This window comes from Bifidobacterium hapali (assembly GCF_002259755.1).
GTDB classification, from domain to species: Bacteria; Actinomycetota; Actinomycetes; order Actinomycetales; family Bifidobacteriaceae; genus Bifidobacterium; species Bifidobacterium hapali.
The window spans coordinates 1-57671 of sequence record NZ_MWWY01000025.1 but is presented as its reverse complement, the minus strand read 5'-3'; the positions used below and the strand labels follow the sequence as shown (position 1 = coordinate 57671).

The following is a 57671-nucleotide window of genomic DNA, read 5'->3' as shown; positions in this document are numbered from 1 at the left end:
CCTATGATGAAGGTGAAAACGGCATGTTCTCTGCATCAGGAGCGGTGGTCCTCACCGTAGCGGGAGATACAGATGCGCTCGCTGGTACGGAGAATGGTGCAGCGAAGGTAACACCGTTTGAAATGTATCCTACTAAGGGTCGCGGCACAGGCGGTGTTCGTTCGCAACGCTTCTTGAAGGGGCAGAATACGCTTATCCGCGCTTGGGTTGGCGCATATCCGTTACACGCTTCTACTGCGTCCGGAGCTCCCGTAGAGCTGCCTAAGCCGGATATGCGTCGCGACGGCTCGGGTGTAGATGTAGCTGCTCCTATTGCATTTGTGGGATAAGGTGAGGCTCTGCCGCGAGCACGGTAAGGTGGCGTTAATCAGCTGCTGTTGCTTGCTATGCTTTGGGCTTGTTACCGGTAGAGTCTCATTCCTTGAGGGCAAGGTACAAAACCAGCCGTATGCAAAGCACGAGTAATATCGCTGCGTTGAGTGAGCAGTTCACCGTTACTATCGGTGAACGTGACTCCCCCAGTACGATTATCTATGTTGAATTGACGTTGTAACATGAACGCGAGTTCGGCACATGCAGGACGAAGTATCGTCTCATCCCGAGTGAAAACAACTAAATGGTGAGTGCGAGGTGCAGCATACAGCACTGGCTTGCCATGACCCAACACGGTAATGGTCTGTGCACGGCGGACTGGTTTACTCGTTTGCGCTGCGGCATCGGTCGTTGATGGTGATTCAGACGTTGCAAATGATGGCCATGCGATAGCTGAACCAGTTAAATTTGCAGGATCAAGAGAATCGATGGCGACACACGATTGGCCCCGTTCTTGTGCTGTATCACGCAGAACATTTACCGTGCTCGGTTCCGCGAATTGCGCGGCACCAAAACCTTGTACGAACATGCCCCGAACTAATGTTCCAGCTTCCTCCATGCGCTTCAATACCGGGTAGATGGCGGAAAAACCTCCCGGAATGTCTTCTTTATCAACTAATGGCTGTGCAATAATGCCATATCGGTCTAGCAGCGATTCTACTTGCGCAATAACTCGTTGTTCTAGCGATACTCGTTTACTGTTTGATAGTGACCACAAACCACTCATTGTTACAGGCACGCTAGTGGACATGCGCATGCGTCGTCGTGACAAGCGAGATGATGTATGTGGTTTATGTGTTGTTCCATACGCTAAAGCACGTATAGGGGTTAAAGAGCTGTTAGTTACCACTCCCCTCCATACCAGTGACCACAATGCTTCTTCACATTGCTGATCAGACCAAGCAGTGGGAAGTATTTCCCCTGTTTGTGGATTTACTTGTGGTGCAGTAGATTGCCATTGTTTTCGTACCAACGGCACAAGCTGATCAAACCGATATGCGCCGCCAGTAGTAAGTACTGCCTGTATAACTTCAGGCAAACTCATTCGATCATCCGACGCTGGCTGACTCGCGTTATTTGATACCGTGATTGCTGGCATGAGAGGCGAACTTTGTGGATGGAACGTAAGCAGTCCCATTCCTGTCGTATACGTACTGCTCGCTGATGAGCCAATCCATACAACATCACCACTGGCAATGAGTTCATCGAGCATGGATGGCATATAATCTGATATTCGCGTTGGAAACACGCTATTTTCCCACACGGTGATCGGCAGGGCTACCCCTTCCAATTGTTCAATAACGTTGAGCAGACCATCCTCACCCTGATATTGCTCACCTCCTACCGGGCCAATACCTTGATGGTCGAGTAGAAACGCTTGATATATATCCGGGGATACAGGTTTGATTGCAGCACGCGCCTTGGCAAGCGAACGAGAACGTATACGACGAAACACGTCTCGATGTAACCATTGAGACGTAGGAACATCTTGACGAAACGATCCGGAAAGTAATGCTCCTTGTGCAGCAAGTTGATCAAGCGTATGTACAGCATCCTCTGCTCCGATATGCAGATCGTTGATGAGTTGGTCTGTTGTGAATGGTCCGTGAGTTTTGGCATACCGGGTAATGCGACCAACAATATCGTCGTCAGCAAGTTCGTTCCAAAATGTGTGTCCGGCTAGCTGTTGCTCAACCTCATCAATTGCCACTGGGTCAAGTACTTCAGCCATATCACCAGTGCCAATGAGTTGTTCAAGTACTTGTGGGTCCATAGAAAGCAGTTGCGCACTGCGTTCCGCTTGCGGTACGTCATATTGATACATGACTGAACCAACGAAGCCAAACAACACATGTTCGGCAAACGGTGATGGCACGGATGTCTGTACATCGTGCAGACGAATAGTTGTTGCGCGTAAAGCAGTCATCACGGTACGCAATGCAGGTAGATCGTACACATCTTGGAGACATTCACGTGCCGTTTCTAGCAGCAGGGGAAAATTCTTATGCATTCGAGCTGCAGTAAGGAGTTGAGCCGCACGCAATCGTTGTTGCCACAGTGGTACGCGCATTCGTGGTTCCGTACGCGGTAGGAACAATGAACGTGCCGCACATTCACGAAACTTTGCCGCAAATAGCACGCTTTGACCCACTTGTGTTTCGACAATATACTGCAGGTCATCAGGATCAAACACGATGAGATTTCGAATCGGAATACTGCCTTCTGTGCTGGGGATACGGATGACAATACCATCATCTGCCGCATATATTTGGCCGTCAAAACCATACCGTTGTTGTAATCGTGCCGTGATAGCCATAGCCCACGGCTCGTGGACACGACGACCGAACGGCGAATGCAAAATAATACGCCAATCACCCTCTTCATCAGGACATCGTTCAATCACAAGATCGCGATCACTGGGTACTACTCCTGTAGCCGCCTGTTGTTCAGCGAGAAGACGAGCAAGATTACTGATAGCGTTATCATCAAGTCCATCACGGTCCAAACGATGTAACGCAGTCATAGAGAACCGAGGCGCCATAGACGTTTGTGACTTAAGCAAGTCCCCCATATGCTCATCGTCACGTTGGTGAGGAGTATCATCTTCAGTTAATACTGCTGGCAACGTGTTGCTCTTGCACTCTTCGCGAGCAATAGATAACTCAGCCGTAATCTCACGAATAAAACGGCCTTGGGATAGACCGAATCCATAGTCGCGACCATTACCTTCTCCATGCCAAAAAGGCAGTCGCGCTGTACGACCAGGTGCTGGAGTGACCACAACTCGGTCATGTGTAATCTGTTGTATCTGCCATGTGGATGTACCGAGTGTAATAACATCACCAACGCGTGACTCATAAACCATTTCTTCGTCAAGCTCACCGACTCGACGCTGACCTTTACCCGCGTCTTCTTCTGGAAGCACTACCGTATACAATCCCCTGTCTGGAATTGTTCCACCACTAGTGACAGCGAGCCGTTGCGCACCTGGACGGGCAGAGATAATGTCATCCTCATGGTTCCAGACAAGAGGTGGCCGAAACGCAGAAAACTCTTCCGTGTTGTAGGCGCCGGTCATCATACCCATAACCGCGTCGAACATATTGCGGTCAAGTGACTGGAATGGGGCTGCTTTGTGTACAGTTGCATACCACTGATCTGGTTTAAGATCATCCATTGCGGCAGCAGCAACCGTTTGTTGGGCAAGAATATCTAACGGATTACGTGGTGTAGTAAGCGGTTCGATATCGCCAGTCATCATACTTTCCACGCAGGTAGCTACACCAATAATTTGCTCTCGTGTCAATGGATAAAGTAATGCATGCGAGACACCGCCAACCTGATGATCAGCGCGACCAACACGTTGCAGTCCAGAAGCTACTGACAGTGGCGGAGCAATTTGGATGACTAGGTCAACCGAACCCATATCAATGCCAAGCTCCAAGCTGCTCGTGGCCACAACACAGCGCAGTCGTCCTTGCTTGAGCTGTTCTTCGATGTGCTTACGCCGTTCCTTCGATACCGAACCATGATGTGCCATCGCAATAACGTCACTTGGATCATGCGATTGTACCAGCATCGTGGTGGAACCGACTACTGCGTCGTAATGCGCAGAAAATCCTTCTCGACCTTCTGGAGATGCAATATCACTACCGATACCACGACTGTCCGCATAGAGATCATTGAGTCGAGCAGTGAGTTTTTCTGCAAGCCCTCGTGAATTCACGAACACAAGCGTGGTGTGATGTGAGAGAATTTCATCAAGCACACTACGCTCTACAACAGGCCATATAGATCCTCCAGATTGGTGTTCATCAGTTCCAGAAATTGCTGATGACGATACTTCCTCGTGCAGTGAATTTTGATTCTCATACGAATCTGCTGCCTGATCTAACGAAACATAGCGTGTGGAGCGTTTATCTGACGACGATGAGACCAGTCCTCGTCGTTCAGCTAGTCTTCGCATCGCAGGTGACACACCTGATATGGCAGAACGTGATATTCCATCAATACCACCAGCACGCTGCGAGACAGAACTCGATTGCATATCATGCATATCAGCAAGTGGTTCAACTATACGAAGTTCCATCGCTGGATGTGAGGAAGGGTTGACCACTGTAACCGGTTGCATCCCTCCAAGGAATTTCGCCACTTCAGTCGCTGGATTAACCGTGGCAGATAGTCCAATGCGTTGTGCAGGATGCGCAGTCAAGGTATCAAGACGCTCTAAGCTCAAAGCCAAGTGTGCACCTCGTTTGGTGCCAGCTAGCGCATGTACTTCATCAACAATTACCGTGTCGACAGACGATAGAATGCGCCGAGCTTTCGAAGTGAGCAGCAAATAGAACGATTCTGGAGTAGTTACCAGAATATCTGGCGGATGTGAAACGATCGCACGTCGTTCCTTGGGCGTGGTATCACCACTACGCGTTGCAATGGTAATAGAAGGCGCATGCTCCCCTCTCTCCTCGTATTGAGCACAAATACCGTCAAGAGGACGTTGCAGGTTTTTAGCTACATCCACCGCAAGTGCTTTCAATGGCGATATGTACACAACAGACACACCGTGTTTGATATGAGTGCGAGAACGCTGCGATACCGGCTTTTGAGTTGAGGAACATTCTTGACGATCACGTGTGGTGATGCGCTCGCTCATTAACCGGTCAATTGCTGAAAGGAACGCAGAGAGGGTTTTACCAGAACCGGTAGGAGCAATCACCAGCACGTTGTCGCCAGAATGTATTGCCGGCCATGCTGCGCACTGCGTAGTGGTCGGCGTTGTGAACGCATGTTTGAACCATGCCTGAGTAGGCTCTGAAAACAGCTGCAAACATTCGTACATACGTTCGATTATGACATGACATATCGACGTCACGACACGCCATAATCTTTCATTCAAGACATATTACACATAACACTACATCGCATATAATTGTCCATATGAAGGACGATCAACACACTCCTCAATCATCGGACGTAAACACTCATACCAACTCAACAATTACCGAGCGACTCGACCGATTCTTCGATGAGCTTCATCGCATCGACGTAGCATACGCAGATTACAGCAGACGCATTGGTGTTTCAGATAGCGTTATGTATGTACTTGATTACCTCTACGACCACGATGGTGCTTCTCAACGCGATATTTGTAATTACACCATGATTCCGAGGCAGACCATTAATAACATCATCTCTTCACTTGCAGAGCAAGGCTATATAAACCTAAGCGAATCCAGGGGAGATCGACGTGTTAAATTGGTACATCTCACCGAATCTGGACTTCGCTACTGTAATGCTTTGGTCACCCCGGAACGCGCAGCTGAATATCGTGCCATGAGTGAACTGGCACCCCAATTGCGTGATGCCATGATTCAAGGAATGGAAATTTTCGGCGCAGAATTTCGCAATCAACTGCGTATAGCGCGCATATAATACGTTCAACTATGTGATGGTGGTGTGTTGTAGCAACCGTACGACACACCATCTTTTTTATGTCTAAGCATACTGTAAAACTGTCCCATATAGAGACAGAACATATGTTCGACAGCCAGAGTTGGCCATAGAAAGGGGTTACCATGCGGCTGATCATACGGTTCATGAAGCCGTATTGGGGACTATTTGCTGCTACGGCGATACTGATGTTCGCTGATGTCGTCGGCGCACTTATTATTCCTACATTCGCAGCAGATCTGCTCAATGCAAGTGCTTCACATGCTTCATTTGCCATACTGCTCACCACTGGGCTCAAGATGGGATTGGCAGCATTGCTTGCTGGAGTTTGCGCCGTGGCCGGTGGTTGGTGCTGCTCACAGCTGACATCGCGCATCGGCAAAGATATGCGTGTAGCACTCTATGCAAAGTCTCTTGAGCTATCGATATATGATTTTCGTAATTTTGGCACTGCATCAATCACGACAAGAACGATTAATGACATTGTCAATATTCAAATGGCTATGACTAACGTGATCGGAATACTGCTACCAGTGCCAGTTATTTTCGTCGTTGCGTTTGTGTTGTCGTTCCGCCTCGACATGACACTATCATTGTGGCTACTTGTCGCTATTGCATTTGTATGCACAGTGGCATTCTTTATCATGCGTACCGCATCTCCGCTGTTCCGTCGTTTGCAAAAATTGCTTGACCGTATCGGTACGGTACTATTGGAGAATTTGACAGGCGTACGCGTTATCCGTGCATTTAGTAAAGAACAACACGAGCAAAAGCGTATGAATGCAACATTCGCCGAATATGCAGATACGTCAATTAAAGCCAATCTGTTATTTGCTAATCTTGACGGATTGTCTTATTTCGGTATCAATGCGTTTATCGTTGTTGTATATTGCCTCGCAGGAGGTCGTATCAGCGTAGAGGGCTTCCAAATAGGCGATATTACCGCAATCATTGAGTATGCAGTACTTGCCTTGTTCTATCTGATGATGGCCCAAATGGTGATCATTACTCTTCCACGAGCGCTCGAATGTTGTGAGCGCGTGAGATTAGTACTCGATCATACACCGCAAATCAGTGATCCAGCACCGAACAATGCTGTCGACATGACAGAAAAAGGGCCACTGCCCGATGGTGAAGTGCTTGCGTTTCGTGATGTGAGCTTCCGATTTGCAGATGCTCAAGAAAATGCTTTGAACCATGTAAGTTTCTCCTGTAAAAAAGGTCAGACTACAGCAATTATCGGAGGAACTGGCTCAGGCAAATCTACTATCGCTATGCTTGCTATGCGCTTTCATGATGCAAGCTGGGGCAAAGTTATGTTTGACGGAGTAGACGTGCGCGATATGACACAGCATGACCTTCGCAAGCGAATCGCGTATGTGCAACAACAAGCATGGCTTTTCTCCGGTTCCATCGCAGATAATCTACGCTACGGTGATCGCCATGCTGATGAGCAATCACTTCGTCATGCGTTGCAGGTTGCTCAAGCCGATGAATTTGTGAATACATTGCCAGATGGGCTGAATTCACGTGTGGCACAAGGCGGCACCAACTTTTCGGGTGGGCAGAAACAACGCTTATCGATCGCTCGCGCATTAGTGGGCGATGCTCAGATCATCATCTTTGATGACAGTTTTTCTGCATTAGATTTCAAGACTGATGCGGCACTGCGCCATGCGCTTGTGCAAGAAATGCAATCTCGAGCAGTACTGATTATCGCGCAACGCGTCAGTACGATTCAGCATGCTGATCAAATTGTAGTGTTGTCAGACGGTTCAGTAGCTGGTATCGGTACGCACGATGAGTTAATGGCAGGGTGTGCAGTGTATCGAGAAATTGTAGATTCGCAGACCAAGGAACAGCAGAGCTAAGGAGGTGCAAGGATGAGCGACGCATTCGAGAATACAGACAGTTTGAATACAACAACAGATCTTGACGACACTATCGAGACTCCTAAAAATGCTGTTGCAACAGCTCAACGCTTCTTTGCTCAGCTTGCCAATCAACGTATCCGTCTGACGATCGTTGGGGTATCAATTGTGTTGTATACGTTCTTTCATATTGGTGCACCCATGTACAGCGCCATTGTGGTGGATGCGATTTGGAAGACCGTGCAAACATCGTGGAATGACGGCACTGCATTTGTTATAGGGTGGAATGATGATGGCTTGGGATGGCACATCCTCACGCTTGCAATACTGTATTGTGGCGAATGGTGCTTCTATTATCTTCAGGCATATCTAATGGCATCGGTTGCTGAGAATCTTAATTTGACCTTGCGCAAGCAGGTCAGTGCGAAAATACATCGACTGCCTTTGCGGTTCTTTGACCGTAATAAACCAGGTGAAGTACTCAGCAAGGTAACGAACGATCTTGACCGAATTAGTGAGGTCATGCAAACAGGTCTGTTGCGGTTGCTCACGGCGATTACTACAGTAACTGGATCATTACTTATCATGGTGTGGTATTCGTGGATGCTCACTGTAGTATTCCTCGTATTCATGGGGTTGAGTATGTGGGTAACCAAACTGGTCGCACACAAAAACCTTGAAACAGCATCATTGCGCCAAGAGACGGTCGGTGAACTAACCGGATTGGCTGAGGAACACTACAAGGGACGCAATATTATTAAAGCGTGTAATCGTGAATCTGACAGTATCAAAGCGATTGATGCTGCAGCAGAGCGTACGCGTCGAGCAGCACAGATGGCCGATTTCATTACCATGTCAGTCAATCCGCTTATTCGCATGATCTCCCGATTTTCACAGATGGTCGTCATGCTGCTTGCAGGTTGGATGGTGGTTGGTGGTCGCATGACCGTAGGTGTTGCACAAGCTTTTTATCAGTACATCAATCAAGTGTCGGAACCACTTACCGAGGCAAGCTATATGATTAACTCTCTACAGTCGGCACTTGCTTCGGCTGAGCGCATGTTCGAGTTGCTTGACGAAGATGAGGAACGTCCTGATCCATCACCCGATAAAGCGATGCACGTTGCTGAGCCAGTGCACGGCCAAATTGTGTTCGATCATGTACGATTCGGATATGATCCCAACAAGCCTTTGATGAAAGACGTGAGTTTTGCCGCCGAGCCGGGACGTAAGATTGCAATTGTCGGTTCAACGGGTGCTGGCAAAACAACGCTGATCAATTTGTTGATGCGGTTTTATGAAATCGATGCAGGACGTATCATGCTCGACGGTGTGTCAACATCGTCGATAACTCGTAGTGAGCTGCGTCACCAGTTTGGTATGGTGCTGCAAGATACTTGGTTGTTTAGTGGCACGGTGGCTGAGAATCTCGCCTATGGCAAACCGGAGGCGACGCGTGATGACATCGTGGAAGCAGCCAAAGCAGCTCATGCGGATTATTTCATTCGCACCTTGCCTCAAGGCTATGACACTATGTTAGATAATGAAGCAGGTAATTTGTCAGTCGGGCAGCGACAGTTGCTCACCATTGCGCGAGTGTTTCTCGTCGATCCTGCAATGTTGATTCTCGATGAAGCAACCAGCTCAGTAGACACGCGTACCGAAGCTCAGATTGGCAAAGCAATGGCGAAACTGATGGCTGGGCGCACTAGCTTTGTCATTGCGCATCGTCTATCGACTATTCGTGATGCAGATTTAATTCTCTATATGGAGCATGGCGACATCATTGAGTCTGGTAACCACCATGAGTTACTAGCACAACAGGGGCGCTACGCCGCTTTATATAATAGCCAGTTTGCATAAGGCGTTGGTTGTGCGGGCCGCTATGTCCGTGCAACCAACGCCTCGTTAATCGACATTGATCAGTTATTGAGCCATATCGTCGTCATCATACGAGAGAATATCGCCCGGCTGACAGTCAAGAGCTTTACAGATCTGATCAAGTGTTGAAAATCTTATAGCTTTGGCTCGGCCATTTTTCAGTACCGAAACATTAACCGGTGTAATACCAACGCGATCAGCAAGTTCATTAACGCTCATCTTACGTTTGGCGAGCATAACGTCAAGGTTGACAAGAATTGCCATCAGATTACCGCCTCAAGCTCGTTGCGCTGCGCGATCGCGGCTTTCAACAATGAGCGCATAACCAGCATGAGCAGGATAAACGCAATAATAAGCAACAACGCGACCATGCATGCAGCACTCAGCGCGAACGCACCCATAGCAACATCCGTCGTTGTGTGCAAATACGCATCGTAATAACTGTCATGAGCAAACGAATTATACAGTAATACGAACAGTACCAGAATGCCTTCAACTCCGGCGCATCCGATGATGACATCATCCCACATAATCGCCTTGCCTGAAAACACGTCCCTTATTCTGACCAACGTTAGCAGATTCCACAGCGGGACTAGAGCGACTTCAAAGCAGGCAACAGCAAGTAGTCCGGCAATGGTATATGGCCATCGGGCAGCAGTGAATTCAGGATACGCAGTCACAAAATCGCCGGCTGCAACATATATGACAACCTGTCCCCATATGCAGATCACTTCGAACAGCACAATCATCACCTTGAGCGCCGTGATCGCTTTTGGATGAAATTCATGCCATATAGTCGATTCGTCCCCATGCGGTTCGCTGGATACGCTACGCTCACACAATCTGTCTAAACTCATGACAATCACAACCTTTCCACAAGAGAACCAATACACAAGCTCGCTTACTGCCAATACGAATAATATATCGACAAACAACTTATATCAACTGAATCTCGATAGCAAGCTATCGAGATTCGATATGTCGAATATGTGAAAGAAACAACGAATATCATCGAAGTAACCATAAGCAATACCTACACTGGGCGCTATGAGTAACCAACATGATTTCTCTTCCAACTCATCACATTCCCCTATTGATGACGCTCTTCAAAAGACAGCAACAACCGATATCACCACGCCAGATCGTCCCGTATCACGCCGGCCCATCAGCGTACGCACAATCCAATTGTTGGCAGCATCGTTCGCAATACCGTTACTCTTTGATCGCTTGATACTAGGTGGACTGCCATACACGTATGGGTACCCCGATCGCATGAACTTACTGTTTGCAATGTTTTGGCTGGTATGTGTCACTATTACAACCGCTCTCCATTGGCGTATTGCACGTATGCGCCCATTAGTCTGGTATATAACAGCAGCGATTGTCGCACTAGCTTGTTGGATGGTGATACACGGTGGCGGTATATACACTGATAATCTCGAATATGGGCTGTTGACTGGCATCATTGCCATACCATCGCTGCTCATGTTGCACGTGCAGCTTGTCAACGGACGTTACAACATTCATCACCCCTTCGGAATCGCCTTACGCTGGCTAACCGGTTGGGTTATACAACCATTCATTAACCTCAATACTTTCGCGCACTGTACCGCAGATATAGCTCATATCTCAATACAAGATCAACGTCGCCCAGTTATACGCAAGATTGGCATAGCACTGCTTATCACTATTCCTGTGCTCATGGTTATAACAGCACTACTCATGAATGCTGACATGGTATTTTCTTATGCGATTACACGCATAATCGGCGATATTAATCTCACCTCATTTATAATGCATGCCTTGTTAGTATTGCTCACGTTCCCATTGATGTTCTCGTTACTTGAGCAGCAAGATCGCACTACCGGCAGTATCGCAGCACTCTACAAACGATCGGTGACAGTGAAACCCGATGCACTGATTATGTCGATCATGCTTGGCGCACTGCTCGTAGTGTACGCATTCTTTTGCGCAGTGCAATTTACTTTTTTGTTCGCGCAGGAGGGATTACCGGGCGGATTAACGTATGCCGAGTATGCTCGTAGTGGGTTCTTTCAACTACTGTTGATTGCAGCGGTCAATCTCATGCTCTTCGGCATAGTTCTTACCTATGTGCAGCGTACGCGTATGCTCACCATAATGCTTATTGGTTTGATTGCAGCAACTGGCGTAATGCTGGCATCAGCAGCAACGCGTCTTGGACTGTATATTGGAGCGTATGGTTTAACATGGTTGCGATTCACTTCGATGTCGTTTATCGCGTTACTTGCAGTGATATTAGTGCTGTGTCTCGTAAGAATGGGCGTGACTCACATGCCACTGATCACAGTGTGTTTTATATTGGCTGTGGCTTGGTATATTGCGCTCGGATACTGCAATGTCGCCTCGATTGTTACAAACTATAACCTGATGCACGGCTTCGATATGGCATGATCAACCCGTTGTCAGGACGTTGCCGTTAAGCAAACAGCAGAACTGTTTATAGGCAACGTCCTGACAAGGGAAACCAGGAAGATACAGTAGCGGATCAGATAGTGCGCTTGCGGCGTAGGGACTCATGCATAACCACCATGAGTACAAGGAACACTAGCAAGTAGAACGGGAATAGTCGTATGGTGACATACTGTGCAAGCAGACCAAACAGCGGCGGCATGAGCATAGTACCAACATATGCGCAAGCCATCTGTACACCGACGATAGCTTGAGAATTCTCTTCACCAAAATACGCAGGTGTCGAGTGAATGATGCACGGATATACCGGAGCACAGCCAAGGCCAAGTATTGCAAGTCCAGCGTAAACACCAAGATGATATGGCAGAGGCAACAGTATCACCACGATACCAATGAGAATCAATGCTTGACCAATACGAATCATCACAGGATCACTAAATCGCATGGTCAAGAAACCACTGAGCGCGCGACCGATCGTAATACCGAAATACAGTACAGCAATACGACTTGCAGCAGTGACCTTGTCAACACCATCAGCAAGAACCATATAACTGCTACCCCACAGCATTGCCGTCTGTTCGATTGCGCAGTAACACAGGAACATCACAAGGATTTCCTTTGCGCCTCGAATAGCAAGTACACCCTTGACACCAAGCGGACGGCGCGGTTGCGTCACTTCTGCAGTATTGGCCGCAATATTGTCCGCAGCATTGTCAGATGTAGCAGCAGATACTTCCTTGCGTGACTTCCATAATGGCAGGCTGGCAATAAGCATAACGGTGAGTACGATCTGGATGATACCGATATATCGGTAGCCCCACGGCCAACCCTGACCGTTGGACAGTGCATAGCCCATCACATAAGGACCTACGAGCGTACCTACACCCCACATGCAGTGTAGCCAACTCATATGCTTGCTTTCATAGTGAATGGCCACGTAGTTATTGAGAGCCGCGTCTACGCCACCAGCGCCAAGTCCATATGGTATAGCCATAAGAATGAGCACCCAATAGTTCGGCGCAATCGAAAATCCTAATAATGCGGCGGCAGTCATACCAACCGATACAGCAGTGACTCGTCCGGCACCAAATCGCAAAGTCATGCGGTCACTGAGTAGTGCAGAAATAATCGTGCCAGCCGAAATCGTCATGGAAATGCCACCAGCCCACGAGACAGGTGCTCCTAAATCCTGACTCATGGTCGGCCATGCAGAGCCAAGTAACGCATCAGGCAAGCCCAAACTGATGAAAGCGATGTAGATCACGGCAAGCAGCAGGTTAACCACAGTGTCTCCTTTGCAATCATATTATGCGCCTGTTGTCGATCTACACAGCAACAGGCATCTCGATATGTACGTTCGTACATACAATATCGGTTCAACACAATGATTACCAATCGGTAGTTATTTGGCGTGTCGTCACACAACAGATATGACAACAATTGTCAAGCATTCGCGCACGGCGAACGATGGCGAGTCGCACACAAACCAGTCATGATGGTGTCAGAATACGATCACACGCTATGACACAAGGAGCATGTAATGAGCGATAACGCCGCAGCACGTACGACTCGTCTCGAACACGATTGTATCGGCACTTTAGAAGTGCCTAGCAACGTTTACTGGGGTATTCATACGCAGCGAGCAATCGGCAATTTTACCGTGTCTGGCATCCCCGATTCGGCACATCCACAGCTCGTCAAGGCGTACGCTACCGTAAAACGCGCCTGCGCTGAAGCCAATGCCGAACTTGGTTTGATTGATCGCGCCAAGGCGCGTGCTATCACTGCAGCTTGTTTAGAGATAGAAGCTGGCAAACTCGCTGATCAGTTTCCAGTAGATGTACTGCAAGGCGGAGCCGGCACCTCGACCAATATGAATATGAATGAGGTTATTGCCAATCGCGCTCTCGAAATTGCCGGTCATCAGCGTGGCGACTATACATATATACATCCCAATGACGATGTCAACCATTCGCAATCTACAAACGACACCTATCCCGCTGCGTGCAAACTCGCCTTGATTGACGCAATCGGACCGCTCGCACAAGAAACAGCAAAACTTGCTCACGCGTTCCATGATCTCGCTGACCGGCATATCAATGATGTCACCATCGGGCGCACGCAATTGCAAGATGCCGTGCCTATGACGTATGGTCAAGAATTTCACGCGTTTGCGAGCTTTATGAAAGCTGATACGCGAGAGTTGGAGCGCGTGGTGCCACAGCTCATGTCATTGAATCTTGGTGCGACAGCAATTGGCACTGGCATTTGCGCAGATCTGCGATTCCGCAAAGCTGCTACCGAGCATTTGGCACGCATCACAGGATTACCAATTACAGCAGCACCAGATCCAGTCGCCGCAATGACTGATATGAGCTCGTATATTGCAGTCTCTCAGACTGTGAAAAATCTAGCCATTCACCTGAAGAAAGCCGCTGATGATCTGCGCCTCTTGAACTCCGGTCCGCATGATGGGTTCAATGATCTCAATGTGCCAGCGCGTCAGGCGGGCAGTAGTATTATGCCAGGCAAGGTGAATCCGGTAATCCCTGAATGCGTTGACCAATGCTGCTTCATGGTGTTTGGTATGGATACAACCGTAACGTGGGCAGCTTCTGAGGGCCAGCTGCAACTCAATGCGTTCGATCCTGTGATGATTCACGCGCTACTGGGTGGCATTGATCTTATGACACGCGCATTAGCAATGTTCCGTGAACGCTGTGTCGAAGGCATAACGGTAAACGCTGCTGTAGGACGTCGATATGCCGAATATTCTCCGTCGATTGCGGCGACGCTGAACGCTGAAATTGGCTATGAGCATGCGGCAGATATCGCGAAAGAAGCTGCAACCAGTGGACGTTCTGTACGCGAAGTTGCTGCAGAACGCACTGATTTACCAGCTGACGAACTCGATGCATTACTTGATCCAATCGCACTGTCACGTCGACTCGGACAAACGTGCCGCGAACATCAGTGAAATATCTTGCATCAGAAGTTCGTTTACGATGTCTGTAGCTCCCCTAGCAAGGGGAGCCGCTGATGCTGTTCGATTAACGGCAACGAACTAGCAATTTTAGACACTCTACCTACGCGCGCATTTTTTGGCTCGCCCGTCGGCTCGCACAGCACCTACAAACAGCTCTGCTGTTTGCTTAACGGTGCTGTCCTGACAAGGGGAGCCAATTTCTGACTAAAAAAATCAATATACAGTTTGTATCAGGTGTCGATCTTGGAGCGATCAAAATCATCGGCATTATCGACAATGAACGCTTTACGCGGCGGCACATCGTCGCCCATCAACAGACTGAAAATACTCGCCGCTTGAATAGCATCCTCCATACGGATACGACGCAGCATGCGAGAACGCGGGTCCATTGTTGTATCAGCAAGCTGATCGGCATCCATCTCGCCAAGACCCTTATATCGCTGAATATCCGGATTATATGCAATCTTTTTATGGTTGAGCTCGTCGAGCTTGCCCGCTAACTCATCGTCAGAGTACGTGTAAATATACTCGCCTTTGTGTGAGCCAGCTAAGGCGATGCGATGCAGAGGCGGAACTGCCGCATACACATGACCTTGTTCAATCAGCGGACGCATATATCGGTAAAACAGGGTGAGGAGCAAAATACGAATGTGCGCACCGTCCACATCAGCATCGGTCATCATAATGATTTTGTTGTATCGTGCCTGTTCAATATCGAAGCTCGCTCCAGAACCAGCACCGACTACTTGGATGATGGCCGCGCACTCCTTGTTGGACAACATTTGCGCGAGGCTAGCCTTCTGCACGTTGAGAATCTTGCCTCGAATCGGTAGCAGCGCTTGGAATGCAGAGTTGCGCGCAGCTTTAGCGGTACCAAGTGCGGAGTCACCCTCGACGATGAACAGTTCAGCTACATCGTCGTTGCCCGGTTGGCAGTCGGACAGTTTCGGTGGCATTGATGCAGATTCAAGCGCGTTCTTACGTCGAGTAACTTCCTTAGTTTTGCGCGCCTGAATACGGGCATGCATTTCGCCAACGATTTTATCGAGGACACGACCAGATTGTTCTTTGTATCCACGCTTAGAGCCAGTGATCATCTCACCAAACTGACGATCGGTCATTTTGGTGACGATTGGCTTGACTTGAGCAGTTCCCAGTACGTCCTTGGTTTGTCCTTGGAATTGAGGTTCGGCAATGCGCACTGTAACGACAGCGACGAGTCCAGCCATAATATCGTCGCGTTCGATTTTTTGCGCAGGATCTTTAAGATTGACCTTCAGCTTGCGCGCATTATCTTCAACTGTCTTGCGGATTTGCTTGGTGATACCGGCAAGGAAACCGTCAACGTGCATACCACCGCCAGGCGTTTCTACAACATTGACAAAACTACGCATCACCGTGTCATAGCCGTTAATCCAGCGCATCGCAATATCTACAGCGCAAGTACGAGTCACCTGTTGTGCATGCAACTCACCGTTTTCACCAACAGCTTGCGTCTCTTCAACGTATGTGTCTTCGCCAGTAATACGCCAAATATCAGATACTGGCTCACCATTTGAGAGAAAATCAACGAAATCTGTAACGCCACCTGTATGGCAGAATTCTTCAACACGTCGATGCGTATGGCTTGCTGCATCAGCTTTCGCTACTGCAACAGCGTCTGATGCAACGTGCACTGATGGAGCTTCTTCAAACCCATCTAATACGTCAGTATGACGTTCCGCTTCCGCCTGCTCGTTCGCATGATTAGTTACATCTAACGATTGAGACGAGTCCAGAATATTATCGTCAATCTCACGTAACTCATCGACAGTATCGTCGCCGGTTGCCGGAATGTGTTCATCAATAACCGTGATCTTGAGCCCGGGCACAAGAAAACTGGTCTGACGCACACGGTTAATAAGCTGCTCGTAGCTAAACTGCGCAGTGTCGTTGAAAATCTCAGGATCAGCCCAGTAGCGAATGCGCGTGCCAGTGGTCTTGGGCGAAACCTTGCCGATGATTTCCAGTTCTGTTGGACGGTTCTTACGCGTACGCTTAAATGGCGCATCTGGTGAAGGATGCGCAGGATCAGCATCCGCGTATACACCGGGATGACCTTGATGGAATGCCATGTGATGCGTTTTGCCGTCACGGTCAACTTCAACGTCAAGACGCGCACTTAATGCGTTAACAACTGATGAACCGACGCCATGTAGACCGCCAGCTGCGTTATATGAAGCGTTGCCGAATTTAGCACCAGCGTGAAGTTTAGTCAGGACAACCTCGACACCGGTGAGCTTGGTTTTTGGCTCGACATCAACAGGAATACCTCGACCGTTATCGGCAACTTCAACTGAGCCATCCTCGTGGAGCGTGACAGTAATGTGATCGCACGCACCAGCAAGTGCCTCATCTACGGAATTATCGATGATCTCCCACAGGCAGTGCATCAGTCCTTGACTGTCAGTTGTACCGATGTACATGCCAGGACGTTTGCGAACCGCGTCAAGACCCTCGAGCACGGTAAGACTATCGGCACCGTAGGATTCGGGCATAGCTCTCCTTATTCACTCCACATACAACACAAGCCGCGCTTCCCCACTGTCTGGTAACGCGAAACAATAGAAAGCAAACGACTTCGTTGAGTGGAAGTCCACTGGACTTCCACCCTCCTCGCGTGATCGCGCTGTCAAGCGGCGCGATCACTGATCTAGGAAGTCACGCAGCGTCTGCGAGCGCGATGGGTGACGCAGTTTAGACATAGTCTTCGACTCGATTTGACGAATACGTTCACGAGTCACGCCATACACACGACCGATGTCATCAAGCGTCTTCGGCTGGCCATCTTCAAGACCATACCGCATCTTAATAACACCCGCCTCACGCGGAGACAGCGTCTCAAGTACCTGCTTAAACTGTTCCTGCAACAGCGAGAAAGCAACCGCATCCGATGGCGCAATAGCATCAGTGTCTTCGATGAGATCACCAAATTCGGAATCACCATCTTCACCGAGCGGCGTGTGCAGCGAGATCGGTTCGCGACCATACTTCTGCACTTCCTGCACCTTTTCGACTGGCATATCGAGTTCACGTGCCAACTCATCTGGTGTAGGTTCACGACCGAGATCTTGCAACATCTGACGCTGCACACGGCTGAGTTTATTGATCACTTCAACCATGTGTACGGGCACGCGAATAGTACGTGCCTGATCAGCCATAGCTCGAGTAATAGCCTGACGAATCCACCATGTAGCATACGTGGAGAACTTAAAGCCCTTCTTCCAGTCGAACTTCTCTACAGCTCGAATCAGGCCAAGATTACCTTCCTGAATAAGATCAAGGAAGAGCATGCCACGGCCGGTATATCGCTTAGCGAGAGACACAACAAGTCGCAAGTTAGCTTCAAGCAGATGGTCCTTAGCCTTCTTACCATCGTTCGCAGCCCACTTAAGTTCACGCTTACGCTTGAAATCCATCTTGTCGGACTCAGTATCCAACAAATGTTGTGCATATAAGCCAGCCTCAATACGTTCTGACAGGTCAACTTCCTGTTCCGCATTCAGCAGGCTCACACGACCAATCTGCTTCAAATAATCCTTGACAGGATCTGCAGTGGCGCCGGCAGCGATAACGCGACGTTTCGGATTGCCTGATGGCGTGAGATTATCATCGTCATCGTCATCACGAACAACGAACGCACCCTTTTCCTTAGGAGTGATGATCTCCTTAGGCTTGGATTCTTCTTCGTCTTCGAGATCTTCTTCCTCGTCATCAGACTCTACATCTTCATCCTCATCGTCGAGATCGTCGCCATCGTCATCGGCAACATCATCGAGATCAGCATCAAGATCATCAAGGTCAGCGTCAACGGCTTGATCGTCGTCCTCGTCAAGCTCGTCCTCGTCGGCAATATCAGGTTCTTCGGTTGACTCATCCTTCACCGTTTTCGCCTGCTTCGCCTCAGTCTCGCCTTGTGCTGCGGACTTCTTCTTCGCCTTGGCTGTGGTCTTCCGGGCGGACGTCACCTTCTCGGTTTCTTCGGCGTTGTCCTTGGTTGCCGTCGCATCCTTCTTGGCCAAGCTCATCCTCCTACTGATCCTGCCACCATGCGCTTATACCACATAAGGCGCACTTCTGGCAAGGGCAAATCGTCAACTATTGGAGTTAACCACCTTCCAAGGACGATTATTCCCAAAACTTGCTGTCGTGTCTCCAGAACGCTATTCACCGCATGCTGCGGCTTTGTCTGATTCCATATGCCATGAGCAATGGAATCAGAAAAGCCGATGCATTTTTCAGTCTGCTATCTGTCACACCACGCTGGGCAAATTCCGCGATCAAGCATAGACAACACGATCGCACCCAACGAGCATTGATCATCAATAGTCAAACATTCCGCTGCACGCAGGACAGCAAGATCATCGTTCAACCACCACAGCACGTAAGCGGCTGCCGCCATCGGTTGCACGCGCCACCGAGGAGGCACACTATCTGCAATCTGATCGAGCATGGCTACTCCAATCGCACATCGCTGAGCGTCTGGTCGTACATGCGGATTATGAAATGCGTCAGACATGATCTGCGACATGCCACATTGGGTACGATTCGCATGAGGTTGAGCAGCAAACGTGACCATACCATGACGATCACAGGCACGCGGATTCACTAAAGAGACGATCACCGCATCTCGCACTGGTAATAATTCGTTCATGCCTACAGCGAACGCTGCCATACTCTTTCGACACAACATCATGCAATCTGGCGCAACACAGTCTCTATCAGCGCACGAACAATCGTCGACAACGATATCGTCATCATCAGTATCTACGTCTATATCCGCGTCAGTATACCCGCACTCGCACTCGTCACATATTGTGCCAACCGTGTCATCAAGTACGTGCATCCACTCAGCAAACGGCTCATCAACCCATGAACGAACCGCTTCAGAAGGCCCAGACTGCCTACGATCATCGCGAAACCGTTGCGTCAGCAGATCGAGTTCATCCTCCTCAAGCATCACGTCGCACGCGTCTTCCAAACCGGAACATGGCATATCGCATGGCACATCCGATATAGGCACGTCTAACAACGCGCTACTATGCAATCGATTTTCTGTTCTATCGATTGGATACGTATGATCGCACCGGCGACTGCCCAGTGAGCGACGACACGTTGAACGATGCTCACGATGATCAAACGAGCGTGCAGTTCCACGTCGCGTAATATGTGTGGTCATATTGTCCTCCTTGACTTGTTTTTGGTTCGACCGGATAGGATGTCCAGTCTCGCGTTACCGCGTGTCACTACTATGCCCTATCAACGCCGCTGAGAACACGAATTTCAACCTATGTGGTCGAACGCTCGCGAACGTTGCAATTCCGCCATTCTTGTGTTCGACAACCATTGTGGATAACCTTGGAAGCATGAATCTTGACTTGCAGAAAGTCTCCATCGAGACACGAATCGCACAGCTTGTACGTGAAACAACAGATGCACACGACCACGAAGATGCTGCAACCATTGGCGTATGTCGCACTGTACTTGACGAAGTACAATCACAAGCGCTTACCTCGAGCGAAGGCGGCAAACGACTGCGTGCACTGTTACTACTCGACGTATTTGATGCGGTTACTGCCAATTCATCAACAACACACGATCCGAGCATCCGCGATCATGTGCTTGATCTCGCCTGTGCGATCGAAGTATTCCAAACAGCAGCTCTCGTACACGACGACATTATCGACGATTCCGATTTACGTCGAGGCAAACCATCAGCACATCGCGCATTAACCACAGCCACACATTCTGAACCAATCGGTAACGGCTTAGGCATCATGCTCGGCGATCTACTCGCCACCGCCAGCGTAGACATAGCCAACACAGCCGCCCACCACCTACCGTCATCTGACGCACTTGTTGCAGCATTCCTCACCATGCATCGCGAAGTCGAAATCGGGCAAGTACTTGATCTAGCCGTCGAAATGACAGCGTTAGATAACCCAAACACACTAGCTGAAGCATCGCTGAACGTATTCCGTTGGAAAACCGCAAGCTACACAACAATCGCACCGATTGAACTGGCAATGCTCGCAGCTGGATTCTCCCCCACCGATGCGCGTTCCCAAGCATTAGCAGTAGGTCGTCCACTCGGCCTCGCATTCCAGTTAACCGATGACCTATTAGACGTAGTCGGATCAAGCGCGCACACTGGCAAGCCAGTGGGCGGAGATATACGAGAAGGCAAACGAACCGTATTACTCGCCGATGCGCTCGCTGCTGCATCAGCGTCCGAACGTGGCGAACTCATCACTCTTTTCGAAGCGCCTCACCGCGATGAGACTGATGTCCAGCATGTGATTGAACTCTTCCGATCAACCGGTGCTGTAGATGCATCACGCGCGCGTATTGCGGCACTTTGGAAACAATCTAGTGAAGCAATACATGCGTTAAATCTCAATGAGCAGGCAAGTAACCAACTGCGTGAGACGTGTGCACGGTTCGTGCCTCGTGTATGACTCGTGCACGCATGAGCAATAATGTCAGACCCATGACATGGCACACGCTAGACTGGCGTTAGATTCCAGTGATATCAAGGGACCGGATATACAGATGAGTGAAGCCGCATACAGCCGCGAAGACCCGTTGATCGGGCGGATGGTCGAAGAGCGATACCGCGTTGACCATAAAATCGCTGAAGGAGGCATGGCGAGTGTTTATGAAGCACTAGACACGCGACTTGACCGTACTGTCGCGATTAAGGTCATGCACATGCAACTGGCGCAAGGGCCCCACCGTGATCAATTCGTCGAACGATTCCGTCGAGAAGCAAAGTCAGCAGCAGCAATCGCGAATCCTCACATCGTGCAGGTTTACGACACCGGCGAAATAGACGGTCTCGATTTTTTGGTTATGGAATATGTGCACGGCGTGAATTTGCGTCGTGAAATGAACGAACAAGGTACGTTTACCGTTCGCGAAACATTGCGGATCGTGGCTGAAACGCTGGATGGTTTAGCCTCAGCACATCGAGCTGGCGTAGTCCATCGCGACATTAAACCGGAAAATATCTTGATCAACGATCGTGGCCATGTCCAGATTACAGATTTTGGCCTCGCAAAAGCAGCATCACAAGCCACACTTTCCTCCACCGGCATGTTATTAGGTACTGCGGCATATCTTGCGCCGGAAATGATCGAGCTCAATCAAGCCACGCCACAAGGTGACCTGTATTCCGTAGGTATTATGGCATGGGAAATGTTGACTGGTGAAGTACCGTTCAAATCGGATAATCCAGTGACGCTCGTGTTCAAACATGTGCATGAGGATGTGCCATCCGTATCGATATCGTGCCCAGGGATTGACCCTCGAGTAGCCGCATTCATCGCGCATTTGACCGCACGGAATGTTGCCGCACGGCCTGCAGACGCTGCGCAAGCCGCACAAGAACTTACTCAGTTGACAGCACAATTGGATATTGCTGCATGGACGTATCGCAAGCCAACCACGAATGCACATGGCAACGATGATGCGACAGCACCACTTGATGCAACGGTTCCTGTAGACGCAACATCACCATTGCAGGTATCCACCGCGCAACCGGTCACCAATACTACGACACATCAGCAAGAGAGCAGAGCTGATGCAGAAGCGCTTTCTACGACAGCCCTACCACCTGCTCCCCCATCATCAGCAGCGACCACAATCATGCCAACCGTTGCGCAACAAGATGCAACAACGCAAACGCTACCCACAAATCCGTTGGCAACAGTTGCAGATCTACCTGGAGATCAGCAAACAGAACCGGCAAAGCCATCGTCACATGGTGCTACCGCGTCTGCATCACGGCGAACGGCAACGCCATTTATCGTTGGCGCTATTGCTCTACTCTTGGCAGTCGCAATAGGCGGCGGAGCTGCTTGGTGGTATTTCCTCGGACCCGGCAGTTATTGGACCGTGCCTAAACCGGATGACATTACCTGCGTTGAAGGACGCGCATGCGAGGTTACAGGAGCATCGTGGAGTAAGTATCAGACCACGCTCAGCGTGTCGAACATTCCTTTCACAACGAGCGAACAGTACAGCGATACCGTTCCCGAAGGCTCCATTATTTCATCGACCCCAAGCAATGTTGGTGACCGAGTCTCTAAGCGCGCTGGAGGTTCCATGTCACTCGTTATTTCCAAAGGCATTAAACCAGCTACCGTGCCATCTGACATTCTTGACACCAGTTCTGAGAACGGGACTAACGTGCTCAGCGCATTGCAAAACGCCGGATTCGATCATATCAAGCACGACGATAGCAATGATCAGTACTCATTGACCGTACCGTCAGGCGCAGCAATCAGCATCACAGATGCGAATGGCACTGATATCCAGCCCGGTGCAACACTCAGTCACAACGATGAAATCACCGTCGTACTGTCCAAAGGACCAATGCCCGTCACCATGCCCAATATTATCGGCTCGACACAAAGTGAAGCGCAAAGTGCTCTTGCCGATCTGCAGCTGAAGTTCAATGTCACGGAAGAATACGACGATAAAGTGGCTGCCGGCTCAGTTGTCTCTGCATCACAAAACGCTGGAGCACAACTGCACTGGGGAGATTCTGTTGATATCGTTGTTTCCAAAGGACCTCAAAAAGCGACGATTCCCTCAGGATTGATCGGTAAACAGGAAAGCGATGTTACTAAGACGCTTAAAGAGTTGGGATTCGATGTGAAAACGGACCGTGTACTGGGCGGATTGTTCGGCACAGTCCGTTCGATCAAGAATGGTGATACCGATGTGTCGAACGGTGGTGAAGTACGTTTACGTGACGAAAACGGCAAGGCCACGGTTCTGACACTGACTATCGTATAATAATCCGACTCAGCAGCGTGCGTGTTTTGCTGCATAACGCAAAGGGTGGTTGATTTTCCTAAGTATGAGGAAGATCAACCACCCCTTGTTGTTTACTGCGGTCAGTTGTAATAGCTTGTATAAAGCGCACAATTACTCAGTGCGATTCATCTGCTGCATGAGCAGCTGCTTCTTGCTTGAGTCGCGCTTTGACTTTCTGCGCATACTCATCAACATACTCTTGGCCACTCATTGACTGAATCTCACGAGTGACACGATCAGTGAGTTCACGCAGTTCGTCATGAGTTACGTCCAAACGCTTCGGCACCGGGATCGGCTTGCCGTAAATCACTTTCGTCTTGCCTTTAGACGGAATTACCGTGCCCGGTTTCTGCAACTCGCGAGAACCAATAATCGCGGTCGGCACAATCGGGCATCCAGTCTCAAAAGCGAGACGCGCTACGCCAGTATGACCCTTATACAATTTGCCATCAGGACTACGCGTGCCTTCGATATGAATACCAAACAGGTGCCCATCTTCGATAATTTCTCGTGCATGTTCCAATGCTCCCAACGATTTTGAGCCGCCGGAGCGATCCACTGGGAACACACCAACAGAGGTGAACCACCACTTCTTGAACTTACCCTTAATACCTTTGCCTTCAAAATACTCAGCCTTACCCATGAAATGCACCATACGTGGGCAGGTGATCGGGATAAGCGCGTCATCAATAACCGCGAGATGATTCGCGGCGATAATCGCACCGCCTTCGCGCGGAATATTGTTCAATCCAGATACAGACGGTCCAAGATGATGGCGCGCGATGGGGCCAAACACTTTGACGAAGAACCAGTAGAGCACTGCGACGCTCCTTTCAGCCACTTGGCTTTGCCGCTGATTACAGTGGTGGATATGACTGATCTCAACAATAGCAATGCCGGTGAACGCCCGGACTCGACCGCAGGCGATGGAGCAGGTGATGATCTCGACAGCGCGTGGGCTTCGTTCGAGCAAGCCCACGCCGATGATCTCAAAGATGTAGAGCATTCACGCAGTGCACGACGCTTTGAAAAACACGCTCAACGCAAGGAAAAAGAAGCATTATTATCGGTCAAAGACTTAGATAATGGTGCATTCGTGGATGATATGGTGCCACTACATCAGCGTGGGCCACGCGATCATACATCATCGAGTTGGTTAGATACCGACGACGTGATGGACCGCTATGGTGATGATTTCGTGCCGCCGAATCCACAGATTGGACCAATACAAGCATCGAAACTCGTGTTTTGGGTGCTCCTTGTCGCCGGCATTCTTGGCGTCATTGCTTCTGTGTTTATACCTGCACTAGCTGCTGTGCTTGGCACGGTATTTGGTGTGTGCGCACTGATTGGAGGTGCAGGACTCATCGTCCAGCATAAAGGTCACACGCAAACTCGCAACGGGTATACCGACGATGGTGCCCGAGTGTAAGCAAACATCAACAATGTTATAGCGTGAAATCGAATGTGGGTTGGATTCTTCGTCTACTCATGAAGAATCCAACCCACACATTATTACTTATGCCTAGCGCTGATATTCAGTGATACATTGAAAGATCATGCTTTGGCTTGTGCCGTCTCAATCCAGTGAGTAAGCAGTGCCTGCGCCTTACCGGAATCAACAGTCTCTTCAGCAATCTGGTACGCTGTGCGGAACCGATCAGCAAGAGTGCCATCCCCTACCAGATGACCATCAGCTACGATAGCAGAAGCAGCATTCAGTAACGCAGTAGTACGCGCAGGGATATCCTTGCCCGCAATAAAGTCACGGAATGCAGTTGCATTCACTTCAGGTTCGCCGCCTTTAAGTTCAGTGACATCAATCTTTGCAAGACCAAGTTCTACGGTCGGATCAAATTCAGTCTCGCTCACCTTGCCATCGCGAATCTCCCACACGGAAACAGGGCCTGTAGGAGCAAGTTCGTCCATGCCCTCATGGGAAGTGTATACCATACCAGACTGGCCGTTAGCGGCATATACTGCTGCCATAATCGGGCTCATCTCACGCTTAGCGCAGCCAATAGCCACATGAGCAGGCTTAGCCGGGTTCGTCAACGGTCCCAATACATTGAACACGCATGGAATACCAAGTGCCGAGCGAATCGGGCCTACAAAACGCATCGCCGGATGGAAAGTGCGCGCGAACGCAAATGTAATACCAACCTCGTCGCCAACTTCAGCTACCGCTTGCGGGCTCAACGTCAGCGGTAAACCAAGCGCCTCAAGCACATCAGCAGCGCCACACTTAGATGAAGCAGCACGATTACCGTGCTTGACAATTTTTACGCCAGCAGCTGCAGCAGCAACAGAACCCATCGTAGACAGATTCACTGTAGCGAATCCGTCACCGCCAGTACCAACGATATCGGTCGTCTCACCGCTTACATTCAGCGGTACAGCATGTGCCACCATTGCCTTAGCTGCACCCGAAACTTCATCCGCAGTCAATCCCAACTGCTGCTGCATAGCAAGAGCAGCTCCGACAGCAGCCGGGTTCGCGTTACCTTGCATCAGATCATCAACGAACCACTCCGATTCTTCCGCGCTCAGATGATTTCCTCCAACTAGCTTGGTGAGAATCGACTTCCATGTGATCTCGTCCATGATGCCCTCCTTGGCGCGAACAGCGCCGCATATATGTGTATACGTGGTTCATTGTAACGGTGCATACGTTACAGCCATTGAATGTCTTCCATATAGCAAAATGAGGAGAGACTTCCTCGCACAGAAGTCTCTCCTCATTTTGCTACGCTGTCGATATTCTCCCAGCGTCTAGTGACACATCATTGCTCGTTCTGACCGTGGCACATCTTGTACTTACGCCCCGAACCGCATGGGCACTGTGCGTTCCTCGGCGTGCCAGGGAACGTGCGACCATCAGCCCACGGCGTCTTAAGCTCCACACTCTTAGGACGCTTGTTCGCAGGCACCTTACCTTCAGCATGGCTAATCGGAGCCGGTCCGACTACGACAGGTGCAGATGCCTCGCCAGCTTCAGACGACTTTGCCGCCTCAGCAATAGCAGCTGCCTGTTCCTCGTCAACCTCATCATTTTCACTATCAGACGGTGCTGAAGTAACTTCCGACTCACCGTCAGCAGCTTGAGCATCCTGCTCATCCTTGTCGAGGCCAAGCTTGGATTCTGCTGTATCTACAGCTGCATCTTCATCAGACTCAGTCGTCGTATCTTCAGTGTGAGCAACCTGTTCGACGTCAACATGGAAGAGTAGCTGTACGCTCTCTTCCTTGATTGCTTCGATCATCGAGTTGTACATCTGATAGCCTTCACGCTGATACTCAACCAGCGGATCACGCTGGCCCATACCGCGCAGACCAATACCATCCTTGAGATAATCCATCTCATACAGATGCTCGCGCCACTTACGGTCGAGCACGGCGAGTACCACACGACGTTCGAGCTGGCGCAGACCATCGGAACCAATCTTGTCTTCAAGCTTGGCATATTCAGCCTTAACTGTCTCCACGATCACATCGCGCACCGCTTCGACAGCCTTTTCGCCCTTCAGCTTGCCAGCAGCATCCTTTGCAGCATCCACATCGAAGGTAATCGGGAACACCGTACGCAATGCCTTGAACAGACCGTCCCAATCCCAGTCCTTTGGCTTTTCGGAGCTGTTGTTGGCGCCCTTAATGTAGCTCTCGACTGTATCTGCGAAGAAGCGTTCGATATCTTCGTGAATATCTTCGCCCTTCAACACTGCCTGACGTTCAGAGTAGATGACCGTGCGCTGTTTATTCATCACATCGTCATACTTGAGCACGTTCTTACGGATTTCGAAGTTACGTGATTCCACAGCCTTCTGTGCAGTACGCACGCCCTTGGAAACACTCTTCGACTCGATCGGCTCGCCTTCAGGCATACCCTTGGCCATCACACGAGCGACAAGCTGTGTGTTGAACAGACGCATCAGATCGTCTTCCAGAGACAGGTAGAAGCGAGATTCACCCGGATCACCCTGACGTCCAGAACGACCACGCAGCTGATTATCAATACGGCGAGACTCGTGACGCTCAGTACCAAGGACGTACAAACCACCAAGATTCACGACTTCGTCGTGCTCATCCTTGACTTGCGCCTTGACCTGTTCCAACACGCCCGGCCAACGCTTCTCATACTCATCCGGAGTGTCATCCGGCGAATAACCTTCCGCCTTCAGCTTTTGATCAGCGAGGAATTCGACGTTACCGCCAAGCATGATATCAGTACCACGACCGGCCATATTGGTAGCAACAGTGACTGCACCCTTACGACCAGCGACAGCCACGACAGCAGCTTCCTTCTCATGCTGCTTGGCGTTCAACACCTGATGTGGGATTTTCGCCACATCAAGCAGGGAGGACACAATTTCAGAAGACTCAACTGACGCAGTACCAAGCAGCACAGGCTGACCAGCATGATGACGCTTCGCAACATCCTTGATGATCGCAGCCAGCTTCTCCTTCTTCGTGCGGAAGATAAGATCCTCCTGATCCTTACGAATCATCGGCTTGTTCGTCGGAATTGGCAACACGCCAAGCTTGTACGTACCCATGAACTCGGCCGCCTCAGTTTCAGCAGTACCGGTCATACCAGCGAGCTTGTCGTACATACGGAAGTAGTTCTGCAACGTAATAGTTGCAAAAGTCTGGTTTTCAGGCTTAACTTCCACGCCTTCCTTCGCCTCAATAGCCTGATGCAGACCCTCGTTGTAACGGCGGCCAGGCAGAATACGACCAGTGTGCTCGTCGACGATAAGTACTTCGCCGTGGGTCACAACATAGTCACGATCCTTGAGGAACAGTTCCTTCGCCTTAATAGCGTTGTTGAGGTAGCCGATCAGAGCCGTATTGTTCGGCTCGTACAGGTTATCGATGCCAAGGAAGTCTTCGACCTTAGTGATACCCGGGTCGAGAATGCCAACAACCTTCTTCTTTTCATCAACTTCGTAGTCTTCGTCGCGAGTCAGCTTCGGCACAAGACGAGCGAACTGCATGTACCAACGAGTCACATCGCCTTCGGCCGGACCTGAAATGATAAGCGGGGTACGCGCTTCATCGATAAGGATGGAGTCAACCTCATCGACGATGGCGAAGTGATGACCACGCTGAACGAGATCCGACTTCTCCCATGCCATGTTGTCACGCAGATAGTCGAAGCCGAACTCGTTGTTGGTGCCGTACGTGATGTCGGCATTGTACTGCTTGCGACGTTCCGGCGGCTTCTGCTCAGTGATAATGCAGCCAACAGACATGCCGAGGAAACGGTAGATACGACCCATGAGCTCGCTCTGGTAGCTCGCAAGGTAATCGTTCACCGTAACAACGTGAACACCCTTACCTTCGAGTGCATTAAGGTAGCTTGGCAGCGTTGCAACCAACGTCTTACCTTCACCAGTCTTCATTTCAGCAATGTTGCCCCAGTGCAGAGCAGCACCACCCATAAGCTGAACATCAAAATGACGCTGGCCGAGAATACGCTTAGACGCCTCACGCACTGTAGCGAATGCTTCCGGCATCAGGCTATCCAGTTTCTCACCGTTATCAAGACGCTGCTTGAACTTGGCGGTTTGACCCTTCAGTTCCTCATCACTGAGGGACGAGATCTCATCCTCCAACGCGTTCACGGCCTTGGCCACATTTTCCAGCTTCTTGATCTGGCGTCCTTCGCCCATGCGCAGGGCCTTATCGACGATATCTACCACGTTTCGCTCCCTATAGAGTCGGTTACCGTAAACGAGCATAGCCCAATCTGGCATCAAATCGGGCACAAACTTCGTCCATACTACGCGAACACGCCGATTTTTGCTCACATTGTTCACGATATACAAAGAAAAACCCGTATGGAATGAGTTCCATACGGGTTTTGACGGTCACATCAGAGCTTAAGAATCACACCACATACTCATGTGATGTGATCACCAAGTACCGTCTACTTAGCGACATTCTCGGGAGTGTCGATCTCAAACACGCCGTAGCTCCAGCCGTGGCGATGATAGACAACGGACGGACGACCGGTTTCTTTATTGACAAACAGGAAGAAATCGTGTCCGATGAGTTCCATCTCGTACAGAGCTTCGTCAATAGTCATCGGTTCAGCAATATGTAGCTTGCGACGGATGACGATCGGCGTGTCTCCGACTTGTACTTCAACCGACTCACCTGGGCCAAGATCAGATGCAACTGCTGCAGCCGGACTGTTGTTTGGCTCTTCCTCAGCAACCTCCTCAACTTCAGGTTCAATTACGCCCATATCAACCGGGACCGGGTTCGTGTAACCACGACGATGGTCCTTACGACGATCACGAGTACGACGCAGACGTAGCGTCAACTTATCAAGTGCCATGTCGAGCGCGCTAAATTCATCAGTGCTCGATGCCTCAGCACGTACTACAGTGCGACCAGCAATGACAGTGATTTCAACTCGCTTAGCAGTATCTGCCTGACGCGGATTGCCCTCATGTGTTAGCACGATTTGTGCACGCTGCGCATCAGGGGCGATAGCGGTCACACGATTCATCTTGCTTTCAACGACATCACGAAACCTCTGCTTGATCTGCGTGTGACGTCCGGTAACGACGATTTCCATGTGGACCTCCTAGACTCAAGCGGTGTCACCCGCTATTTGACGGGCCGAATGGCGACTTCGCCTTCGGTATGATTTATTGTAGCCGAACGAACGGTAAACAGCGGGAGACTCGCCCGGAGAATAATACATTTCTCTCACTTGCTGTCGGTAACACTGTCGTGGCATGCTTGATGCTATGTGTGCCTATTCATTATGGTGTTTTCGGAGCGTCGTGCTCTAACCATCGTGTATGATGATTCGGCTGAGACCCCTTGACGGCCGCGACTTAAGTTCTACATAGAACAAGGGTTGAGGAACTTCCGGGCTCCATAGAGCACGATGGCGGATAACATCCGCCCAGGGTGACCTGAGAGATAGCGCAGCAGAGAATAGACCGCCAGCCATAAGGTTGGTAAGGGTGAAACGGCGGTGTAAGAGACCACCGGGCCACTGGCAACAGCTGGCCGCATGGCAAGCCTCATCGGGAGCAAGGCCAAGCAGAAGGCGTTTGAGGGCTGCTCGCCCGAGCCTTCGGGTAGGCTGCTAGAGCTTGACGGTAACGTCAGGTCGAGATGGATGGTCGTCCATACTGCATACGCAGTGTGACAGAACCCGGGGTATAAGGGGTCTCATTTCATATTTCATAGCAATTCGGCTGCAACACGCCGCAGTGTTTCAGGGTTGTGCCCTTTACGTCCTCCCGCTGACCAAAAACGTTGACGACGTTTGACCGGGTCCATGCCTGCAGTTTTACGTGCATATTGCCGTCCAAGTTCCCACGCAGCATCCTCAAACGCGCCCTGTTCATCGGCCTGATGAACCGCACGCTCGGCAGTCTCTCGATCCACACCACGCCGGATAAGGTCCATAAGTGTGCCTCGAGCACCTAAAAGTCGACCACAACAGTACCGAACTGCCGATTGTGCGTAAGACTCATCATCTATAAGATTCACACACTGTAATCGTTCGACAACTGCATCGACTGTGGTCTCGTCATACCCTTTGCCAAGTAGACGTTCACGTAACGCGCCTGAAGGGCGAGGCGCAGCATCTAATAGCCGTAATGCAGCTTCGCGACAGGCGTCAATATCGTTGGGATTATCTACCGTTGTGCCAGTAGAACTGCTCCACGATTGTGTCGTGCGTCTAGCATTTACACGATTGCTACCTGAATAGCTACGCTCATTCTTGGGCAAATTACCATGTCGAGCTCTCGCCTTTGTACGTCGTGCGTGAACACTACTCGGGTACGTCTCCTGCTCGGCTTCAATAATTACTCGACCAGCATCACTGCCATATAGACTGCCAGCGGGCGCATTCTGCGCGCATGCTGGCTCAATGGCAGGATGCTGACTGAGAAACTCCTCAGCACTGATCATATTCAGCCTTTAGATGCAACTTCCTTGGAAGACTGAGCACTTGTAGCAGATTCAGGCGATTGGCCACCATCCGTAACATCGCTATCTTCGCCTTCAGCAAACTGATCCTCCGCTGGAATCAGGCCAAACGCAACTTTAACCTTATTCTCAATCTCCTCAGTAACAGCCGGATTATCCTTAAGGAACTTACGGACGTTCTCACGTCCCTGTCCCAGTTGATCGCCCTCGTAGGTAAACCATGAACCAGATTTTTTAACCACATTGCACTGCAATGCCATGTCAAGTACTGAGCCCTCAGTGGAGATACCCTCGCCATAGAGCACATCAAACTCAGCTGACTTAAATGGCGGCGCCATCTTGTTCTTCACAACCTTGACCTTGGTACGATTACCAACTGCTTCATCACCGACTTTAATGGTCTGTATGCGACGAATATCAAGACGCACAGAGGAATAGAATTTCAGCGCCTTACCGCCAGTCGTAGTCTCAGGGCTGCCGAAGAACACACCGATTTTCTCACGCAACTGATTGATGAAGATTGCAGTAGTGCCAGCCTGCGCAAGTGCTCCCGTCATTTTGCGCAATGCTTGGCTCATAAGTCGAGCTTGTAGACCAACATGACTATCACCCATATCGCCTTCAATCTCAGCCTTAGGCACGAGAGCAGCTACGGAATCAACGACGATCACATCAAGCGCACCGGAACGAATAAGCATGTCAGCAATCTCAAGAGCCTGCTCGCCATTGTCAGGCTGCGATACGATTAACGAGTCAGTGTCAACACCAAGTTTGCGAGCATATACAGGGTCAAGTGCATGCTCGGCATCGATAAACGCTGCCACGCCGCCCGCTTTTTGTGCATTAGCGACGACATGCAGCGCAAGCGTGGTCTTACCTGACGATTCAGGACCGTAAATCTCAACGATACGTCCCTTAGGCAGACCACCGATACCCAAAGCCATATCAAGAGCCAATGAACCTGTGGGAATCACTTCAACGTTCTGCTCAGGTCTGTCTCCCAAGCGCATTGCAGATCCCTTGCCAAAGCTCTTTTCTACCTGTGCTAACGCAGTATCCAGTGCTGCTTGACGTCGTGGATCAATGCCGGGCCTGCCGTTATCCGGCTGCTTCGCCGGAGCGTTCGCCTGCTGTGCCATGATACTTCTCCTTACTTTTGATGCTGTGGTGCATACACGCTACGTGACTCACACATATCAGCGCAACCCAAACTCACCATTGTGGTCGAACGGTATGTTCCGGGCGTGTCGAACTATGTGACTCCCCTACTGCCGTAAGGGATATCATGAGTTATCCACAACATGCATCACCTGTACTGATGTTCTTTCGCTGTGGATAACTATATCCGAAAGCACGAACATTTGTTCGATTTTCTGGGTGAAGACACGCCGATACTTACCCCACACCTACTTCACTTCTACTTCACATCAAATCGTGCAGGCATCGGAGGAGCAGCATGATCTTTACCCCACCGATCACGATCGGGAATGTCCATCTGATCACACAACACATTCCATACCACGCGAGGCTCCTCTCCAGCGTCAAGTGCTTCAACGACTGTCATGCCACCAAGCTTGCTGAGTCGCTGATCGCGCGACAAACTACGCCCATATCCGCGACCAAACACTTCTTCAACCAATTCCCAAAATTCTCGCTCTCGCACAACACTCCAGTCTTATCATCACGCCATAACGCAATATCGGGCGGCCTTCCTTACGGAAGATCGCCCGACAATACTATTCAATACTAGTTATGCAGCTAAAGACTCGAGATAATCTGCCACCATACGCAGCATCTTTGGAGTGCTTACGCCTAGAGACTCAGCAATAGAACTCAGCAACTCAGAGCTTGCTTCCTTTTGTCCACGCTCTACCTCAGATAAATATCCCAACGACACGCCAGCCTTCTCGCTAACCTCGCGCAGTGTCTTGCGATCACGAGTGCGCAAATCACGCAGTACATGACCGATAGCCTCCCGTAATGACACCTCACGAGTCTCATCAACTGGAGAAACTTGTTCAGCGCTGCTACGCGACGCACGCGAGTCAGAAGAATCCTCTTCCTGCCACATACGACTAAGCGCCGCCTGACGCTCATCTTTTGCTTTCTTTGCAGCACGAGCTGCTAGCACCTGCTGCTGCGCAAACATCACAGCACGACGTTGCGCCGGCGTCAGATCACGCATACGGGCACTGCCCGGACGCGCAGCCACAGGGCTCAGTTCCTCCACATTCATCGTTTCGGCGGTGCGAGTCATCATTTCCATCGTGACCCTCCTTAAGGTGCTCGTCAGTGTTTCCACTACGTACAACATCAACCAACTCAGTTTATTCCTGAAAAGTTGCTGACAATACGCGCAAGTTTCGCTGATGATGCTGCTCTGTTCAGCACAAGCACAATACTTACCATACGTTGTTATCACTGTTATGCACAGTGATGAAATGCTGCTAATTCATCGTCGAGTGTCTCAAGAATGCGCAGCACGCTCAGTTGCCGTACTTGCGGCCGATCGCCATCAAGGTGTAATTCACGCGCACATGTATGCCGTGACGTCAGCACACCATCTGCAGACGGTAGAGACACGCCAATGTATACCAATCCGGCCGGTTTATCGCCATCAGGCCCCGGGCCAGCAACACCCGTAGTAGACAATCCAATCACTTTGCCAGCATATTCAGGCTGATCATATAAACGTGCGGTGGCAGCGGCCATTTGTCGTGCCACCTCAGGATGGACCGCACCCTCGCGCTCCAACAGATCATGATCCACGCCCAATATCGACGCCTTAGCGTGAATGTCATACGTTACTGCAGAACCAAGAAAAACGTTCGAAGCACCGGGAATGCGGACGAATGCATTCGCCAGCAATCCTCCTGTCAACGATTCAGCTGCAGCAATCTTCATATGCAGTTGCTCGCACCGTTGTAGAATGCGGGCCGCATATGTATCGCAACGCTCGGTAATATCCTGTTCCATGCACTCATCCTTTTGTGGCTCCCCTTGTTAGGAGAGCCACAAACATCGTCAATGAACTTCTAGCGCCTACTTGCTTTGCGCCTTGCGCCCGTGAAATGTATTGATCAGATAGATGCCACCCGAGTACAAGCACAATGCCAGTGCAATGTAGATCACCAAATAGGTGGCGAACTGATATATGGTCAACCACATTGGATTGTCACCAGTGCCACCGGCGAACTGCCAGAATGGCAGCAACAGCATTGACAGGCCAATGCACTGGAATAGCGTTTTGAGCTTACCCGGCCATTCGGCGGCAATCACCTTACCGCCCGTGTCGATTACGAAGAAACGCATGACCGTAATACCAATTTCGCGTAGCAAAAACAGTGCAACGACAATCCAGCCAAGCATTGTCGGGCCAAGTTCACCGAACGCGGCAGCTACAAGGAGGGTGGCGCAAGTCAGTAGCTTATCGGCAATCGGGTCCATGAGCTTGCCTAGTTCAGTGACCTGATTGTATTTGCGTGCCATCCAACCATCGAGCTTATCTGTGGAAGCAGCGATGATAAATAGAACGGCCGCAGCCCAGCGCATTGCTGTGTTATTGACGCCCCACGGACCGGCAGCAATATACAGGGCGAGGAAAATCACCACCAGCATAATACGCGAGTATGTAACGAGGTTCGGCGGCGCATTCCATCCATCCAGCAGTGATGATCCAGAGGATTCTTGACGTTCTTTATTGTCTGTAGCCATACTGTTCACCATACCCTCACGTTGCTACCTTGACGATGTGTGACACGTGATTGATACGCACCACAACATAACCACATACCATAAGTGTTTACTGTTACAACCACCGCTACTGTCACCGCTACTCAAGTTCGCCCTGTTGTGGCGAAGATGCGGGTGATGCTGAGGATTGAATCGAACTGGTTTCTCCACGAATGAACGCGAGTACACTCGGCAAATCCTGAGGTTGAACGAGCACCTGACGTGCTTTGGAACCTTCAGATGGGCCGACCACACCACGTGATTCGAGCAAATCCATCAGGCGACCGGCTTTAGCGAAGCCAACACGCAACTTGCGCTGCAACATAGAAGTAGAACCAAACTGAGTAGTGACCACAAGTTCGGCAGCCTGTAATAACACATCCATATCGTCGCCGATATCCTCATCTGGTTCAATAGCCGACTTCTCGGCCTCTTTAGCCATCTCTTCGATATCCTCGCGATAATGCGGCTTACGCTGAGTACGTACGAATTCGACAGCTTTGCGAATCTCAGATTCACTCACCCATGAACCTTGCACGCGCAATGGCTTAGCCTGTCCCATTGGCAGGAACAGCGCATCGCCTTGTCCAATCAACGTTTCTGCACCGGTTGTGTCAAGAATAACGCGAGAATCGGTAGCCGAGGAGGTTGCAAATGCGAGACGTGACGGGATGTTTGCCTTAATCAAACCAGTGACCACATCAACAGAAGGACGCTGTGTTGCAAGGACAAGATGCACGCCAGCTGCTCGCGCGAGCTGGGTGATGCGCTGAATAGAGCTTTCCACATCATTTTTCGCGACCATCATCAGATCTGCCATCTCGTCAACAACTACGAGAATATACGGGTATGGAGCAACTTTGCGTTGCGAGCCAGCAGGTGCATGTACTTTACCCTCACGCACTGCCTTGTTGAAGTCTTTAATATGGCGGAATCCAAAGAATTCGAGATCGGAATACCGTGCGTCCATCTCTTTGACGACCCATTCGAGTGCCTGTGCAGCCTTCTTCGGGTCAGTAATAATCGGCGTCAACAGATGTGGAATACCCGCATACGCACTTAGTTCAACACGTTTAGGATCAACCATAATCATGCGCACCTGTTCAGGAGTAGCACGCATAATCAGTGACGTAAGCATCGAGTTAATAAAACTCGACTTACCAGAACCAGTTGCACCAGCAACCAACAGGTGCGGCATCTTGGTTAAATCAGCGGTAACAAAATGGCCTTCGACGTCCTTGCCAACGCCAGTGAGCATCGGAGCTGGGTCGTTTATAGCCTTGTCTGAACGTAGTACATCGCCAAGATGCACGATTTCGCGATCAACGTTCGGAATTTCAATACCAATAGCCGACTTACCTGGAATAGGCGAAAGGATACGCACGTCCGAGCTTGCGACAGCGTACGCGATATTTTTCTGCAGATTGGTGACTTTTTCAACCTTGACACCAGGACCGAGCTCGACTTCATACTGGGTGACCGACGGACCACGCAAGAAACCAACAACCCGCGCGTCAACATTAAACTGTTGGAATGTGTTCGTCAATGCCGCGATCACATGATCGTTGGCTGGAGTGCGCGCAGCATGAGGCTGTCCTTTAGCGAGAATGCCAAGATCAGGTAGCTGGTAAGGACGGTTCGTATCATCAGTAGCAGCAGTGCTGGAATCCTCTTCTACAACTTCGCCAGTATCTGGGTTGACCGTCGGTTCTCCCGTATGCGACACAGCAGTATTCGACACAGCAGTATTCGACACAGCAGGCATGGCACTTGCTGTACCATCACTACCGATGCCGGCCCACGGATCTGTAGCTGATGAAGAAGCAGCTACAGATCCAGTCGTACCAGATGACGTGACCGTACGAGGTGCGGAAGATTCGTACGATGTACCGGTTGGCATAGCGGTTGTTGCGGCTGTACCACTTACCACACGATTAGGCATTGCCGTAGTACCAGTCGTGCCCGCGTATTGCGTAGACAGGTTATTGTCACTGGAATACTGGCCAGATGGTACAGACGATATCGTTCTTCCAGACATCATGGCAGTAGGATCGATCAAAGATGTTTCAGCGGCAGCGCCGTGACGGTCGGCTGCATGGTCGAATGGATCATCACCTGCATACCGGTCTAGCGAACGATCTTCGTCACCACGGTGTTTACGGTCAAACAGATGCGACAACCAGCCGAATATTCCTAGATTCTGAGCACTATCAGCTGATTCATCGCCTTGTTCGTCGGAACCATCGTGCGCAGGAACTCCCTCAGCAAATGCTAGCGTGTCGTCTCCCACACGAACTTCGTTGGGGAATTGGTCACTATCAGCATTCGTACGAGAAGCATTCTTCTTGCCATCACTTTGTAATCGTTCACGTAACGCCCGTACATTATCTGGCAAGTCAGTCACATGCGTGCGCGTAATCATCAGTAACGAGAACAAGCCAACGACCACAAATACGATAATCGCGAACGCGTCAGATAATCCCCACGCTAGTGGAGAGCCTAATACAAAGCCAAATAAGCCACCCGCACGCTGTAGTAATGCAATATCAAATCCCGGCGAATCAGCTGCAACAACTACATCAATTACTGAGCAAATCGACCACAACAGTAATACCCATCCGGTTACTACGCGCGGATTGTCGGAATGCTTGCCAGAGTTACGCATTAAACGGATTGCAACAAGCGCCAGCAATACTGGCACGATGACGCTCATCACGCCGAAAAGTCCAGAAGCAAACGCATGCAAGATACGACCGAGTACACCGTTGACGCGGAACCATTCAGAGGCGCAGAAAAAAATCGCCAATACGAGCATCACGAAACACAAGCCATCACGCCGATACGCGGGATCATACTCCCCTACGCCGGTGAGTGAACGAACCGCAGACCCAAACGCGCGAGGAATCGCGAGTACGATCTTCTTACCGATCGATTCGTCGTTCATGCTGTCAGTATCGTCGCGCGGCGGACGCGAAGTACCATTACTGTTCTTACCTGATGAGGATGCTGTACGTGCCATAACGGTTTTCGATTCTACCCAGACCCGGTCATTTCCGTGTCGACGTCATCATATTCGACCAGTATCAGTTAGGATAAGCCTATGACTCCAGCTGAACGTGCGAGCGCAGTCGCATTTGCACTGAAGAACTGCGCGTTAGAAGCGATGGCGCCTGGTGATGCAACGATGCGTGCACTCGGTGTATATGAACGCGGCGAGATGGATGTGGCCGCGTTGCTTGATGCTGCTGATGCTGAAACGTCTGGGATTGTAGGCGGACGATTGGCAGATGGCAGTCTTGATGATCATGCGAGAGATCATGCTGGCAGTATTGCAGCGCGTATTGTATTGCTTGTTGAACGTGGTTGGGCTGCTCAAGGCAATTTAGACGAGCTTGTTGCTATTCATCGTGCGCTGTTTGAAGGGGTTTTTACTGATGCTGGACAGTTACGTACGTCGAATACGACTCGCGAAGTGACCGCAGATCGGGTGTTGGCGAAAAATCCGGAGATCTTCTTTCCTGCGGCACTGATTGAGACTGGTGCGCTTAATATTGCGACTGAATTAGCTGATAAGCGCAATCTCATTGCTCTTGATCGTGATGTGTTTATACGTGAATTAGCGCATATTTATGATGAGTTGGGCTACTTGCATCCGTTTAAGGGTGGCAATGCGATGACGTTACGTATATTTGCGTCACGTTTGGCGCATGATGCTGGTTGGGATGTGGATTGGGGTCCGGTGACTCGTGACGGGTATAAAGCTGCTAAGCATGCGGCGTATCGCGGTGACACGACTGGGTTTGAGCGTATGTTTGATGCGATTGTGCGCCCGGCAAATCCGACACGTATATTTCTGATCGCCGGGTGGAGTCAAGGGCCTGCGCACTGACGAGCTGGTCGCGAAGCTGAAGAAATCATGGTTGGCTCCCCATGTCAGGGGAGCCGATATAGTGAACGGCTGTGTTATGCGATGTCGCCGAGATGATGCTGAGCATATTCGTCAGCGTGCGCGTCGATTGGATCGTAGTCGCCTGCGTCAGCGTGCGCGATAATTGCCAATGCATTATCCAGCAGTTTAGGGTTCAGTGCTTGAAGCCAATGGATGCGCGGATCGCGGCCGAACCAGCCCATTTGTTTGCGGGCAAGTCGTTTGGTTTTCTGCGCGATATCCATATACGTGTCGTCCAGATCAGCAAGACCGTCTACATAGTCAACAATCTGCTGATAGCCGAGTGCGCGACATGCGGTGGCACCGAGATGCGGACGTAACCGTTCGACCTCATCAATAAATCCACTGGTGAGCATGTGTTGAGTACGGATATCGATGCGTCGATCGAGTTCTTCGCGCGGTAGATCAAGCCCAATTTGTACTGTCGGAATCACGTACTGGTAACGCGGCAGACTTGCCGAATATGGTTTGCCAGTAAGTTCGATAACTTCCAGTGCGCGAATGGTACGTCGCGGATTGCGTGGGTCCATATGGGCGGCAGCGGCGGGATCTTTCGCCTTAAGCTCGTCAAACAGTGCGCCGGCACCCTCTGTTTGCTCGCGTTGTTCTAGTTTCGCTCGCACATCAGGATCAGTGCCAGGAAACGAAATATCGTCGATGGCTGCGCGCGCGTACAGTCCAGAACCTCCGACCATAATCGGTCTAATACCGCGTGATTGTAAATCACGAATGCAATCACGCGCGAGCTGCTGGAAACGAGCAACCGTCATTGTCTCATCGGGGTTGATGATATCGATGAGATGATGCTTAACTTCAGCCTGTTCCTCTGGCGTAGCTTTGGCAGTGCCAATATCCATGCCACGATACATTTGATATGCATCAGCGTTGACGATTTCGGCTTGTTCGCCGCGATCCTTCAGCGCTTTGGCAATAGCAATACCAAGTCCTGTTTTGCCGGATGCGGTTGGCCCGACAATCGAAACGACACGACGATCGGCTGAGTATTCCGTGTCCGATTCAGTGACGCACATGATACGTCTGTCCCTTAGCTGGATCTGGATCAGCGATGAGATTATGACGACCAGCATGAGTGACCGTCGCAGTCACGAAATCTCCAATTTGTGGCATTGGTTCGCCTTCAGGCACGCCAATATGCACGAGCACGCCAGTGCGTTCACGCCCAGTTACACGGTGCGTTGCAGAATCCTTCTTACCGGATGCGCCGGTAATCATTACTTCAACATCGCGACCTTCAAACTTAGCAAGCTCCTCAGCGGTAATCTGTTCTTGCAAGGCAACAAGTCGTTCAAAACGCTCCTGAACCACATCATGCGGCACTTGTTCCATCGCGGCAGCTGGCGTGCCAGGTCGAGGCGAATACTCGAACGTGAACGCTGAGGAGAAGCGCGATTCACGCACCACCTGCATGGTTTGCTCAAAATCTTCGTCTGTTTCGCCAGGGAAACCGACAATAATATCCGTAGAAATCTGCGCATCCGGCATTGCTTCACGGATCTTGCCCAGAATGTCAAGGAACTTCGCAGATCGATATGATCGACGCATGGCACGCAAAATCCGGTCAGAGCCAGACTGAAGCGGAAAATGCAATTGGTGCATAATATTCGGCGTCTCAGCCATCGCAGCAATAACATCATCCGTAAACGCAGCCGGATGAGGCGAGGTGAATCGCACACGTTCAAGTCCGTCGATCTCACCGCATGCACGCAGCAGCTTGCTGAACGCGTAACGGTCGCCAATACCATATCCGAACGAGTTCACGTTCTGACCGAGCAGTGTGACTTCCTTAGCGCCATTATCGACACATTGACGAATTTCGGCGAGAATATCGCCGGGTCGGCGGTCATGCTCACGTCCACGCGTAGTCGGCACAATACAGAACGTGCACGTATTGTTGCAACCCACCGAAATAGACACCCAGCTTGACACGCGCGAGGCACGCGCGGTCGGCAATTGGCTCGGGAAATAGTCAAGCTTGTCAACCACATCAACTTGAGGCTCACCAATCATGCGAGCTTGGTCAAGTAGACGAGGCAGCGAACCAATATTCTTCGTACCAAATACTGCATCAACCCACGGTGCTTTCTTGGCGATTTTCTGCCGGTCAAGCTGTGCCATGCAACCGCCAACTGCGATCTGCAAGTTCGGCCGTTCACGCTTCATTTGCGCCCACAGACCGATTGTGCCGTACATGCGTTCAGCCGCATTTTCACGCACCGCGCATGTATTCATAACAATCAGATCAATGTCCTTGTCGAGCACCTGTTCTTCAGTAGCAGGCACATAACCATTAGACTCGAGCACGCCCGCAATGCGTTCGGAATCATGTACATTCATTTGGCATCCAAGGGTATGCACATAGTACACGCCCTTCCCGCGTCCTGTTGTATGGGCGTATCCGTCAACAGGATCAGCTAACTTCGAGGTACGTTCCGCCTCGGTCATCATGTCTTCATTCATAATCGTCCATCGTAACGATTGGTCACGCCAGAGTTCGTGTCACGCGTCCCCAGTACCTATTCTCATGATTTTTTCAGTTCCTTCGCACGAATATCGCTAAGATATTGATCGTGATACTTGACCGACAAAGCCGCATCAATACGAACGATCTCAAGGCGCGACTCAAGGCCATTGGCCATGAGAACGCACTATTCCCAGCTGAAGAGATCACTGAATTCGTCAACCTCATGCAGGTGTATGAAGGTGCGATGTACGAGATCAGCACCAAACTAGAGATTCTTGACTCGGAATTCCAAGTACGGTTCGCACACGATCCAATTCATCACATGGAACGTCGTTTGAAATCAGTGAACTCGATTCTCGGCAAGTTGGAACGCAAAGGATTGTCACTCGAAGTTTCATCGATTCGAGATAATCTCTTTGACGTAGCTGGCGTGCGCGTGATCTGCAATTACCGCGACGACGTATACTCCGTATCAAACTATCTGTCGGCACAAAACGATATCTCCGTGCTACGAGTCAAGGACTACATCAAAAATCCGAAGCAGAACGGCTACCGGTCGCTGCACGTGATTTATGCAGTGCCAGTGTTCCTCTCATCAGGCGCACACTACACACCGGTCGAAGTCCAATTCCGCACGATCGCAATGGATTATTGGGCAAGCCTCGAACATGCGTTGCGTTATAAAACTGATCTGCCGGATACGAAACTGAGCGAACATTCACAGACACTGCTTGACTGCGCTCGATCACTGCAGAATATCGAAACGCAAATGCAGAATATTCACCGCGATATTAATGGTGCTCCTCAGGTTGGTGAGGCTCCGAAAGCTGACTAAGTCGAGCAGGTAGCTGAGCAATAAGTGTGCCCGCAAAAATAAGAGCACAACCTATGTAACCGCGCACAGTCATGACCTCACCAAGCAACAGCGCACCGCCGACAGCTGAGAAAAATGATTCAAGCGACATAATCAAGCTCGCTCTTGTCGGCGGTACCCACTGTTGTCCCACAGCTTGCAACGTATATGCGATACCGACTGAGCCAATACCGGCATACAGTACCGCAGGCCACGCTTGTAATACCCCTGTCCAATCAATCGATCCTTCAATTAGCGAGCCAATCCAACTCAATACGCTCGTTGTCATAAATTGGACGAACGACAACGTTAACGGTTCAACACGACCGCCGATCATGTCAATCACAAGAATATGCGTTGCAAACAATACCGCCGTGAACAGCAGCAATAAATCAGCCAAGGTAATCGAGCCAAATCCGTCAGTAATACACAACAGATAAAAACCGACAACCGATACGATTACTGCGACAATCGTCATCACAGACACGCGGCGACGAAAAAACGCGAACGCGAGCAACGGCACCATAACGATATACAGTGCGGTAATAAAACCAGCACGTCCTGCGGAACGCCCATAGAGAATGCCATACTGCTGTAACGTGCTTGCGGCAAACAAAACAATTCCACAAATGAGTCCAACAATAACTGGATTCGCCAATAACAGCGCAGTCGATAATGACCGGTTCAGCGTATCACTCATCCGATTCATACGGTTGTCGAGCAGAGTTTTTTCGTCACGCGCCGCAACTCCCCCGCTCCTCATTCGACGCCATACCAGCAACGGTATGAGTGAGAGTGCACCGAGCGTAAACCGTGTTGCATTGAAGAACAATGGAGTCATCGAATCCATGCCCTGCACTTGGGAAACGAATGCAAATCCCCAAATCAATGCAGTCAACAGCAAGCAAGCCATGCCTACGAATTCTTGTCGTGGTCGAGTCATGAAGTACCACCGTAGCTGCGACACATGACGGCATACAGCATACGAAAAAGCCCGGCCGGTAAAAACACGGCCGAGCTTTGCGATATGCATTGTATGTTGCGCGCTAGTACAACTAGTCGCGGTTACCGAACAACTGCAACAAGTACAGGAACATGTTCACGAAATCAAGATACAAATTCAGAGCACACACGATCGAAATCTTCTTGATCATCTCCGGGCCCTGCGCCTCGTATGCAGCGAACAGAGCACGCGTCTGCTGCGCATCATACATTGTCATGCCAGCAAAAATAATCAAACCGAGCGCGCACACAATCTGCGTCATACCGCTCACACCGGGGATAATCGCAAGAATGAGCTGGGAGATAATCAATACGATAAGCGCAACCATGAGAATCGGACCAGCTTTGAGCATGTTCATCTTCGTAGTCATACCGAACATGGTCAGGACGAAGAAGAACAGTGCGGTCATACCGAGCGCAAGGCCAATCGAGCCGAGGTCATAGATCATGAAGATCGAGCTCAACGTAAAGCCCATAAGCGCTGCGTACACGTAGAACATGACACGAGCAGTGCCCGATGTAATCTTCATAATACGCGCGCCAAGATAGACCGCCATACCGATCTGAATCGCAGCAAACAAGAACACACCGATAAGACCGGTAGCTTGCAGGAAGCCGATGTACGCGCCCGTCATTTGTGCGATAACAGCCACCGCGGCCGTGATAAGTAGACCGATGGTCATTTCACCATATGCGCGAGTGACCGACACACGCTGCGCCTGCTGAACTTGCTCATATGAATATGCGGCTTGTGCGTTCATCGCAGCAGTACCGTTAGGCGCATAACCATACTGTGGCTGGCCATACGGATTTTGCTGCGCATACTGGTATTGTGGCTGGCCCTGCATATTGGGATTACTGTACTGATTGCCGCCTTGCGGCTGCTGTCCAAATGTCATATCAACTCCTTAATTGATTACCTGACCTCATCCTACGGGAATCAACCTTGGAATTCCATGAATTTCAGCCCGAAGCATGCCCAGCTTCACCGAAATCCCACGAAATAACGGTGTGTGGTACACAGGTGTGTACCCGTGTACCGCCATTACTAATCATTACAGATCAAATGTATGCGTAATCTTGGCATTGCTATTGAACGAAACCAGATCAGTCACGTCTACGGTGATCGCAGAATCATCTTTGAGCACGTAGCCAAGTGTGACTGTCCCTGTTGCACCGGGTTGAACTTCAGCTAAATATGATCTAACGTCATACCCTTCCGGTTGTTCCACGTACGTTGCAGTATCCAGTGACTGTCCGTTTTGAAACACTTGTGGATGTGATAGCGCAGCAAAAGAGTTGTTTTTATCTGTGTTATTCTTCCATTCATATGTCACAAGCACAGTAGGTTTTCCGTTGTAATCATTACTACTTTTCACCGCGGAAACAATCTTGACATGTAGGTTATTTAAATCACCTTCCATATCTTGCTCGCCCTTTGCAGTCTGATCAGAATTTTTGTTCGAAGTATTTGGCTCGGAGGCCTTATCGCTTGTTGTATTTTGTGTAGTTGTAGACTGGCCTAGTGCATTATCAATAGCCTTACTAGCTGCAGATTGCATCGCAAGAGTAATCACGATAGCGAGAATGGATAGAATAGCGGCAATAACCGCCACAGCTTTACCACTCTTCTTGCCACGAAATGTGCCGACAATACCGATAAGTGCAAGGATAATACCTACAAATCCTAATATCGCAGCAATGTTATTAATAATCGGAATGAAACTTAGCACGAATCCAAGAGCGCCAAATACAATACCTATGACACCGCACACTGTGATGTGCTGAGGATTACTCGCAGTAGAACGTGCCGTTTGCGAGGTATTAGCATTAACCATGATCATCTTTCTCCTTACTGTGCGTAAAAGCACGATACGTCAGGGGGGGGGGACAAAATCCGCGACGTATCTATGACGTTATCGAAATAAGAAGCGCGCCATCAGTGGACGAATGGACATAATTCGCTGCCCGTTCGGACAGTATACGAATGCTCACATTCGCCCGCATGTCCAATGGCGTATAACCCTGCAATGTCGTTACAGTACAACTATGACCTTTCCTGCAATCCGTTCCCTACTTGTTCCCACGAACGATGATGACGAGGTTCCCGTGCGCACACGGCGCTGGTTGTCCGTGCCAATGATCGTATGCGCTATATTCGCGTGTCTACTGCAGGTATCGTTAGCAGCTCAGCCACAGCTGGATTCACCACACGGGGCGATATACGTGTGGTATGTCTTCGCTACATTTCTTGCTTTCGCGTTCCCGTTCATACTACTTATGCGATCAACGCGACCAGAGTCAGTGTTCTGGATCAGTCTCGCAATCGTAATCGTATTCCCGTACGATCCGTTACTCATGCTCATGGCTTTAACCGCGCTTGTCGCCCGACGCTCAGATACAGCGAGAACGGTACGCGCGATTGCCGGCGCCGTACCAGCAGCCGTCTGGGCGCAAGTACGCGACTCACTGCAACCGGCAGACGCATCATTGTGGCACATGCTCTTTGCCAAGCCGAACACCGGTGTCAACGGCGAACCGATCATGCTGTTAGCTGAAGAACCGACAATCATCGCTACCGCAACCGTTGTCGCCATAATAAGCGTGGCCGTTGCGGTCCTGCTCGGATTGCATATCCGATCCCGAGCTCGTCTGCGCCAAGCTGATGCCCAAACGCAGGCAGCACAACATCATGTGCAACATTTACAAAGTGATCTTAATAGTCAAAAACTTGTTGATGCCATTGCGGCGGAAGCACACGATACGCTGGCACATTCACTATCACTTATCGCGTTGAATGCGAGCGCATTACAGGCGGAAGCAAATCGTCTCGCTTCTCACGCGGATTCGTCCACTGCGGATAGTCTTGCGTCTATCGTGTCTACGGCTGATGAACTACGTCGTCAGTCTGCTGGTGCGTTGGATGAAGCTCATGCCATTATTGACATGTTGCGTCATCCTCAGCAAGCGTGGGAACAGCTTGCTCCCAGTGACGACACATCGTTAACAAGAAACTCATTGGAAGCCTTGATCACTGATACGAGACAGACTGGCGTATCAGTGAATACGTGGATTGATATTCGGCAATTAGACGAGTTGGATGAAGCCACTGGCAAAATCGCGTACCGGAGTATTCAGGAGGGAATGACTAACGCGTTGCGTCACGCGCCGGGTATGCCAGTATCGTTGGAAGTCAAAGCTAAGCCGAGTGACGGTATTCATATTCATGTCAGCAATCCTGTGGCTGCTCCACCTTCTCAGGCTCCTGCGGCAAATATTCCTGCACCCGCGCGATCTGCCGCATCGACATCGTCAGAGCACAGTCGGCGTATTGGTGTCGGCTTGTCTGCGCTCGCTGCGCGTGTCCAAGCAGTTGGAGGTACATGCCGGTATGGGTTTGATAATCGTCGAATATTCCATCTTGATGTAACGCTGCCTTGGCATCGCAACGCTAATGCCCTTGCATAAGCCCAGTTCTTGTCTATTAACGCATACAATGGCAGTTGTGAATACTCGTTCTGCAAATCGTCAGCACCTCGCGACTAGCGGGGAATCTGTTACCTTGTCGCAGCCGGTTACTGTTGCAATCGTTGACGATGATCCTATGGTGTGTCAAGCTATGCAGTTGATTTTGACAGACTATTCAAACGGGGATATTCGTGTGGTGTTCACGTCAACATCTGGAAGCGACGCCGTAGAACGTGCGAGTAAAGAACTTCCTGATGTGATATTGATGGATATTGCAATGCCCGGTATGGATGGTATCGAAGCAGCTCGGCAATTGCGAGCGCTCCCCCGTGCACCCCATGTGCTTATGCTCACATCGCTTAATCCGTCACATACTGTAGAGCGTTCAGTGGAAGCTGGTGCTGAAGGGTTTGTATCGAAAACTGACGCACCGCAGGAGATTATTCGCCGTGTGCTTGATGTGTGTCAGGGAGCGCCGCAATTTAACGTGGCTTCTCAACGACAGTTGATTGCTGATCTCGGCACACAACGTCCAATTGCAAGACGAGATGAAGCTCGACGCTTGCTTGACTCGTTACCTGAACGTGAACGTGAAACTGTCATCTTAGCGGCAGAAGGATATACAAACGCACAGATTGCGGCGCGTATGTTCATCTCTGAACGTACGGCAAAAGCACATTTGTCGAGTGCAGCCGACAAGTTGTGTATGGGCCGCGTGCAACTGGCTCGCTTAGTAGAACGAGCTGATCTTGATGACAGTATGTAGTCGGTACGCAGTCGTTTGTCGTATGGTTTCCGGTCTCGGAACACAGTGATGAGTAACTCATAGGTATCCACTGGTACGCTGGGTGATGTTTGCAGATAGACGTGACGAAGGGGTAGTTATGGCGATCAACGCAACAGAGAAACCACTGAGCAAGGTTTTTACATCGGATTATCAGTTCACAATCCCCTCGTTTCAGCGAGCATATATTTGGCAGCAGTCGAATGTGATACAGCTGATTGATGATATTGAGGAGGCTTCAAAGTCACCTCAGGTACCGTATTTCCTTGGGTCATTGATTTTAGTTCGGGATGGTGGCACGCACTATGAGGTGATTGATGGTCAGCAGCGGTTGGTGTCGTTGTCAATTATTATTGCGGCACTGCGTGATCTTGAGAAGGATACGGAATGGATGCGTTTGCTGGACGCGTTGATCGTTGAGCCTGGTGACAAGCTGCGTGGTATTGCCAATGAACCTCGTTTAACATTGCGTGAGCGTGACGCTGCGTTTTTCCGTGAATATGTGCAGGAAGGCAATCTTGAGGCATTGTTTGATCTGACTGACGAAGATTGGGCGTCGGTAGCACAACGCAATATCGCGCGTAATACTCATGCAGCCTATGATGCGTTCGATGACATGACCGATGATGAGCGGCATGCGTTCGCTTCGTATCTTGTTAACGGTGTGACACTGGTGATGGTAATCACCGATGATTTGGATGGTGCTCACCGTATTTTCGACGTGATGAATATGCGTGGGCTTCCGCTCACACCGTCCGACGTGTTTAAGGCACACGCGACGTCGGGATTGAAGCCTGCCGTGCTCGATGAATATGCGGCTCGCTGGGATGACATCATGGACCCGCTTGATGATGATCCGACACGAACCGAAGAGTTCTTCTCATATCTGCATCTCATTCTCACGCACAAGCCTGATACTGGTAAGCTCATTGAAGATTTTCTTACAGATGTGCTGCAACCCTATGTGGCTGCCGGTACGGTGTCTTCGTTTATCGACCGTGTGCTGGCGCCTTATGCGATGGCATGGCGTATGTTGGAACGGCCGAATGACACGGTGCTTTCCAGCACGGTGAGAGATCGTATTGAATCACTCAATGATTATCGCCATCATGAGTGGAAGCCAGTCGCTATGTGGGCGTTGGTGAATTCGTTCCGTAAACTTGGCGAGCCGGGATGTTCACCATTCGTGCAACGTGGCTCTCATTCGACGCGCGGAGTATCAACGGAAGCATCGCTTGGCATGCATGACCGTCAACGGTTAGAGGAATTATTCGCCGCATTAGAGCGTGTGACTGGCGTGGACACGTTGAACCGTACCGACGTAGTGGCTCGGCGTGGTCATGCGACAGCAGCAATTCGTGATCTTGATAAGGGTTATCCGGTCCGTTTAGTGCGTGGTCTGTCTATTACTACTGCGGATCGAGCGGGAGCATTGGTTCGTTTGCATGGTGAAATGCAAGGGAATGAAGAGCTTGTACGATTGCTACTAGTGCGTGCTAATGAGCAGCTGGAGAAAGGACGCATCACACGGCCGCGTAAGCTCAGTGCGGTTCCGATCATGCCGTTAGAGATCAGTAAAGCCGCTTCGTTTGCGCAATGGTCACAAGATGAGCATGACTATTGGATGTACCGTTTAGGCAATATGACGCTTGTGCAGGGTGGCGAAGATCAAATGGATAAGTTGGTTGAATTTGATCGTCGTCGTGAACGCATACTCATGCGTTCAGATTCACGTCGGTTCCCATTGACTCGACAATTATCAGATTTCGCTGAATGCACGCCAGCGATGTTGAAGCATCGTCAGGAAGAAACTATTCGACTTATCGCTGAATATTGGGATATTCGCTACGATGAACAGCATACGGATTTGACTGCGCAGCCTGTTGAAGATTTGGCAGGTTCTGCATCCATTACTCGAACAAGTCACGGTTCACGACGAGTCACTATTGCGCAAGTCGTGAAAGCTGGATTGCTTATTCCCGGTGAAACATTGGTGTGGGAACGGCCTCGCAAGGGCGAACGCTATGTGGCTACCGTTACTGAACATGGCCGATTCCGTCTTGAAGACGGGTCAGAGTACACGTCGCCAACGGCCGCAGCCCGTGCTGCTGGTGGCAGCAGCGCTGGATTGGATGTGTGGAAGCGCACGTCTAATGGGCAAAAACTTGGCGATATTTGGAAAGCGTACCGTTTGAAAATAAACTGACTTTGATGAGTTGCCAGCTGGACGTCATCTCAGCTGGCAGCTCATCGATTCAGTTCTTTTCTCTATCAAGTTCTTTATCGTGCATGTATTCTCGCCATCCACGACCGATGCGTTTCCAATCGTCACGCATTTCTTTAAAATTATCTTTGAAATCATCAACCGCGTCACCGACAGAATCTTTCAACAGATCGAGTAGTGAATCTGTAGATTCTGGCACATGATCACCGTTATCCATAGCATCCTTGCGTAAGCGGTCGATACGACGGCGTAACTCATCTGCATCTTCTGGATCGATGTGCAGGCTTGCGGTAACGCTTTGCCGTATCGTCTCATAATCGAGATTCGCAAAGAAAGTCAGCTGTTGTAAGCGCATGAAACCCTTGAGCTGCGGATAACGATTGAGAATATAGGTTTCTCGATCGTCAGCTGCTTTCATCCAATCTTTTAACAACTGTGCGTTGAATCCACTCGTGATTGACCCTTGACGCAGCCGATAATGGTAAAGCACTTCAGGAATACGTACAATGCGGTGCGATTCGCCAATAACATTGCAAATACGCGCCATGTCTTCAATTTTTCGTCCAACGGGGAAGGAGAAATTATGGTCACGGTAGATTGCTGTTTTTGCAAGGAACGACCAGAAATATCCATCAATCTCTGCTTTTACTTGAGCTTTAATACCTTCTTCTGGCGTCATAACCATGACCGTATCGAAATCATTATGCTTATAATCCGAGATCAAAGGCACACCGTTGTCAGAAATCGTGTCAAACTGGAACATAACGAGATCAGCATTATATTCGCGCATGGAATCAATTGCCCGTTCAACAAGATTCGACGTGATAGTGTCATCGGAATCCACGAAATAAATGCAGTCTCCAGTCGCACGCTCTAATCCCGCATTACGAGCATCAGACAATCCACCATTGACTTTGTGAATGACACGGATGCGACTATCTTTCGTTGCCCATGCATCGCACATAGCCGGACAGTTATCAGGCGAACCATCATCGACGAGAAGAATTTCAAGATTACGATACGTTTGTGCAATGATGCTCGCTACACAGGCATCCAAGTACCGTTCAACCTTGTATACCGGTACTATTACTGATACGAGTTGAGCCTCTATATGCTGACTGTCGTCCGTTGTCTGCATCGTCATAACTACTCCGATCCCCTGCGGTAACGATATTCTCACTATACCGTTGTTGATGTATCGAGCTTTGAACGGGCAATGTCGTAGATTTGTGCATCTACCAAATATGCGGCTTTACGAACCCGTTATCAGTGAGGAATGTAGATACGTCTTTCAACTCGTCCATACAAATGCTATGGGTCATGCCCGGATACACCTTATGTGTGAGCGTAGTGTGTGCAGCATAGAAACTAATCATGTCTTGCACTTCTTGCTCAGGGAAAATATCATCAGCCGAGCCGTGACCATAAAACATAGGCGGCCGCTGTTGCGCTAATTCGTTATCCCCCGGCAACGCACCATGTGCAAGGAATCCAGAGAAGCTGACCGCTGCCGCATACCGTTTTGGATTGATACGCAACATCTGTCCAGCGAGCAAACCACCTTGTGAAAATCCCATGACTACAACAGGACGGTCTACAGCAATGGAATTGCCCACCCAGCGATCAATAGCTTCGCCTGCCGCTAACGCCTGATCGTCAAGCGACTTGCCAGTGGGTACCCCGTCATAGTCCCATGTGCCAAACCATGTGTAACCCATGCCGTAAGCAATCGGCGCACGCAATGATGCATAATCAGCGCCTTGGGCGCAATAGGCAAGCAGACTCGGCAGATCATGTTCGTTTGATCCCCACCCGTGGAGCAGCAGAAATACTGGTTCATGACTATCCGCGGTGAAACTGGTTATTGCATGTGTAATATCCATGACCATCTCTTTCTACTTATTCAACCCAGACGTTTCAAGACTGGTGGATATTTGCTGTTCCACACGATCAAATGCCTGTGACAGCAGTAAGTTACCCGGCACAGTGGTGAGTAAGAAAGCAAGGACTGCAGCAATAACTGACGCAATAATGCCTTTAATAAGTTTGATCACAATCTTGAACACGACATATGCAATAGCAGCACCTATAGCGACGGTAATCAGTGTTTGTGCTGCTGACGGCAATGTGCCATACCACAACACAATGCGGTCGATAAAAGAAAGGTCAAGATGAGACAAGTCGATAGTACTCAGGTCCAGATCAGACCAATCGGCGATAGTAGTCACGGGAGGGTCCTTTCGATGAGATGAACTGGGCTGTAACACAGTTGGTCACAGCCCAGTAATCAGATCTCTTAGAGATCAATACGCGCTGTTGGCAGAGCAGGTCGTTCGTTCAATGTAGATAGGTCATCTGCGCGCAAACCATAGAACCGCTGAAGATCTGCAGAGAACTTAGCAAGGCTTTTCTCGGAGGAATACAACATGTGCCCAGCCGGATAATAAGTGAATGCGACGTTACCGCGCAATGCTTTTGGCAGTCCAAGATGGTCAATGTCATATTCAGTCTGGAAGAAAGGCGTACATAGATCATAAATACCGTTACCAATGAGCACCTTCAGCGTTGGCTGATGCGTAATTGCCGCTGCCAGATCAGGAACAACATTCGGGAACGGAATCTTTGAGCCCCACGACGACTTCGTACCAGACGGCTGAGTGTGCCACCATGTCCAGCCCTTGCCAGGTTCAGTAGCATTCCAATCGAAATCAGCAAATCCACGCCGTTCTGGTGTGCGATCCCAGCCGAGTTCATCACGCAGATAAGCATTGCACAGGCTAGAGTATGCTGGGTCTAGGAACGCATCGTCTACAACAAACGTTTCCTCATCATTCATGCGGTCGAGATCGTATCCTGCTACGCGACCGTCATACCGTCCAACAATCTTGTCTTCATCATGGAGCAGAGCCTTGCGGAAACGCATATCTACAACGCGTAGATCAGAATCATACACGTACTGAGCATCCAATCCAGTCAGTTCAGCATATCGTGCAGCAACTTTGCGCTTTGTATCATCGTCAAGCGAAGCTCCTGCCGCGAGCGCAAGACGCAACGGCCCATTTGCAAACTCACGAGCAGCCTGTAGATGTTCAGCAACTTCAGTATCAGCGGCTGCACGGTCATGATATTTCGCTACAGAAGCGAACGTCGGGAAATAGCCAATGTAGAACTGATCTGACGTGTCAAGCGTGAACGCATAATCCAAAATATTGGAAATGAGAATGATACCGTTAGGAGCAACACCGTCTTGTTGCAGTCGGTACGCGAGCGCAGCACCGCGTGTGGTGCCATAAGACTCACCAAGGATATATTTCGGTGAATTCCAACGATGATATTTTGATAGGTAAGCACGAATAAACGCGCTGAATCCGGCAACATCGCCATCTACTGACCACAGTTCAGGTTTGGCAGTGTCGAGAATCTCAGAGAAGCCTGCACCAGGCGCGTCAATAAATACGAGGTCAGAAGATGGCAACAGTGTATGCACGTTGTCAACCAATTGATACGGGGCAGCCGGTACCGGCGCAGCGTCAGGCACATCGATGCGCTTGGGCGCGATAGATCCCATAAGAAGGAAGGTGGTAGCTGAACCGGGACCACCATTGAACACGAACGTTACCGGGCGGGAAGAGTCAACGTTACCGTCACTGTCGATCAGATTAAACGCGGCGAAGAAAACACTTGCTGCCGGCTTAACTTTAGCCGTGTCAATATTGAGCGTACCCACAGTCGCGGTATAAGCGATCCGCTCCCCGTCAAGTACGATCTGATGACGCGTTGTCTTCTCGTAGGGTTCCGGCAGCTGCTGTGTTTTGCGCTCGTTTTGTTGAGCGGCGGCAGCTGCCGTCTTGCTAGCTTGTTCATTGTCATTACTCATGACCATCACCGTCCTTATCGGTTGCTTGCATCCACCATATCAACAAGGTCGAACATTTGTTCTATCTGCATGTCGTGAACCATGAACGACAACATCATCATCTCTCTATGAAGTATCATCACACAGCAATTATTCGCGATGAGGCATATCCGTATCTGTATCAATCACCACAGTCACTGGCCCATCATTGACTAATCCAACACGCATATGCGCACCAAACCGTCCCTCATACACCGGTACTCCCCCAGAACGCAACGCTTCATTGAACTTAATCCACATCAGATCAGCATGTTCAGGTTTGCCAGCTTTCACAAAACTGGGTCGGTTACCTTTGCGCACATCGGCGTACAACGTGAATTGAGAAATCGACAAGATTTCACCGCCGACATCTTGAATAGAGCGGCTCATTTTTCCTTGAGCATCCTCAAATACGCGCAAATTCAATACTTTATGCGCCAGCCAAGCGATCTCAGTTTCACCATCCGTATCAGCTACGCCAACCAGAATCATGTAGCCAAGCCCAATCTGCTGCGCGTCAAACGTAGGATCAAGCGTTCCTAGCTCATTGACGACATCGACACTGGCTTGCGATACTCGTTGAATTACAATACGCATATGTAGCATTACTCCTTCATTTTCGACAGCTCAGTTGCGTCGCGAGCAGCAGACACGAATGTATTGAAAATAGCTTGCGAGCGTGAATCTACGCGGTATAAAAACTCAGGGTGCCATTGCACAGCCCACAAGAATCGGCTCGCTGGTCGCCACAGCGATTCGATAACACCATCTGCAGCCACAGCCATAACTTCAAGTCCGGGAGCCAGTTCTCGCACAGCCTGATGATGATAACTATTCACCGCAATAGTCGTCTTACCCGCGAATAACTGAGCTAGTGGAGTGCCGGGCATAAGTATCACGTCATGACCAAACTGGTCATAGGGAGGAGTCATATGATGCTCGACATTGCTGGGATGTTCACTGGGCAAATCTTGCCATAAGGTTCCGCCCAGCACTACGTTGATGAGTTGAATGCCACGGCAAATACCGAGTATTGGCTTATCGCGCTGCATAACGTTACTCAATAACGCCGCTTCCATGCGATCGCGTTCTGGACTCAGTGCCTCATTACGCCCGACACCACTATCGGACTGTACAAACGTCGACTTGTCATCGTTGTTTTCGGCATTGCGATCAACCTGACCATTATTATTCAGCAACACAGGGCCGATATCAGGGCCACCAGTAAAGAGAAATGCATCGCATCGATCAGCGCATTGCTTAATGACAGCATCATCGTCAGTTAATGGCAGCATAACCGGTATACCACCCGCGCGAAGTAACGCATCCATATACCCGGGCAACATCCATAAGCTGTCGCGAGCATAATCCATCAATGGGGTAATACCAATCACCGGTTTCCGTACGCTCATTGATCCTCCTTCGCACACATTATGCCGTTCACCTCAAACATAATCGGAAATAATTTCAATCATCTGAAATTAATATTGTCTATATCATTAGACGTTTTGTTTGACTAATCTATCTTCCTATTTTATAGTTTCTATAATTTAAGGTCGAATCAAGAAAGAATACTTGGACGATGGGCATGAAGTATAAGAGTTTGGCGCGGTCATTTCACGCCGACAGGACGAACGACGCCTTCAACAACCATGCGCAGCTTGCCCGGCAACGACTCGAGGCAGACTCCACATTCAGAACCGGAATCATCACTCCTCTGGGCGAACTGTTCACCGCCACGCCACGCGAGACATCCCTGCTCACAGAAAAGATACTCCTTGCGGAACGGCGGGTGTCCCGGCTTTGGAACCAGATCCCCGGCGTCATGCGCTGGGACTACATACGACATTCCATCAGCGAGGAACTGTTCGCCACCAACGAGATGGAAGGCGTACGCAGCACCCGCAAAGAAACCCAGAATGCCGTGGCCACGGCAGAAAAGGCCAAGAAGGGCGGCGACGACACCAAGGCTAGGTTCAGTGAATTCGCCAAACTGTACCTAAACCTCACAGACAAGGACTCAGCACTGCCGTCGGGAATAGCAGATATCCGCGACATCTACGACAAGATCGTACTAGACGAAATCGACGAGAACGACAAGCCAGACGGCGAACTGTTCCGCAAAGGCGACGTAGAGATACAAGGCCCTCACGGGATTGCGATCCACAACGGGGTCAAAGGAGAAGGCAACATCGGCGCACTCCTCACCAGCATGATCCACCTCGCAACCTCCGACGAGATCCCCCGGCTCCAGTCGGTCATCATGTCGCATTTCCTGTTCGAATATGTTCACCCGTTCTACGACGGCAACGGCAGGACAGGTCGGTATCTCTTGGCCCTGTACTTGAACCACGACCTGACCATGCCCACCGTGCTGTCGCTGTCCCGTACCATCGCGGAAAACAAGAACGCCTACTACAAGGCGTTCATAGAAGCAGAGGACAAGCTGAACTGCGGCGAGCTCACGCTCTTCGTGAACACTGTCCTCGAGTTCATTCAACGGGCTCAGAACGAGCTGATCGACGAACTCGAGGTCAGGGTCGACCAGCTCGACAAAGGCGAAGCGGTTTGCAACCAGCTTGAACGGAAGCATGGTCTGTCCACAAAAGCGGTCGCGATACTATATGGCGTAATCCAAGAGGAGATGTTCGACTCATCTAAGTCCATGACACTGGACGATGCCGCATATCATATCGGCCTATCCAAGCAAAGCGCGAGAAAGTATGTGGGAGAGCTCATGGACATGGGCCTTGTCATCCAATCTGGGAAACGCCCCCTGAAGATACGAGCATCGGAATTGCTGAAGGACATCCTTAAAACCGGGGTGAGCGAGGATGCCTGACAAGGGCATGACGTCCATCCCCCGATGCCCGTTTTCATCAAACACCGCAAGCAACGAGATCGGCAGTTCTCGCCCATTGCGTGATGTGTTTGGTCAAGTTGATGTAGGCTGTTGGGGGTGGTGACGTTTTGTTGGACTTCGTTGTCTGAATGGTCGTTCAGAACGATATCACATGTGTTCAGGCGACGAGCCCGAGCTGGATGCGCTTGTCCATGATGCTCATCCCGTATTCGAGTTTGATGCGCTTGTCCCGGTACCAGACCATGTACTCGTCCAGCATCGCAATGAACTCGTCGATCGTGACGCCCTGGAAGCTCCTCTTGTGGAAGAACTCTTGCTTGAGCCGGCCGAAGAACCCCTCGGCGGCGGCGTTGTCCGGACTGCAGCCCTTCGCGCTCATCGACCTCGTCAATCCATGATCCGTGCAGATGCGAATCCATTCAGGCCACCGGTAGTGGCATCCCCGGTCGGAGTGGATGACGGGCGTCTGACCGGGTCGGAGCGTGGCGCACGCGTCCTCGAGCATCCCGTTGGCCAATGCGGCGTTGGGGCTGGTGCCGATCGTCCAGGCGACCGGCATGCCGTCGTAGCAGTCGATCAC

General features: G+C 50.2%; 46 protein-coding genes and 1 other RNA gene (1 of these 47 running past the window's edge). 16 read left to right on the top strand and 31 right to left on the bottom strand.

Going from position 1 to position 57671, the window contains the following annotated elements; genetic code table 11:
* On the top strand, nt 1–329 hold the end of the coding sequence (locus tag BHAP_RS06400; RefSeq protein ID WP_094729904.1) for a DNA gyrase/topoisomerase IV subunit A. The gene continues 2404 nt to the left of window position 1, outside the view; only the last 329 of its 2733 coding nucleotides appear in the window; its start codon lies off the left edge, out of view; its stop codon occupies nt 327–329.
* A gap of 71 nt (nt 330–400) precedes the next feature.
* On the opposite strand, the gene BHAP_RS06395 is transcribed toward BHAP_RS06400, so the two are convergent.
* Nucleotides 401–5215, bottom strand: a complete 4815-nt coding sequence (locus BHAP_RS06395) for an Lhr family helicase (RefSeq protein WP_094729903.1) — start codon at nt 5213–5215, stop codon at nt 401–403.
* Between the two features lie 98 nt (nt 5216–5313).
* Between BHAP_RS06395 and BHAP_RS06390 the strand changes: the two genes are divergently transcribed.
* The 3 genes from BHAP_RS06390 to BHAP_RS06380 all read left to right on the top strand — a co-directional run bounded on the left by BHAP_RS06390 (nt 5314) and on the right by BHAP_RS06380 (nt 9560).
* Nucleotides 5314–5808 (top strand): MarR family winged helix-turn-helix transcriptional regulator, encoded by a 495-nt coding sequence (locus BHAP_RS06390; protein WP_094729902.1) that lies wholly within the window; start codon nt 5314–5316, stop codon nt 5806–5808.
* Between the two features lie 143 nt (nt 5809–5951).
* Nucleotides 5952–7697, top strand: coding sequence for an ABC transporter ATP-binding protein (locus BHAP_RS06385; RefSeq protein WP_094729901.1), 1746 nt, complete (start codon nt 5952–5954; stop codon nt 7695–7697).
* 12 nt (nt 7698–7709) lie between these two features.
* Nucleotides 7710–9560, top strand: coding sequence for an ABC transporter ATP-binding protein (locus BHAP_RS06380; protein ID WP_094729900.1), 1851 nt, complete (start codon nt 7710–7712; stop codon nt 9558–9560).
* Between the two features lie 63 nt (nt 9561–9623).
* Here BHAP_RS06380 and BHAP_RS06375 read toward each other — a convergent pair whose 3' ends face one another.
* The 3 genes from BHAP_RS06375 to BHAP_RS11635 all read right to left on the bottom strand — a co-directional run bounded on the left by BHAP_RS06375 (nt 9624) and on the right by BHAP_RS11635 (nt 10852).
* Nucleotides 9624–9842 (bottom strand): helix-turn-helix domain-containing protein, encoded by a 219-nt coding sequence (locus BHAP_RS06375; RefSeq protein WP_094729899.1) that lies wholly within the window; start codon nt 9840–9842, stop codon nt 9624–9626.
* Entirely contained in the window at nt 9842–10435 is a 594-nt protein-coding gene (locus BHAP_RS06370; protein WP_094729898.1) for a DUF2975 domain-containing protein, read from the bottom strand. The genes BHAP_RS06375 and BHAP_RS06370 overlap by 1 nt, the downstream gene beginning before the upstream one ends.
* Before the next feature lie 249 nt (nt 10436–10684).
* The gene (locus BHAP_RS11635) at nt 10685–10852 is read right to left on the bottom strand and encodes a hypothetical protein (protein WP_158216445.1); all 168 of its coding nucleotides are present in this window, start codon (nt 10850–10852) and stop codon (nt 10685–10687) included.
* Between BHAP_RS11635 and BHAP_RS06365 the strand changes: the two genes are divergently transcribed.
* Nucleotides 10851–12011, top strand: coding sequence for a DUF4153 domain-containing protein (locus tag BHAP_RS06365; RefSeq protein ID WP_338024687.1), 1161 nt, complete (start codon nt 10851–10853; stop codon nt 12009–12011). The genes BHAP_RS11635 and BHAP_RS06365 overlap by 2 nt on opposite strands.
* Nucleotides 12012–12105: 94 nt before the next feature.
* Here BHAP_RS06365 and BHAP_RS06360 read toward each other — a convergent pair whose 3' ends face one another.
* Nucleotides 12106–13314 (bottom strand): MFS transporter, encoded by a 1209-nt coding sequence (locus BHAP_RS06360; protein WP_094729896.1) that lies wholly within the window; start codon nt 13312–13314, stop codon nt 12106–12108.
* A gap of 255 nt (nt 13315–13569) precedes the next feature.
* Here BHAP_RS06360 and BHAP_RS06355 point away from each other — a divergent pair, with 255 nt between their 5' ends.
* Nucleotides 13570–15006: an aspartate ammonia-lyase gene (locus tag BHAP_RS06355; protein WP_094729895.1), complete on the top strand. Its 1437-nt coding sequence runs from the start codon at nt 13570–13572 to the stop codon at nt 15004–15006.
* 239 nt (nt 15007–15245) lie between these two features.
* On the opposite strand, the gene BHAP_RS06350 is transcribed toward BHAP_RS06355, so the two are convergent.
* The 3 genes from BHAP_RS06350 to BHAP_RS06340 all read right to left on the bottom strand — a co-directional run bounded on the left by BHAP_RS06350 (nt 15246) and on the right by BHAP_RS06340 (nt 20233).
* The gene (locus tag BHAP_RS06350; RefSeq protein ID WP_094729894.1) at nt 15246–17552 is read right to left on the bottom strand and encodes a DNA gyrase/topoisomerase IV subunit B; all 2307 of its coding nucleotides are present in this window, start codon (nt 17550–17552) and stop codon (nt 15246–15248) included.
* A gap of 147 nt (nt 17553–17699) precedes the next feature.
* On the bottom strand, nt 17700–19076 hold the full coding sequence (locus BHAP_RS06345; RefSeq protein WP_094730016.1) for an RNA polymerase sigma factor: 1377 nt from the start codon (nt 19074–19076) through the stop codon (nt 17700–17702).
* A gap of 224 nt (nt 19077–19300) precedes the next feature.
* The gene (locus BHAP_RS06340; RefSeq protein WP_094729893.1) at nt 19301–20233 is read right to left on the bottom strand and encodes a hypothetical protein; all 933 of its coding nucleotides are present in this window, start codon (nt 20231–20233) and stop codon (nt 19301–19303) included.
* A gap of 187 nt (nt 20234–20420) precedes the next feature.
* Between BHAP_RS06340 and BHAP_RS06335 the strand changes: the two genes are divergently transcribed.
* On the top strand, nt 20421–21512 hold the full coding sequence (locus tag BHAP_RS06335) for a polyprenyl synthetase family protein (protein WP_094729892.1): 1092 nt from the start codon (nt 20421–20423) through the stop codon (nt 21510–21512).
* A 94-nt stretch (nt 21513–21606) separates the two neighbouring features.
* Nucleotides 21607–23856: a Stk1 family PASTA domain-containing Ser/Thr kinase gene (locus BHAP_RS06330; protein ID WP_094729891.1), complete on the top strand. Its 2250-nt coding sequence runs from the start codon at nt 21607–21609 to the stop codon at nt 23854–23856.
* A 136-nt stretch (nt 23857–23992) separates the two neighbouring features.
* Here BHAP_RS06330 and BHAP_RS06325 read toward each other — a convergent pair whose 3' ends face one another.
* Complete coding sequence (locus tag BHAP_RS06325; RefSeq protein WP_094729890.1) at nt 23993–24697, bottom strand: lysophospholipid acyltransferase family protein; 705 nt, start codon at nt 24695–24697, stop codon at nt 23993–23995.
* A gap of 51 nt (nt 24698–24748) precedes the next feature.
* Between BHAP_RS06325 and BHAP_RS06320 the strand changes: the two genes are divergently transcribed.
* Nucleotides 24749–25309, top strand: coding sequence for a hypothetical protein (locus BHAP_RS06320; protein ID WP_094729889.1), 561 nt, complete (start codon nt 24749–24751; stop codon nt 25307–25309).
* Between the two features lie 125 nt (nt 25310–25434).
* On the opposite strand, the gene trpD is transcribed toward BHAP_RS06320, so the two are convergent.
* From trpD to hpf, 3 genes are all read right to left on the bottom strand, one after another.
* A complete protein-coding gene (trpD, locus tag BHAP_RS06315; RefSeq protein ID WP_094729888.1) occupies nt 25435–26481 on the bottom strand; it encodes an anthranilate phosphoribosyltransferase in 1047 nt (348 codons plus the stop codon).
* A gap of 179 nt (nt 26482–26660) precedes the next feature.
* Complete coding sequence (gene secA, locus BHAP_RS06310) at nt 26661–29579, bottom strand: preprotein translocase subunit SecA (RefSeq protein WP_094729887.1); 2919 nt, start codon at nt 29577–29579, stop codon at nt 26661–26663.
* Nucleotides 29580–29806: 227 nt separating this feature from the next.
* A complete protein-coding gene (gene hpf / locus BHAP_RS06305) occupies nt 29807–30463 on the bottom strand; it encodes a ribosome hibernation-promoting factor, HPF/YfiA family (RefSeq protein ID WP_094729886.1) in 657 nt (218 codons plus the stop codon).
* 242 nt (nt 30464–30705) lie between these two features.
* Between hpf and rnpB the strand changes: the two genes are divergently transcribed.
* An RNA gene (rnpB, locus tag BHAP_RS06300) (RNase P RNA component class A) lies at nt 30706–31078 on the top strand.
* Between the two features lie 5 nt (nt 31079–31083).
* Here rnpB and BHAP_RS06295 read toward each other — a convergent pair.
* The 7 genes from BHAP_RS06295 to BHAP_RS06265 all read right to left on the bottom strand — a co-directional run bounded on the left by BHAP_RS06295 (nt 31084) and on the right by BHAP_RS06265 (nt 38590).
* On the bottom strand, nt 31084–31821 hold the full coding sequence (locus BHAP_RS06295; RefSeq protein ID WP_094729885.1) for a regulatory protein RecX: 738 nt from the start codon (nt 31819–31821) through the stop codon (nt 31084–31086).
* Nucleotides 31822–31823: 2 nt separating this feature from the next.
* Nucleotides 31824–32978 carry a recombinase RecA gene (gene recA, locus BHAP_RS06290; protein WP_094729884.1) on the bottom strand — a complete coding sequence of 385 codons (1155 nt, stop codon included), beginning with the start codon at nt 32976–32978 and terminating at the stop codon, nt 31824–31826.
* A 278-nt stretch (nt 32979–33256) separates the two neighbouring features.
* On the bottom strand, nt 33257–33502 hold the full coding sequence (locus tag BHAP_RS06285; RefSeq protein ID WP_094729883.1) for a DUF3046 domain-containing protein: 246 nt from the start codon (nt 33500–33502) through the stop codon (nt 33257–33259).
* Nucleotides 33503–33589: 87 nt separating this feature from the next.
* Nucleotides 33590–34105 carry a helix-turn-helix domain-containing protein gene (locus BHAP_RS06280; protein ID WP_094729882.1) on the bottom strand — a complete coding sequence of 172 codons (516 nt, stop codon included), beginning with the start codon at nt 34103–34105 and terminating at the stop codon, nt 33590–33592.
* Nucleotides 34106–34263: 158 nt separating this feature from the next.
* Entirely contained in the window at nt 34264–34815 is a 552-nt protein-coding gene (locus BHAP_RS06275; protein WP_094729881.1) for a CinA family protein, read from the bottom strand.
* A gap of 66 nt (nt 34816–34881) precedes the next feature.
* Entirely contained in the window at nt 34882–35565 is a 684-nt protein-coding gene (pgsA, locus tag BHAP_RS06270) for a CDP-diacylglycerol--glycerol-3-phosphate 3-phosphatidyltransferase (protein ID WP_094729880.1), read from the bottom strand.
* A gap of 106 nt (nt 35566–35671) precedes the next feature.
* On the bottom strand, nt 35672–38590 hold the full coding sequence (locus BHAP_RS06265; RefSeq protein ID WP_094729879.1) for an FtsK/SpoIIIE family DNA translocase: 2919 nt from the start codon (nt 38588–38590) through the stop codon (nt 35672–35674).
* Between the two features lie 81 nt (nt 38591–38671).
* On the opposite strand from BHAP_RS06265, the gene BHAP_RS06260 reads away from it, so the two are divergent.
* Nucleotides 38672–39460 (top strand): Fic/DOC family protein, encoded by a 789-nt coding sequence (locus tag BHAP_RS06260; RefSeq protein ID WP_094729878.1) that lies wholly within the window; start codon nt 38672–38674, stop codon nt 39458–39460.
* Nucleotides 39461–39534: 74 nt separating this feature from the next.
* On the opposite strand, the gene miaA is transcribed toward BHAP_RS06260, so the two are convergent.
* Nucleotides 39535–40551, bottom strand: coding sequence for a tRNA (adenosine(37)-N6)-dimethylallyltransferase MiaA (miaA, locus tag BHAP_RS06255; RefSeq protein WP_094729877.1), 1017 nt, complete (start codon nt 40549–40551; stop codon nt 39535–39537).
* Nucleotides 40538–41998: a tRNA (N6-isopentenyl adenosine(37)-C2)-methylthiotransferase MiaB gene (gene miaB, locus BHAP_RS06250; RefSeq protein ID WP_169713176.1), complete on the bottom strand. Its 1461-nt coding sequence runs from the start codon at nt 41996–41998 to the stop codon at nt 40538–40540. Before miaB ends, miaA begins: the two co-directional genes overlap by 14 nt.
* Before the next feature lie 101 nt (nt 41999–42099).
* On the opposite strand from miaB, the gene BHAP_RS06245 reads away from it, so the two are divergent.
* Nucleotides 42100–42837, top strand: coding sequence for a GTP pyrophosphokinase (locus BHAP_RS06245; RefSeq protein WP_211279700.1), 738 nt, complete (start codon nt 42100–42102; stop codon nt 42835–42837).
* Here the strand turns inward: BHAP_RS06245 and BHAP_RS06240 are convergent.
* The 3 genes from BHAP_RS06240 to BHAP_RS06230 all read right to left on the bottom strand — a co-directional run bounded on the left by BHAP_RS06240 (nt 42794) and on the right by BHAP_RS06230 (nt 45695).
* Complete coding sequence (locus BHAP_RS06240; RefSeq protein WP_094730013.1) at nt 42794–43768, bottom strand: DMT family transporter; 975 nt, start codon at nt 43766–43768, stop codon at nt 42794–42796. The genes BHAP_RS06245 and BHAP_RS06240 overlap by 44 nt on opposite strands.
* A gap of 142 nt (nt 43769–43910) precedes the next feature.
* Entirely contained in the window at nt 43911–44756 is an 846-nt protein-coding gene (locus tag BHAP_RS06235) for a Bax inhibitor-1/YccA family protein (RefSeq protein WP_094729876.1), read from the bottom strand.
* A gap of 156 nt (nt 44757–44912) precedes the next feature.
* Complete coding sequence (locus BHAP_RS06230) at nt 44913–45695, bottom strand: DUF5067 domain-containing protein (protein ID WP_244569335.1); 783 nt, start codon at nt 45693–45695, stop codon at nt 44913–44915.
* Nucleotides 45696–45996: 301 nt separating this feature from the next.
* On the opposite strand from BHAP_RS06230, the gene BHAP_RS06225 reads away from it, so the two are divergent.
* From BHAP_RS06225 to BHAP_RS06215, 3 genes are all read left to right on the top strand, one after another.
* On the top strand, nt 45997–47325 hold the full coding sequence (locus tag BHAP_RS06225; protein WP_094730012.1) for a sensor histidine kinase: 1329 nt from the start codon (nt 45997–45999) through the stop codon (nt 47323–47325).
* 28 nt (nt 47326–47353) lie between these two features.
* A complete protein-coding gene (locus BHAP_RS06220; protein ID WP_094729874.1) occupies nt 47354–48091 on the top strand; it encodes a response regulator transcription factor in 738 nt (245 codons plus the stop codon).
* A 118-nt stretch (nt 48092–48209) separates the two neighbouring features.
* Nucleotides 48210–50315, top strand: a complete 2106-nt coding sequence (locus BHAP_RS06215) for a GmrSD restriction endonuclease domain-containing protein (protein WP_094729873.1) — start codon at nt 48210–48212, stop codon at nt 50313–50315.
* A 49-nt stretch (nt 50316–50364) separates the two neighbouring features.
* Here the strand turns inward: BHAP_RS06215 and BHAP_RS06210 are convergent, their stop codons facing one another.
* From BHAP_RS06210 to BHAP_RS06185, 6 genes are all read right to left on the bottom strand, one after another.
* Nucleotides 50365–51471: a glycosyltransferase family 2 protein gene (locus BHAP_RS06210; protein WP_094730011.1), complete on the bottom strand. Its 1107-nt coding sequence runs from the start codon at nt 51469–51471 to the stop codon at nt 50365–50367.
* 97 nt (nt 51472–51568) lie between these two features.
* Nucleotides 51569–52216 carry an alpha/beta hydrolase gene (locus BHAP_RS06205; protein WP_094729872.1) on the bottom strand — a complete coding sequence of 216 codons (648 nt, stop codon included), beginning with the start codon at nt 52214–52216 and terminating at the stop codon, nt 51569–51571.
* A 12-nt stretch (nt 52217–52228) separates the two neighbouring features.
* Nucleotides 52229–52561, bottom strand: coding sequence for a hypothetical protein (locus tag BHAP_RS06200; RefSeq protein ID WP_094729871.1), 333 nt, complete (start codon nt 52559–52561; stop codon nt 52229–52231).
* 68 nt (nt 52562–52629) lie between these two features.
* Nucleotides 52630–54210 carry a S10 family peptidase gene (locus BHAP_RS06195; RefSeq protein ID WP_094730010.1) on the bottom strand — a complete coding sequence of 527 codons (1581 nt, stop codon included), beginning with the start codon at nt 54208–54210 and terminating at the stop codon, nt 52630–52632.
* Between the two features lie 129 nt (nt 54211–54339).
* On the bottom strand, nt 54340–54825 hold the full coding sequence (dtd, locus tag BHAP_RS06190) for a D-aminoacyl-tRNA deacylase (RefSeq protein ID WP_094730009.1): 486 nt from the start codon (nt 54823–54825) through the stop codon (nt 54340–54342).
* Nucleotides 54826–54833: 8 nt separating this feature from the next.
* Entirely contained in the window at nt 54834–55640 is an 807-nt protein-coding gene (locus BHAP_RS06185; RefSeq protein WP_094729870.1) for a gamma-glutamyl-gamma-aminobutyrate hydrolase family protein, read from the bottom strand.
* Between the two features lie 170 nt (nt 55641–55810).
* Here BHAP_RS06185 and BHAP_RS06180 point away from each other — a divergent pair, with 170 nt between their 5' ends.
* The gene (locus BHAP_RS06180; RefSeq protein ID WP_094729869.1) at nt 55811–57070 is read left to right on the top strand and encodes a Fic family protein; all 1260 of its coding nucleotides are present in this window, start codon (nt 55811–55813) and stop codon (nt 57068–57070) included.
* Between the two features lie 178 nt (nt 57071–57248).
* Here the strand turns inward: BHAP_RS06180 and BHAP_RS06175 are convergent.
* Nucleotides 57249–57671, bottom strand: a 423-nt coding sequence (locus BHAP_RS06175; RefSeq protein WP_143248751.1) for a DDE-type integrase/transposase/recombinase, incomplete at its 5' end; no start/stop codon positions are given.

Excerpts from the sequence above, each read along its gene's own strand:
- BHAP_RS11635 (WP_158216445.1), bottom strand. The coding sequence starts at position 10,852 with ATGCGATCGGGGTACCCATACGTGTATGGCAGTCCACCTAGTATCAAG.
- BHAP_RS06205 (WP_094729872.1), bottom strand. The coding sequence starts at position 52,216 with ATGGATATTACACATGCAATAACCAGTTTCACCGCGGATAGTCATGAA.
- recA (WP_094729884.1), bottom strand. The coding sequence starts at position 32,978 with ATGGCACAGCAGGCGAACGCTCCGGCGAAGCAGCCGGATAACGGCAGG.
- BHAP_RS06265 (WP_094729879.1), bottom strand. The coding sequence starts at position 38,590 with ATGGCACGTACAGCATCCTCATCAGGTAAGAACAGTAATGGTACTTCG.
- BHAP_RS06320 (WP_094729889.1), top strand. The coding sequence starts at position 24,749 with ATGACTGATCTCAACAATAGCAATGCCGGTGAACGCCCGGACTCGACC.
- BHAP_RS06375 (WP_094729899.1), bottom strand. The coding sequence starts at position 9,842 with ATGGCAATTCTTGTCAACCTTGACGTTATGCTCGCCAAACGTAAGATG.
- BHAP_RS06240 (WP_094730013.1), bottom strand. The coding sequence starts at position 43,768 with ATGGCTTGCTTGCTGTTGACTGCATTGATTTGGGGATTTGCATTCGTT.
- BHAP_RS06225 (WP_094730012.1), top strand. The coding sequence starts at position 45,997 with ATGATCGTATGCGCTATATTCGCGTGTCTACTGCAGGTATCGTTAGCA.
- BHAP_RS06235 (WP_094729876.1), bottom strand. The coding sequence starts at position 44,756 with ATGACATTTGGACAGCAGCCGCAAGGCGGCAATCAGTACAGTAATCCC.
- BHAP_RS06180 (WP_094729869.1), top strand. The coding sequence starts at position 55,811 with ATGGGCATGAAGTATAAGAGTTTGGCGCGGTCATTTCACGCCGACAGG.
- BHAP_RS06185 (WP_094729870.1), bottom strand. The coding sequence starts at position 55,640 with ATGAGCGTACGGAAACCGGTGATTGGTATTACCCCATTGATGGATTAT.
- BHAP_RS06295 (WP_094729885.1), bottom strand. The coding sequence starts at position 31,821 with ATGATCAGTGCTGAGGAGTTTCTCAGTCAGCATCCTGCCATTGAGCCA.
- BHAP_RS06365 (WP_338024687.1), top strand. The coding sequence starts at position 10,851 with ATGAACTTACTGTTTGCAATGTTTTGGCTGGTATGTGTCACTATTACA.
- BHAP_RS06370 (WP_094729898.1), bottom strand. The coding sequence starts at position 10,435 with ATGAGTTTAGACAGATTGTGTGAGCGTAGCGTATCCAGCGAACCGCAT.
- BHAP_RS06380 (WP_094729900.1), top strand. The coding sequence starts at position 7,710 with ATGAGCGACGCATTCGAGAATACAGACAGTTTGAATACAACAACAGAT.
- BHAP_RS06330 (WP_094729891.1), top strand. The coding sequence starts at position 21,607 with ATGAGTGAAGCCGCATACAGCCGCGAAGACCCGTTGATCGGGCGGATG.
- BHAP_RS06350 (WP_094729894.1), bottom strand. The coding sequence starts at position 17,552 with ATGCCCGAATCCTACGGTGCCGATAGTCTTACCGTGCTCGAGGGTCTT.
- trpD (WP_094729888.1), bottom strand. The coding sequence starts at position 26,481 with ATGGACGAGATCACATGGAAGTCGATTCTCACCAAGCTAGTTGGAGGA.
- BHAP_RS06390 (WP_094729902.1), top strand. The coding sequence starts at position 5,314 with ATGAAGGACGATCAACACACTCCTCAATCATCGGACGTAAACACTCAT.
- BHAP_RS06260 (WP_094729878.1), top strand. The coding sequence starts at position 38,672 with ATGACTCCAGCTGAACGTGCGAGCGCAGTCGCATTTGCACTGAAGAAC.
- BHAP_RS06355 (WP_094729895.1), top strand. The coding sequence starts at position 13,570 with ATGAGCGATAACGCCGCAGCACGTACGACTCGTCTCGAACACGATTGT.
- BHAP_RS06385 (WP_094729901.1), top strand. The coding sequence starts at position 5,952 with ATGCGGCTGATCATACGGTTCATGAAGCCGTATTGGGGACTATTTGCT.
- pgsA (WP_094729880.1), bottom strand. The coding sequence starts at position 35,565 with ATGGTGAACAGTATGGCTACAGACAATAAAGAACGTCAAGAATCCTCT.
- BHAP_RS06220 (WP_094729874.1), top strand. The coding sequence starts at position 47,354 with ATGGCAGTTGTGAATACTCGTTCTGCAAATCGTCAGCACCTCGCGACT.
- BHAP_RS06230 (WP_244569335.1), bottom strand. The coding sequence starts at position 45,695 with ATGGTTAATGCTAATACCTCGCAAACGGCACGTTCTACTGCGAGTAAT.
- BHAP_RS06280 (WP_094729882.1), bottom strand. The coding sequence starts at position 34,105 with ATGGAAATGATGACTCGCACCGCCGAAACGATGAATGTGGAGGAACTG.
- BHAP_RS06395 (WP_094729903.1), bottom strand. The coding sequence starts at position 5,215 with ATGTACGAATGTTTGCAGCTGTTTTCAGAGCCTACTCAGGCATGGTTC.
- BHAP_RS06210 (WP_094730011.1), bottom strand. The coding sequence starts at position 51,471 with ATGCAGACAACGGACGACAGTCAGCATATAGAGGCTCAACTCGTATCA.
- dtd (WP_094730009.1), bottom strand. The coding sequence starts at position 54,825 with ATGCGTATTGTAATTCAACGAGTATCGCAAGCCAGTGTCGATGTCGTC.
- BHAP_RS06195 (WP_094730010.1), bottom strand. The coding sequence starts at position 54,210 with ATGAGTAATGACAATGAACAAGCTAGCAAGACGGCAGCTGCCGCCGCT.
- BHAP_RS06340 (WP_094729893.1), bottom strand. The coding sequence starts at position 20,233 with ATGACCACACATATTACGCGACGTGGAACTGCACGCTCGTTTGATCAT.
- hpf (WP_094729886.1), bottom strand. The coding sequence starts at position 30,463 with ATGGAAATCGTCGTTACCGGACGTCACACGCAGATCAAGCAGAGGTTT.
- BHAP_RS06275 (WP_094729881.1), bottom strand. The coding sequence starts at position 34,815 with ATGGAACAGGATATTACCGAGCGTTGCGATACATATGCGGCCCGCATT.
- miaA (WP_094729877.1), bottom strand. The coding sequence starts at position 40,551 with ATGTGCGTCACTGAATCGGACACGGAATACTCAGCCGATCGTCGTGTC.
- BHAP_RS06215 (WP_094729873.1), top strand. The coding sequence starts at position 48,210 with ATGGCGATCAACGCAACAGAGAAACCACTGAGCAAGGTTTTTACATCG.
- BHAP_RS06335 (WP_094729892.1), top strand. The coding sequence starts at position 20,421 with ATGAATCTTGACTTGCAGAAAGTCTCCATCGAGACACGAATCGCACAG.
- miaB (WP_169713176.1), bottom strand. The coding sequence starts at position 41,998 with ATGAATGAAGACATGATGACCGAGGCGGAACGTACCTCGAAGTTAGCT.